This window comes from Corynebacterium sp. LK10, from assembly GCF_008042455.1.
In the GTDB taxonomy this organism is placed as follows: Bacteria; Actinomycetota; Actinomycetes; order Mycobacteriales; family Mycobacteriaceae; genus Corynebacterium; species Corynebacterium jeikeium_D.
Genome location: NZ_NOVT01000002.1, coordinates 346,029 through 403,699 on the forward strand (window position 1 = coordinate 346,029; position 57,671 = coordinate 403,699).

52 protein-coding genes (2 of these 52 cut by a window edge) are annotated in these 57,671 nt (G+C 59.4%); 35 read left to right on the forward strand and 17 right to left on the reverse strand.

Annotation, left to right across the window (positions count from 1 at the left end; translation table 11 throughout):
* A protein-coding gene (treZ, locus tag CHU70_RS01500) for a malto-oligosyltrehalose trehalohydrolase (RefSeq protein WP_070862936.1) crosses the window boundary here: on the reverse strand, positions 1-1,844 show its 5' portion. The gene continues 73 nt to the left of window position 1, outside the view; only the first 1,844 of its 1,917 coding nucleotides appear in the window; it begins with the start codon at positions 1,842-1,844; its stop codon lies off the left edge, out of view.
* A 129-nt stretch (positions 1,845-1,973) separates the two neighbouring features.
* Here treZ and CHU70_RS01505 point away from each other — a divergent pair, with 129 nt between their 5' ends.
* Positions 1,974-2,675 (forward strand): YigZ family protein, encoded by a 702-nt coding sequence (locus tag CHU70_RS01505; protein WP_370449640.1) that lies wholly within the window; start codon positions 1,974-1,976, stop codon positions 2,673-2,675.
* Positions 2,676-2,681: 6 nt separating this feature from the next.
* Here CHU70_RS01505 and CHU70_RS01510 read toward each other — a convergent pair whose 3' ends face one another.
* The gene (locus CHU70_RS01510) at positions 2,682-3,428 is read right to left on the reverse strand and encodes a helix-turn-helix domain-containing protein (RefSeq protein WP_016422973.1); all 747 of its coding nucleotides are present in this window, start codon (positions 3,426-3,428) and stop codon (positions 2,682-2,684) included.
* A gap of 152 nt (positions 3,429-3,580) precedes the next feature.
* On the opposite strand from CHU70_RS01510, the gene CHU70_RS01515 reads away from it, so the two are divergent.
* Both CHU70_RS01515 and CHU70_RS01520 read left to right on the forward strand, forming a co-directional pair.
* Positions 3,581-3,826, forward strand: a complete 246-nt coding sequence (locus CHU70_RS01515) for a hypothetical protein (RefSeq protein ID WP_005510313.1) — start codon at positions 3,581-3,583, stop codon at positions 3,824-3,826.
* A complete protein-coding gene (locus CHU70_RS01520) occupies positions 3,827-4,219 on the forward strand; it encodes an RNA-binding S4 domain-containing protein (protein WP_083304802.1) in 393 nt (130 codons plus the stop codon).
* Here CHU70_RS01520 and CHU70_RS01525 read toward each other — a convergent pair.
* The 3 genes from CHU70_RS01525 to CHU70_RS01535 all read right to left on the reverse strand — a co-directional run bounded on the left by CHU70_RS01525 (position 4,167) and on the right by CHU70_RS01535 (position 9,542).
* Positions 4,167-5,333, reverse strand: a complete 1,167-nt coding sequence (locus tag CHU70_RS01525; protein WP_070566032.1) for a GTP pyrophosphokinase family protein — start codon at positions 5,331-5,333, stop codon at positions 4,167-4,169. The two genes, CHU70_RS01520 and CHU70_RS01525, sit on opposite strands and share 53 nt — an antisense overlap.
* Positions 5,323-7,785, reverse strand: coding sequence for a malto-oligosyltrehalose synthase (gene treY, locus CHU70_RS01530; RefSeq protein ID WP_016422970.1), 2,463 nt, complete (start codon positions 7,783-7,785; stop codon positions 5,323-5,325). Before treY ends, CHU70_RS01525 begins: the two co-directional genes overlap by 11 nt.
* 113 nt (positions 7,786-7,898) lie before the next feature.
* Entirely contained in the window at positions 7,899-9,542 is a 1,644-nt protein-coding gene (locus tag CHU70_RS01535; RefSeq protein WP_070595599.1) for an exonuclease domain-containing protein, read from the reverse strand.
* A gap of 323 nt (positions 9,543-9,865) precedes the next feature.
* On the opposite strand from CHU70_RS01535, the gene CHU70_RS01540 reads away from it, so the two are divergent.
* On the forward strand, positions 9,866-10,108 hold the full coding sequence (locus CHU70_RS01540; RefSeq protein ID WP_005510305.1) for a HigA family addiction module antitoxin: 243 nt from the start codon (positions 9,866-9,868) through the stop codon (positions 10,106-10,108).
* A 171-nt stretch (positions 10,109-10,279) separates the two neighbouring features.
* Here the strand turns inward: CHU70_RS01540 and glgX are convergent, their stop codons facing one another.
* Complete coding sequence (glgX, locus tag CHU70_RS01545; protein ID WP_049193987.1) at positions 10,280-12,421, reverse strand: glycogen debranching protein GlgX; 2,142 nt, start codon at positions 12,419-12,421, stop codon at positions 10,280-10,282.
* A 274-nt stretch (positions 12,422-12,695) separates the two neighbouring features.
* On the opposite strand from glgX, the gene CHU70_RS01550 reads away from it, so the two are divergent.
* From CHU70_RS01550 to CHU70_RS01570, 5 genes are all read left to right on the forward strand, one after another.
* Positions 12,696-14,192 (forward strand): methylmalonyl-CoA carboxytransferase subunit 5S, encoded by a 1,497-nt coding sequence (locus CHU70_RS01550; protein WP_049170291.1) that lies wholly within the window; start codon positions 12,696-12,698, stop codon positions 14,190-14,192.
* A 23-nt stretch (positions 14,193-14,215) separates the two neighbouring features.
* Complete coding sequence (locus CHU70_RS01555) at positions 14,216-15,829, forward strand: acyl-CoA carboxylase subunit beta (protein ID WP_049193986.1); 1,614 nt, start codon at positions 14,216-14,218, stop codon at positions 15,827-15,829.
* Positions 15,829-16,134 carry a hypothetical protein gene (locus CHU70_RS01560; RefSeq protein WP_016422965.1) on the forward strand — a complete coding sequence of 102 codons (306 nt, stop codon included), beginning with the start codon at positions 15,829-15,831 and terminating at the stop codon, positions 16,132-16,134. The genes CHU70_RS01555 and CHU70_RS01560 overlap by 1 nt, the downstream gene beginning before the upstream one ends.
* A 71-nt stretch (positions 16,135-16,205) precedes the next feature.
* Positions 16,206-16,565 carry a biotin/lipoyl-containing protein gene (locus CHU70_RS01565; protein WP_070862938.1) on the forward strand — a complete coding sequence of 120 codons (360 nt, stop codon included), beginning with the start codon at positions 16,206-16,208 and terminating at the stop codon, positions 16,563-16,565.
* An 89-nt stretch (positions 16,566-16,654) separates the two neighbouring features.
* On the forward strand, positions 16,655-18,019 hold the full coding sequence (locus tag CHU70_RS01570; protein ID WP_070862939.1) for a Na+/H+ antiporter family protein: 1,365 nt from the start codon (positions 16,655-16,657) through the stop codon (positions 18,017-18,019).
* Between the two features lie 40 nt (positions 18,020-18,059).
* On the opposite strand, the gene CHU70_RS01575 is transcribed toward CHU70_RS01570, so the two are convergent.
* A complete protein-coding gene (locus CHU70_RS01575; protein ID WP_239271831.1) occupies positions 18,060-18,758 on the reverse strand; it encodes a TetR family transcriptional regulator in 699 nt (232 codons plus the stop codon).
* Positions 18,759-18,919: 161 nt separating this feature from the next.
* Here CHU70_RS01575 and bioB point away from each other — a divergent pair, with 161 nt between their 5' ends.
* From bioB to nadC, 6 genes are all read left to right on the forward strand, one after another.
* Positions 18,920-19,927, forward strand: a complete 1,008-nt coding sequence (bioB, locus tag CHU70_RS01580; RefSeq protein ID WP_016422961.1) for a biotin synthase BioB — start codon at positions 18,920-18,922, stop codon at positions 19,925-19,927.
* The gene (locus tag CHU70_RS01585; protein ID WP_048734678.1) at positions 19,914-20,216 is read left to right on the forward strand and encodes a hypothetical protein; all 303 of its coding nucleotides are present in this window, start codon (positions 19,914-19,916) and stop codon (positions 20,214-20,216) included. The genes bioB and CHU70_RS01585 overlap by 14 nt, the downstream gene beginning before the upstream one ends.
* A 75-nt stretch (positions 20,217-20,291) precedes the next feature.
* The gene (locus tag CHU70_RS01590; RefSeq protein ID WP_048734676.1) at positions 20,292-20,870 is read left to right on the forward strand and encodes a hypothetical protein; all 579 of its coding nucleotides are present in this window, start codon (positions 20,292-20,294) and stop codon (positions 20,868-20,870) included.
* Between the two features lie 291 nt (positions 20,871-21,161).
* Positions 21,162-22,238: a quinolinate synthase NadA gene (gene nadA, locus CHU70_RS01595; RefSeq protein WP_070862940.1), complete on the forward strand. Its 1,077-nt coding sequence runs from the start codon at positions 21,162-21,164 to the stop codon at positions 22,236-22,238.
* Between the two features lie 58 nt (positions 22,239-22,296).
* A complete protein-coding gene (locus tag CHU70_RS01600) occupies positions 22,297-23,808 on the forward strand; it encodes an L-aspartate oxidase (protein WP_242451346.1) in 1,512 nt (503 codons plus the stop codon).
* Positions 23,809-23,814: 6 nt separating this feature from the next.
* Positions 23,815-24,696: a carboxylating nicotinate-nucleotide diphosphorylase gene (gene nadC, locus CHU70_RS01605; RefSeq protein WP_048734667.1), complete on the forward strand. Its 882-nt coding sequence runs from the start codon at positions 23,815-23,817 to the stop codon at positions 24,694-24,696.
* A 34-nt stretch (positions 24,697-24,730) separates the two neighbouring features.
* Here the strand turns inward: nadC and CHU70_RS01610 are convergent, their stop codons facing one another.
* Genes CHU70_RS01610 through CHU70_RS01620 form a run of 3 tightly spaced genes read right to left on the reverse strand, consistent with a single transcriptional unit; the run spans position 24,731 to position 28,930 of the window.
* On the reverse strand, positions 24,731-25,306 hold the full coding sequence (locus CHU70_RS01610; RefSeq protein ID WP_048734664.1) for a hypothetical protein: 576 nt from the start codon (positions 25,304-25,306) through the stop codon (positions 24,731-24,733).
* 50 nt (positions 25,307-25,356) lie between these two features.
* Complete coding sequence (locus CHU70_RS01615) at positions 25,357-27,183, reverse strand: hypothetical protein (RefSeq protein WP_242451343.1); 1,827 nt, start codon at positions 27,181-27,183, stop codon at positions 25,357-25,359.
* 40 nt (positions 27,184-27,223) lie between these two features.
* Positions 27,224-28,930 (reverse strand): hypothetical protein, encoded by a 1,707-nt coding sequence (locus CHU70_RS01620; protein WP_147719389.1) that lies wholly within the window; start codon positions 28,928-28,930, stop codon positions 27,224-27,226.
* Between the two features lie 295 nt (positions 28,931-29,225).
* On the opposite strand from CHU70_RS01620, the gene hisD reads away from it, so the two are divergent.
* From hisD to CHU70_RS01645, 4 genes are all read left to right on the forward strand, one after another.
* Positions 29,226-30,578 carry a histidinol dehydrogenase gene (gene hisD, locus CHU70_RS01625; RefSeq protein WP_070438960.1) on the forward strand — a complete coding sequence of 451 codons (1,353 nt, stop codon included), beginning with the start codon at positions 29,226-29,228 and terminating at the stop codon, positions 30,576-30,578.
* Positions 30,578-31,720: a histidinol-phosphate transaminase gene (locus CHU70_RS01630; protein ID WP_070545583.1), complete on the forward strand. Its 1,143-nt coding sequence runs from the start codon at positions 30,578-30,580 to the stop codon at positions 31,718-31,720. Before hisD ends, CHU70_RS01630 begins: the two co-directional genes overlap by 1 nt.
* 45 nt (positions 31,721-31,765) lie before the next feature.
* Positions 31,766-32,404: an imidazoleglycerol-phosphate dehydratase HisB gene (gene hisB, locus CHU70_RS01635; protein ID WP_147719390.1), complete on the forward strand. Its 639-nt coding sequence runs from the start codon at positions 31,766-31,768 to the stop codon at positions 32,402-32,404.
* Between the two features lie 284 nt (positions 32,405-32,688).
* The gene (locus CHU70_RS01645; RefSeq protein ID WP_016422949.1) at positions 32,689-34,110 is read left to right on the forward strand and encodes an MFS transporter; all 1,422 of its coding nucleotides are present in this window, start codon (positions 32,689-32,691) and stop codon (positions 34,108-34,110) included.
* A 105-nt stretch (positions 34,111-34,215) separates the two neighbouring features.
* Here the strand turns inward: CHU70_RS01645 and CHU70_RS01650 are convergent, their stop codons facing one another.
* Positions 34,216-34,839 carry a low molecular weight phosphatase family protein gene (locus CHU70_RS01650; RefSeq protein ID WP_016422948.1) on the reverse strand — a complete coding sequence of 208 codons (624 nt, stop codon included), beginning with the start codon at positions 34,837-34,839 and terminating at the stop codon, positions 34,216-34,218.
* A gap of 189 nt (positions 34,840-35,028) precedes the next feature.
* On the opposite strand from CHU70_RS01650, the gene hisH reads away from it, so the two are divergent.
* From hisH to pyk, 12 genes are all read left to right on the forward strand, one after another.
* Positions 35,029-35,727 carry an imidazole glycerol phosphate synthase subunit HisH gene (hisH, locus tag CHU70_RS01655; protein ID WP_147719391.1) on the forward strand — a complete coding sequence of 233 codons (699 nt, stop codon included), beginning with the start codon at positions 35,029-35,031 and terminating at the stop codon, positions 35,725-35,727.
* Positions 35,728-35,875: 148 nt separating this feature from the next.
* Positions 35,876-36,610: a bifunctional 1-(5-phosphoribosyl)-5-((5-phosphoribosylamino)methylideneamino)imidazole-4-carboxamide isomerase/phosphoribosylanthranilate isomerase PriA gene (priA, locus tag CHU70_RS01660; protein ID WP_016422946.1), complete on the forward strand. Its 735-nt coding sequence runs from the start codon at positions 35,876-35,878 to the stop codon at positions 36,608-36,610.
* 102 nt (positions 36,611-36,712) lie between these two features.
* Positions 36,713-37,525 carry an inositol monophosphatase gene (locus tag CHU70_RS01665; RefSeq protein ID WP_048734639.1) on the forward strand — a complete coding sequence of 271 codons (813 nt, stop codon included), beginning with the start codon at positions 36,713-36,715 and terminating at the stop codon, positions 37,523-37,525.
* Positions 37,526-37,609: 84 nt separating this feature from the next.
* Positions 37,610-38,386 (forward strand): imidazole glycerol phosphate synthase subunit HisF, encoded by a 777-nt coding sequence (hisF, locus tag CHU70_RS01670; protein ID WP_070429588.1) that lies wholly within the window; start codon positions 37,610-37,612, stop codon positions 38,384-38,386.
* Positions 38,383-38,781, forward strand: coding sequence for a phosphoribosyl-AMP cyclohydrolase (gene hisI, locus CHU70_RS01675; RefSeq protein WP_048734633.1), 399 nt, complete (start codon positions 38,383-38,385; stop codon positions 38,779-38,781). The genes hisF and hisI overlap by 4 nt, the downstream gene beginning before the upstream one ends.
* Before the next feature lie 111 nt (positions 38,782-38,892).
* The gene (locus CHU70_RS01680) at positions 38,893-40,437 is read left to right on the forward strand and encodes an anthranilate synthase component I (protein ID WP_048734630.1); all 1,545 of its coding nucleotides are present in this window, start codon (positions 38,893-38,895) and stop codon (positions 40,435-40,437) included.
* Positions 40,438-40,444: 7 nt separating this feature from the next.
* Entirely contained in the window at positions 40,445-41,095 is a 651-nt protein-coding gene (locus CHU70_RS01685; protein ID WP_049182100.1) for a TIGR02234 family membrane protein, read from the forward strand.
* A 4-nt stretch (positions 41,096-41,099) separates the two neighbouring features.
* Positions 41,100-41,906 carry an indole-3-glycerol phosphate synthase TrpC gene (gene trpC, locus CHU70_RS01690; RefSeq protein WP_016422942.1) on the forward strand — a complete coding sequence of 269 codons (807 nt, stop codon included), beginning with the start codon at positions 41,100-41,102 and terminating at the stop codon, positions 41,904-41,906.
* Positions 41,907-42,053: 147 nt separating this feature from the next.
* The gene (trpB, locus tag CHU70_RS01695; RefSeq protein ID WP_005510336.1) at positions 42,054-43,343 is read left to right on the forward strand and encodes a tryptophan synthase subunit beta; all 1,290 of its coding nucleotides are present in this window, start codon (positions 42,054-42,056) and stop codon (positions 43,341-43,343) included.
* Positions 43,344-44,123 (forward strand): tryptophan synthase subunit alpha, encoded by a 780-nt coding sequence (gene trpA, locus CHU70_RS01700; RefSeq protein ID WP_016422940.1) that lies wholly within the window; start codon positions 43,344-43,346, stop codon positions 44,121-44,123.
* A gap of 7 nt (positions 44,124-44,130) precedes the next feature.
* The gene (gene lgt, locus CHU70_RS01705; RefSeq protein ID WP_049170326.1) at positions 44,131-45,054 is read left to right on the forward strand and encodes a prolipoprotein diacylglyceryl transferase; all 924 of its coding nucleotides are present in this window, start codon (positions 44,131-44,133) and stop codon (positions 45,052-45,054) included.
* A 33-nt stretch (positions 45,055-45,087) separates the two neighbouring features.
* Positions 45,088-46,503 (forward strand): pyruvate kinase, encoded by a 1,416-nt coding sequence (gene pyk / locus CHU70_RS01710; RefSeq protein ID WP_016422938.1) that lies wholly within the window; start codon positions 45,088-45,090, stop codon positions 46,501-46,503.
* Between the two features lie 139 nt (positions 46,504-46,642).
* Here the strand turns inward: pyk and CHU70_RS01715 are convergent, their stop codons facing one another.
* Positions 46,643-47,920 carry an amidohydrolase gene (locus CHU70_RS01715; RefSeq protein WP_049193967.1) on the reverse strand — a complete coding sequence of 426 codons (1,278 nt, stop codon included), beginning with the start codon at positions 47,918-47,920 and terminating at the stop codon, positions 46,643-46,645.
* Positions 47,921-47,963: 43 nt separating this feature from the next.
* Entirely contained in the window at positions 47,964-49,313 is a 1,350-nt protein-coding gene (locus CHU70_RS01720; protein ID WP_070429591.1) for a DUF4921 family protein, read from the reverse strand.
* A 110-nt stretch (positions 49,314-49,423) separates the two neighbouring features.
* Between CHU70_RS01720 and CHU70_RS01725 the strand changes: the two genes are divergently transcribed.
* The 3 genes from CHU70_RS01725 (at position 49,424) to CHU70_RS01735 (ending at position 52,253) form a co-directional block, all read left to right on the forward strand.
* Positions 49,424-49,807, forward strand: a complete 384-nt coding sequence (locus tag CHU70_RS01725; RefSeq protein WP_042388759.1) for a hypothetical protein — start codon at positions 49,424-49,426, stop codon at positions 49,805-49,807.
* 255 nt (positions 49,808-50,062) lie between these two features.
* A complete protein-coding gene (gdhA, locus tag CHU70_RS01730; protein ID WP_016422934.1) occupies positions 50,063-51,406 on the forward strand; it encodes an NADP-specific glutamate dehydrogenase in 1,344 nt (447 codons plus the stop codon).
* 85 nt (positions 51,407-51,491) lie between these two features.
* On the forward strand, positions 51,492-52,253 hold the full coding sequence (locus CHU70_RS01735; RefSeq protein ID WP_042388756.1) for a sulfite exporter TauE/SafE family protein: 762 nt from the start codon (positions 51,492-51,494) through the stop codon (positions 52,251-52,253).
* Between the two features lie 8 nt (positions 52,254-52,261).
* Here the strand turns inward: CHU70_RS01735 and ehuA are convergent, their stop codons facing one another.
* The 4 genes from ehuA to CHU70_RS01755 all read right to left on the reverse strand — a co-directional run bounded on the left by ehuA (position 52,262) and on the right by CHU70_RS01755 (position 56,356).
* Entirely contained in the window at positions 52,262-53,035 is a 774-nt protein-coding gene (gene ehuA, locus CHU70_RS01740) for an ectoine/hydroxyectoine ABC transporter ATP-binding protein EhuA (protein WP_016422932.1), read from the reverse strand.
* Positions 53,036-53,953, reverse strand: a complete 918-nt coding sequence (locus tag CHU70_RS01745) for an amino acid ABC transporter permease (RefSeq protein WP_369707174.1) — start codon at positions 53,951-53,953, stop codon at positions 53,036-53,038.
* 63 nt (positions 53,954-54,016) lie between these two features.
* Positions 54,017-54,910, reverse strand: a complete 894-nt coding sequence (locus tag CHU70_RS01750; RefSeq protein WP_016422930.1) for an ABC transporter substrate-binding protein — start codon at positions 54,908-54,910, stop codon at positions 54,017-54,019.
* Positions 54,911-55,036: 126 nt separating this feature from the next.
* Complete coding sequence (locus tag CHU70_RS01755; RefSeq protein ID WP_016422929.1) at positions 55,037-56,356, reverse strand: NADP-dependent malic enzyme; 1,320 nt, start codon at positions 56,354-56,356, stop codon at positions 55,037-55,039.
* Positions 56,357-57,113: 757 nt separating this feature from the next.
* Between CHU70_RS01755 and CHU70_RS01760 the strand changes: the two genes are divergently transcribed.
* Positions 57,114-57,671 carry the 5' portion of an Ltp family lipoprotein gene (locus CHU70_RS01760; protein WP_147719392.1) on the forward strand. 201 nt of this gene lie beyond the right edge of the window, so 558 of the gene's 759 nt are visible here — the first part of the coding sequence; its start codon is at positions 57,114-57,116; the stop codon falls past the right edge of the window.

Genomic DNA, 57,671 nt, shown 5'->3' on the forward strand with positions numbered 1-57,671 from the left:
ATGCTGGCTGCTGCGTCTTCAAAAGTGTGCAGCAGGTGGGCGGAACCGAACTCGGAATCCAGGCTGACGCTGGTTTCGGCGTCGGAGAAATTCGCCACCAAAGCGACAGTTTCAAAGGCATCCGAGTTTCGGGCACCCATTTCGCGCTCATCCTGGCTGCGCACAACGACGAGGCAACGATTGTCCTCGTCATACTCAGTCACCACAGATGCCGACCAGGGAGTGCGAAGCGACGGGTGGGACTTCCGCAGCGCGAAGAGATCGCGGTAGGCCGCCAGAATAGTGGCGTGCGAGCCCTCCGAGACCTCCTGCCAATTGAGCTTCGAGTGGTGGAAGGTCTCTGGATCCGATGGGTCGGATACCTCCTTCGGATCCCACCCGGCACGGGCAAACTCACGTAGGCGTCCCTCGCGCGTGAGCCGTTGCAGCTCCGGATCTTCATGGGAACAGAAGAAAGCAAACGGGGTAGAGGCGCCCCATTCCTCACCTTGGAAGAGCATCGGGGTGAAAGGACTGCAGGCGATAACTGCTGCCTTTAAAACCTGCTGCGCCGGAGTGAGGTTCATCGACGGACGGTCACCGACAGCGCGGTTTCCCGTTTGATCATGTGTGGTCGTGTACGTTACGAAAGCATGCATGGGCTGTACAGACAGGTCGAAGAGACGACCATGAGTGCGACCACGGAACGTCGACATTGTGCCCGTATGCCAGAAGCCAGTTTCCAAAGCACTAGCTAGCGCTTCCACCGACCCAAAGTCTGAGTAGTAGGCGTGGTCCTCGCCAGAGACCAGCGTGTGCAGTGCATGGTGGACGTCATCATCCCACTGAGCGTTGAGGCCAAAGCCACCTGCAGCGCGCGGGCGGACCAAACGCGGATCATTCTGGTCGGACTCTGCAATCAAAGAACGCGGAATACCAGTCTCGGCTGCGACAGTGTCTGCGACAACCTGCATCTGCTCCAGAATGTGGAATGCCCCCTCGTCATGCAGGGCATGGACCGCGTCCAGACGAAGACCGTCGACGTGGTAATCCACCAGCCATTGGCGCACTGCATCCAAAATATACGCACGCACCTCATCAGAGTTGTCGCCAGTGAGATTGACAACCTCACCCCAACCCGTCGAACCACCAGCGGTGTAGGGGCCGAAAAATCCCACATAGTTGCCGTCTGGACCAAAGTGGTTAAAGACCACATCCAAGATGACAGCCAAACCCTTTCGGTGACACGTATCAATCAGCTTCTGTAGACCCCGCGGGCCACCGTAGCCCTCGTGCACGCTGTGCCAGGACACACCGTCATAGCCCCAATTACGGTCACCACCGAAAGGCTGCACTGGCATCAGCTCAATATGTGTTACCTCCAGCTCAATCAGATGGTCTAGATGTTCCACCAAACCTTCGAAATCACCAGAATCGCTGAAGGTGCCCACATGCAGCTCATAAATCAGACCTCCTGGCAGAATCCGGCCCGACCAGGCCGAGTCCTTCCACTTATAGGCACCCAGGTCAACGACCTCGGAGAAACCATGCGGACCATCCGGCTGCGACTGGGAACGCGGATCTGGCAGCGGTATTGTCCAGTCACCGACAGCAGGGGAGGAGCCGTCCCCCGATTCGTCGTCAGGCGCGCCGAATCCCGCATGTGCCCGCAGCGAAAATGCGTAGCGATCCCCCGGTGTACGAGCCACATCAGCTTCAAACCAACCAGAGTTGGCGCCGTAGCCATCGGTGGCGTCAGCGATTGGATGCATATCAAAAATCGCTGGCGCGTCAGGATTGCCCAACAGCAGACGGACTTCGGAAGCGTACGGGGCCCAGACTCGGTAGTTGCTCATGGGCACCATGGTAGGTCAGTCAGCGGATTGGCACAGGGGAACCGTTTTCGAACACCGCGTATTTGAGGTGAGTCCAAGGTGAAGTCGAGATAGTAGCGAGCGACGGTGATTGGGTGTGCACGAAGCCCATACGCAACAATGGACACTATGACCACCGAGCCATCCACTTCGACCGAAGCGACGCAGAAGCAGCGCGACATCGAGCTGATTGTCCCCGCCGGCGGTGACATCGTCACGAATGAAATCGAGATTAAGAAATCTCGCTTCATCACGTGGATCGCGCGTGCTGACGACGAAGACAGCGCCCGAGAGGTCATCAATTTGGCCAAGGCGGAGTACCCGGATGCTCGCCACCACTGCAGCGCATACATTCATGAGGTCGTCGGAGGGAATCGGGTGGAGCGATCCTCAGATGACGGTGAACCTGGCGGCACGGCAGGGCGCCCAATGCTCGATGTGCTCCAGGGCTCTGGAATGACGAATGTCACCGCCGTAGTGATCCGCTATTTTGGCGGCATCAAATTAGGCACGGGTGGGCTTGTGAGGGCCTATTCGGATTCGGTCTCAGAGTGTCTAGAAAAAGTCACGCGCATGCGGCGCGTGCAAAGAGCCTTGAGAGTAGTGAGTGTCTCCGCCGCAGATGCCGGTCGCATCGAAGCGGAATTGCGTGCTCGTGGTTATGAGATCGTGGAAACGCGGTGGGGCCAGAACGTGGAGTTTTCCATCGCGGTGACTGCCGATGGGATTGCCCAGCTTGACGGCGAAATGCAGGCGCTGACTAAGGGAGCTAGCGAGCCGTCTACGGACGGTGGCGAAATCTGGTGGGAGCTGCGCGCTTAACAGCCGCTAACCCTGGTTCGGGGATTCCTCGCCGTTGTGTGCGCCGCGATGGCGCTTGAGAATTTCCACCAGTTCGTCCTTATTTTCCGCAATCTTTTCTGGCCGACCGAAAACGCAGACTGCCGCGACAGTAGCACCGTCTTCCTCCACTGCGATAGAGACACCGTCAACGCCACCGCCTTCGGCAATACCCGGGGCAGCACAGACGCCGGTCTCTGCGATTTCCCCGGCCTGGCGGAGGAAATCATCCACATAGACCTGGTCTTCCGGCCGCGCGGAGTTCAGGTAGGACCACAGTTCGCGCTTTTCAAACCGACTCATCAAAACCCAACCTGCAGAGGTGCGCAACAGCGAGCGCGGCAGGAAGTTCTCCGTCAGGTACTGGTAGCGCATGGATTCACCGACGGTTTTGAGGTAGAAAAGCTTGCCACCAACCGGCAGTGCCAGCACGGTAATCAAGCCAGTTTCGTTGTGAATCGCCTCGAGCTCAGCCGTCGGAACGTTGACCATGCGACGACCGGCCATGACATTGAGCAGAAACGGCGCCATGCCGAGCGTGTAACGCTTGTTGGACTCGTCAAGGTAACCTGTCACAGTCAGACCGTTGACAAGGCCCTGCGTGGTACTGAGCGGATAGTTCAGCGTGTGGGCGATGTCAGTGAGGGTTAGACCTTCGTTAGAGCGCGCAACGAGTTCGAGGATCGCCGCAACGCGGTCGACCATGCGGTGGCGGGGGCGGACAGTTTCTGTCATAGGACTAACACTAGCAATCAACCTACGCCATTGTGTTAATTACCTACCCAAATAGGAATATCTAGCAGGTTTGCTATAGCTGTAGAAATTTTTCCCGAATTGTACGCCCTATCGACCTATGCGATGCGTCAGGGCGACCAGAACGCTCTAATATGTACTCCATGAGCTATCTTCAGCCCCAACCTCAGAACCCCATTGAGCTCCGTAAGAACGCGGTGCGAAAGTACTCCCGCAATGCCGTTGTGTGGGCAGGCAGCGGTGTCGTCGGCGGTGCAGTGCTCGGACTTCTAGCCGGAAGCATGTCCCTATTCCTCATCCTGGCAGTAGTCGGCCTGGTCGGTGGTTTTCTCAATTGGCAAAAGGTTCAGCGGATTGTGAACTACAAGGATCCGCAGTAAATGCCTGCTCAGCAGCAATTGTCTACCGAACCAGTGCGTATCGATGCCTGGATTTGGGCGGTCAGGTTGCTGAAAACTCGCTCATTGGCCGCAGATGCGTGCCGTGGCGGCCACGTCAAAGTCAACGGCGAAGCCGTGAAACCCTCAGTTCTGGTCGTCCCCGGGGACAGAGTGCGACTGTGGGCAAACCACCGCGAACACATTGTTGAGGTCACCAAGACGGTGAAGAAGCGGGTCGGAGCTCCGGTGGCCAGGCAGTGCTATATCGACCACTCTCCGCCACCGCCTCCGAAGGAGATTCTCGCATCGATGCCGACGCGCGACCGCGGTGCCGGGCGGCCTACGAAGCGCGATCGCCGTCAGCTCGATCGTCTTCGGGGACGTCGCTCATAGGCATCCCGGCCTCCGCTAGTTGCTGCAACCGTGCGCGCAAACGGGCTGGTCGACGCTTCGGGTTATGGCTGGTATCCGCAGTGGCCTTGATGTGCTTTTCACCGCGAGCCGCTAGTAATAGGTCATCGATAACACGCACATGACCTGGGTTAAAGCGGTACTTCATGGCCTTGCTTACCGCGCTGAGGCGCTGCGGATTAAGTAGCTCTCGCAGCTGCCCGACAGTGCGGATGCCATTGCGCTCCAGCAGTTCTTCTGCCCAGCCGTAATGCTCTGATTTCGATCGGGGCGCATCTGGAAGCAGCATCGTCAGCACGCCGGGTAGGGTTTCCTCAGTCACCACAATGTCATCGGCTGTGGTCTTTGCCGGAGCTGAGGGCTGTTTGCCCTCTCCCTGCGCGGAATCGTCCGGCGTGGATTCCTCCAGCACGGCAACGACTTGGTCGAACTGCTGATCCGCGAGCTCAATAAGGCCAGCGGCCAGCGCAAAAGCTCGATCAATCCGCGGGTCTGTCGCTCCCTCAGGGGCCTTATAGCGAATATCGTGCTCAAATTCCGCCCACGCATGCTGCAGCACAGTGCGCAGTTGCACCTCAAACTGCATATCCGCATATGGAGCTAGCTCTGACGGCGCCGCCGTCGACACCTTGCAGATCAAGTGCTGGGAGCCGTATCCCAACCGGCCGCTGATTCGTGTCTCCGCGGTTTTGTCAATCCTACGCAGCACAGTCAGCGAATCTCCCAGCGCATCCATGATCGCGGGAATCTCCGTCGAATGGTACGTGGTTACACGCACACCGATGATGTCGTGGATACCGTGCCACGGGTCAGGGTAGACGTAGTTGCCGTCCGCTTCACGACGCAGGGCCTTCTGCCGCAATGAGCGGAAAGACTTCACCCGCGCCGTGACATTGTCAAAGGCCAAACCGGCATCGGAGAGAATCTCTTTAATCGCATCGACAAAGTCCTGCGCGGCGGTGGGGTGCCGAGTTGCCCACGAGTCGTACTTCGACTGCAGTGCACGTGTAACCTCTCGATCCTCCGCCAACTGAGTCTTGCGGGTCTGGTCGCGGGAATCGTCGGGAAGCGAATCCTTCATTCGATTAGTCGTCATCGTCCTCGCGTACCAGCAGTGCTACTGGGAAGGAGCTGAACAGAGAAGCCACGGCGATGGTGCCGGACCAAGTATGGCCAGTGAAACGGTCGGTCCAGAATCCCTTGGGAAGTGTCACTGTAGTGTCGCCCCAACCGCCTTCGCGTTGCAGCCCCAGCGGACGGCGCGTCACCAGCGCGATAACATCTTCCGGCTCGCCCTTCGGTCCACGTGCTGCACCGACCAAATGACGCTCGCCGACACCCACGGCGAATACTGGCTGGTAGGCGCCGCCGACGAAGGACTCCGGGCGTTCCGCACGCAGCTTCACTCCGTGGTGAGTCACCATCAGCTTTGCGACGTCCGCATCGGCATCCGTAAAGTCCTCCGGCAGCTCAGCTGGGTGCTCTGGACTCTTAGTTACCGACGTGACCTCATCGCGAGCAACCTTATCCAGCGCCGCGACGCGCGCATCGTAGTCGACGAACCGGCGGTTGTCAGGATCAACCAGGGAGTCCTCTGTGAACTCCGTCCCCTGGTAGGTATCGGGGATGCCGGGGCCGACAAGCTGGAGGAGCTTGCGCGACAGTGACGTGGTCAGGGCAGCTGGCGCAATGGAGCGGACGAACTCTGTGATGGAGTCGGTCAGGGGGCCGTCGAGAAGCGCGTCAATCCAGCTGCGGATGCCGAGTTCGAACTCCTCGACCGGCTCCGTCCAGGAGGTGTGCACATCTGCCTCGCGGATGGCCTTAATGGCGTAGTCGTGGAGGCGTTCGCGCAGTTCATCGGTAATCACGCCGTCGGTCGGCCAGACTCCGATGATGTTCTGCAGCAGGAAGTAGCCGGTGGCATCGTCCGGGGCGGGGGTGATGGCCATCCAGTTGCGGACATTTTCAGCCCAGTCGCCGGAGACATCGGAGAGCTGGAGAATGCGGGCGCGGACATCTTCGCCGCGCTTGGTGTCGTGCGTGGACAGCGTGGTCATGGTTCGTGGCCAGAGGCGAGCACGTTCCGACTGCAACAGGTGGAACTCCGCCGCAGACATGCCGTAGCGACCGAGATCACCGCCGACTTCGTTTAGGCTGATCAGGCGGCAGGCACGGTAGAAGGTGGTGTCTTCGACACCCTTTGCCATGACCGCACCACAAACCTGAGCGAACCGCGTGGCGGCCTCACCACCGGCTACCAAACCTGCCGAAATGAGGTCGAGGGCAAAGACACGCGAGGGGAAACGCGCTGCCATTTCACCAATGACCGTGGAAGCCACTCGCGACAGGGAGACATAGTCCGAACGGTAGACAGGCATGGCAGCGACCAGCTTGCAGATGGTGTCGATAAGTACCTCATCGCTGACGCTGGTACCGCTGATAGACCAGTTATCGCGGCGCAGGGCACGTGCTAGACGACGGACTTCTGCAGCCAACTCGTGCGCTGCGACATCGTGTTTGAGAGCCTGCGCAGTTGCCTGCACGGCAGTTTTGTCCCAGGTTGAGCCGGACTGCTGCAGAGCCAACATACTCATGGCGTCTCGGGAGTCGCGGTTGACGAAGACATTGTCGAACTCACGCAGGGCGTCGTAACCCGTGGTGCCGTCAACCTGGAGCCTCGGATCCAGTGGCTCTTCGGCACCCAGAATCTTCTCGATAACCAGCCACTTGTCATCGCCGAGTAGACGGCGCAGCTCACTGAGGTATCCGAATGGGTTGCTGAGGCCATCCGGGTGGTCAATGCGGACACCGTCAATGATGTCCGCAGCTAGCAGCTCGCGGATGATGCGGTGTGTGTGCTCGAATACCACCGGGTTTTCCTGGCGGATGCCGGCCAGGCCGTTGACGCTGAAGAATCGACGGTAGCCAATGACCCCGTCCTTCCAGTACATCAGGCGATAGGCCTGGCGATCATGTACTTCCTGCGGGGTGCCGTCCTCGGTGCCGGGGCGCACCGGGAATGTGTTGTCGTAGTAACGCAGAAGTGGCTCGTCGCCAGAGGTGTCGAGCTCCAGCTTGTCGATATCCTCCGGGGATCCCAGAATCGGCAACCCCATCTTGCCGTTGGCACCGTTGTCCTCGTGCCAGTCGATATCGAAGTATGGCTCGAACTGAGAATCCTTGCCATAGGTCAGAACGTCCCACCACCAGGCATTGAGCTTGGGCTCCTCAACACCGAGGTGGTTCGGTACCAGGTCGATAATGATGCCCAGACCGGCCTTGTGCGCCACCTGCGCGAGCTTCTGCAGCTCTTCCATGCCGCCGAGCTCCGGGTTCACTGTCGTCGGATCGATGACATCGTAGCCATGGTTAGACTCCGGTACGGCGGTGAGGATAGGCGACAGATACAGGTGTGAAATTCCGAGGTCTGCCAAGTAGCCGACCTGTTCAGCCGCGTCAGCGAACGTGAAAGCGCGCCCGTTTGGGTCGGCCTTGGGGCCACGGAGTTGGAGACGGTAGGTGGACGTAATTGGTCGGCGACTCATGTTCCCCTTTATACCGCCCACCAGGAAAAGCTGCTGCCTGACCGCTGTGGCAGCAGCTAGCCCCAGAGTCTGCACCCGCCGTCCGAATGCGAATTTTTTCTCGTGAACGTGGCCTAGAAGGGTGGCATTCCGTCATCGCCCGGCAGGGAAGTGGAACCAAACATTGGAACCGACTCACTGGAGTTGTCCCCGGTGCTGGCGCTAGGTGTTCCTTCCGCAGTGTCTCCCGCTTCGGACGCGCCATCCTCTTCCGGATTCAGCCCGAGTGCGGTGAAGAGCTCCTTCTCAGTCCAGATCTGGATTTCCTGGCCTTCGGCCTGCAGCTGTCGAGCCCTCTTCTCCTTCGACGTCACCGAATCCCACGGACCGGCGACCAAAATGGTCGTTTTCTTCGTGACACCCTTATTGATATTCGCACCTGCAAAGGCAATCTTGTCCCACAGAAAGCCCTTGTCATACGGTGCAAAATCACCGGTCAGTGTCACCCGCTGCTGGTACAACAGGCCGCTTGGATCCGCGTCCGGATTCGGGTCTGGAATGGTGTCCGGTGTCTTGGCCGCATCCCATTTCGCATTGCGACGCGGCCGTCGTGACGGCGCGGAACTGCCGGACTGCGCACCAGCACCAGCACCAGTTCCCGCGTTGGTCCCGGCACCAGTGCTGGCGACACCAGCCGGGTCATAGCGCACCATCCGCACTCGTCCACTGCCAATCTGGCCCAAGCTCAGCGAGACCTTCTGGCTCAAATCAGCCACCGATGTTGCGCGCTGCTGCTCCATCAACCACAGCGCTACCTCAGCACATGCGACCGCATCGGCCGTCGCATCATGATGATTCTCCAGCGACGTCCCCGCGGCCTCCGCCAATGTCGGCAGCTTCAAGTTGGGCAGCCCCAACTGCATCTGCCGAGCCCACATATAAGTACACGCAAAATTCAACTTCGGTGCTGGAATGCCTTCCGCCCGGCACGCCCGCGACAGGGCTGTGAAATCAAACCGCGCATTGTGAGCAACTACGTCCAAATCCCCAACGACGTCAACAAACTTCGCCAGCTGCTCCGGAAATGACGGCTCACCGGCCACATCCGCCGCTGTGATGCCATGAATCGCGACATTGGCTTCATCAAAATACTCCAGCCCCTTTGGCGGACGGCACATCCAGGAATAACGATCCGTCACCTTCCCGCCACGCACGACCGCAACACCAAGCTGAATAATCGAGCCGGTGTCTTCGTTCGCTGTCTCTACATCGAACGCCGCAAACGGTGCGATGTCTGACACCGCAACCTCATCCCCAGTAGGAAGCGGTGCAAAAGGCACAGAGTGCTTTACGACGTCGCCCGCGCCCTCAACCACACTCACGCCTTCGGTGACCGCCGCGCGCTGTGCCACCCACGGCATCAACGTGGAAGTAAAAGCATCTGCTGAGTTGTAGAACTCAGGATTCTTGGCTATCTCCGCCACGAGGTCTGCCAGCAACTGCGCTGCTGCCTGACGATGAGGCATCACACGGGCCTTTGGTAAAGCTACCCCGAGGTCTACCGTGCCGGGGAAAAAGCGGTTGGCCGGAGTGTAGACACCGTTTTTACTTGCCGATGCGACCTCGGCAACGTCGGTAAGCGGGAGGGGCTTCGCGGGGGCGGTGCTGGCCGTGTTGATGGTGTGGGTAAGGCGGAGCCCATCTGCGGTAATAGTCACCGTGTCGCCGGTGAGCTCGAAGACGACGGCGGGCTCGGAGGATGGCGTGGTCGTAGTCATGCACTAGATGGTAGCGCCGATGGCGGATTGAGCCCCATAGAGGCTGTGGTACCTGCGGTTCTCGCCGAGTACACGTGGCTTCCGACAATGTGGAAATGCCCACAAAAATAGGAATATTTATGGAGCGTTCGGACAGTGGGGGTGTCTGTACCCCTGAAAACCACATGTTTTGGGGGGTTAAATGTCCGGATGCATTTTGAGCGGGCGCTCCTTATACTTTTCGACGAACGGCGGTAACTGGTCGTTCGAGCTTTCGAGCTCAAGCGAAGGGCAAAGCGGAAACAACGTATGCCAGTGAAGCGATGAAATAAGGAGTAAACATTTTGAGCACGCATCCTGTGCACCCTGGTTCTATCTTGAACGATAATTTCCTCGAGCCGCGACACCTCTCTATCTACCGACTGGCTCTTGCCATCGGCGTGCCAAGCTCAACTCTGGAGCGCTTTCGCACCGGCCGCACTGCGGTCACCACTGACCTCGCAAATCGACTGTCCGACTACTTTGACACCGAGCCGGAGTACTGGTTGAACTCTCAGGCGGAGTTCAATATGCGCGCATCTGCGTAAGAAGACTTCACGCCAGCTCGGCTCCCGCGGTGCTGTGTTGACCCAAACCCTGTTTTGAGTTGAACTCAGAGCCGAAAATCCCCTGTCAGTGGAAGAAAAGTCTTCCGCCGACAGGGGATTTTGTGTAGGAACCAACCCAGGCCCGGGCCCCTACACCCAACGCGGATGCGGCTAGTGCCGCTCGATCAGCACGATGGTAGAACGGGCTGGCACGCGGAGCTCGCCTTCTGGCTCAACGATGCGCTCGCGGGTCGGGCGACCCGTGATCTCTGTGGTGTCGATGATGACTTCCCAGCTGTGTGCGTATTCGGTGCCCGGAATTTGGAACATGATGTCCTCGTGGTGGGCGTTGAAGCACAGCAGGAAGGAGTCATCTTCAATCCTGTGACCTCGGCGATCAGGCTCAGTGATGGCATCGCCGTTGAGCCAGACCATCAACGACTTGCCGAAGTCGAAGTTCCAGTCATCGGTCGTCATGACACGACCCTCATAGGTCAGCCAGGCAATGTCACGATCGTCGGTTTCCGCACCGAGCGGGCCACCGCGCAGGAACCGGCGGCGTCGGAAGACTGGGTGCTCCGCACGCAGCTCAGTCAGGAACTGGGTGTATTCGACCAGTTCAGAGTTGGTACGCGTCTGATTCCAGTCGACCCAGGCCAAACGGTTGTCCTGGCAGTAGACGTTGTTGTTGCCCTTCTGGCCACGTCCCATTTCGTCACCGTGGCTAATCATCGGAGTGCCCTGGGACAGCAGGAGAGTGGTCAGGAAGTTACGACGCTGGCGGGCGCGCAGCGAAATGATGCGCTCGTCGTCGGTCGGGCCTTCCACACCGCAGTTCCACGAACGGTTGTGGGACTCGCCATCGCGGTTGTCCTCGCCGTTGGCCATATTGTGCTTCTCGTTGTAGCTGACCAAGTCGTTGAGGGTGAAACCGTCATGCGCGGTCACGAAGTTAATCGACGCAGTTGGGCGGCGGTCATTGTTTGCATACAGGTCCGAGGAGCCGGTGATACGTGAAGCGAACTCGCCGAGCGTGGATGGCTCACCGCGCCAGAAGTCGCGGATGGTGTCGCGGTACTTACCGTTCCATTCAGTCCACTGCGGTGGGAAGTTACCGACCTGGTAGCCACCTTCGCCGACATCCCACGGTTCTGCGATGAGCTTGACCTGGCTGACAATCGGATCCTGCTGCACCAAGTCAAAGAAGGCGGAGAGGCGATCCACATCGTGGAATTCTCGAGCCAGGGTGGATGCCAAATCGAAGCGGAAGCCGTCGACATGCATCTCGGAGACCCAGTAGCGCAGCGAATCCATAATCAGCTGCAGCGAGTGTGGGTGGCGCACATTCAGGGAGTTACCGGTGCCGGTGTAGTCCATGTAGTGCTGGCGATCGCCTTCGACCAGGCGGTAGTAGGCCTCGTTGTCGATGCCTCGGAAGCAGATGGTTGGGCCCATGTGGTTGCCCTCGGCGGTGTGGTTGTAGACCACGTCGAGGATGACCTCAATGCCGGCATCGTGAAATGCGCGCACCATGCCCTTGAACTCGCTGACTGCTCCGCCTGGCTTTTGGGAAGCCGAGTAGTCCTGGTGTGGTGCTAGGAAACCGAAGGTGTTGTAGCCCCAGTAGTTGCGCAGCCCCTTTTCGCGCAGGTGGTCGTCCTGGAGGAACTGGTGGACCGGCATCAGTTCGATAGCCGTGACACCAAGGTCCTTGAGGTAGTCAATAATTGCCGGATGCGCGAGACCGGCATAGGTACCACGTAGCTCCTCCGGGATATCCGGGTGAGTCATGGTCATACCCTTGACGTGGGCTTCGTAAATCACGGTCTCGTTGTACGGCGTGCGAGGTGCGCGGTCAGCGCCCCAGTCGAAGAATGGGTTGATGACCACGGAGGTCATGGTGTGTCCCAGGCTGTCCTCGGTGTTGCGCTTCGAGTGGTCATGAATGTCATAGTTGAACAGTGATGGGTGACCGTCGAATTCGCCGTCGAAAGCCTTGGCGTATGGGTCGACCAGCAGCTTGTTGGGGTCGCAACGCTTACCGTTGGCCGGATCGAATGGGCCGTGTACGCGGTAGGCGTAGCGCTGGCCCGGCATGATAGACGGGATGTAGCAGTGCCAGATATGCGCATCGACTTCTTCCAACTCAATGCGTGTTTCTTCGCCTTCGGCGCTAATCAGACAAAGCTCAACCTTTTCCGCAACGTCGGAAAAGAGTGCAAAGTTGGTGCCAGCGCCGTCGTAGGTAGATCCGAGCGGGTAAGGCTCACCCGGCCATACTTGATAATCGCCGACTGTATTTGCTTGGTTCATGTGACTACCTTAACTGTTTTGTAAAAAACATGAGCCGTTTTCGGTCCCGTGTGGGCGCGCCATCCGTCCCATCTGTCGAGCGCACTTCGCAAAAACGACCCCCAAGGAAAAATTCGAGTCGAACGGTTAAGAGCATAAACTTCGCGCGAAAATAAGTATTTAACCCTGCAAGTGGGCAATTTGACACTCTAAACGCACCTTGGTGGGGGCCGAATCCCCAATATTCGCGGTCACCAACGCGCGAAGATCCCCAAAGGCCTTTACTTTTGGAATTATGAGTCCACGAACCATTGGTGTAACGGAAGTAGCGTTCCGAGACGCTCATCAGAGCCTCATGGCAACGCGAATGGCTATGGAAGACATGGTCGATGTCTGTGAAGAAATGGACAAGGCCGGTTTTTGGAGTGTGGAGTGCTGGGGCGGCGCAACCTTTGACGCCTGCATCCGCTTCCTTAATGAAGATCCCTGGGAGCGCCTGCGGACATTCCGCAAGCTGATGCCGAACAGTCGCCTGCAGATGCTGTTGCGCGGTCAAAATCTCCTCGGTTACCGCCACTACGAGGACATGGTGGTTGACAAGTTCGTCGAAAAGTCTGCTGAAAACGGTATGGACGTATTCCGTGTTTTCGACGCGCTTAACGACCCACGCAATCTCGAGCACGCCATGCGCGCAGTTAAGAACGTCGACAAGCATGCGCAGGGCACGATCTGCTACACGACGTCTCCGCTTCACGACGTCGACGGGTACGTGAAGCTCGCTGGTCGTCTACTGGATATGGGGGCGGACTCCATTGCGTTGAAGGACATGGCAGCGCTGCTGAAACCTCAGCCGGCTTACGACATCATCCGCGGCATCAAGGAAACTTACGGCGAGGACACCCAGATTAACGTCCACTGTCACTCGACCACCGGTGTCACGATGGTGACTTTGATGAAGGCCATCGAAGCTGGGGCGGATGTCGTGGACACGGCAATTTCGTCGATGTCGCTGGGCCCGGGGCACAACCCGACCGAGTCGCTGGTGGAAATGTTGGAGGGAACCGACTACACCACCGACCTGAACATGGATAACCTGATCACCATTCGTGACCACTTCCGCAAGGTGCGTCCGAAGTACGCAGAGTTCGAGTCGAAAACCCTGGTCAATACCGATATTTTCATGTCGCAGATTCCTGGCGGCATGTTGTCGAACATGGAAAACCAGCTCAAGGCCCAGGGCGCGGGCGACCGCGTCGAAGAGGTCATGCGTGAAGTACCGATTGTCCGCAAGGACGCCGGTTACCCGCCGCTGGTGACTCCGAGCTCGCAGATCGTCGGCACGCAAGCTGTGTTTAACGTGCTGATGGGACGCTACAAGGTTATGACGGCTGAGTTCGCTGACCTCATGCTCGGCTACTACGGGCAGTGCCCGGGTGAGCGCAACCCAGAGCTGATTAAGCAGGCAGCGGAACAGACCAAGAAGGAAGAAATCACTGTTCGTCCGGCTGATCTCCTCGAGCCCGAGTGGGACGACCTGGTCAAGCAGGCCAAGGAGCTCGACGGTTACAACGGCACCGCCGAGGACGTCCTGACCAACGCACTGTTCCCATCCGTCGCACCGGGATTCTTCACCACGCGCGGCGAAGGGCCGAAGAACGTCGGTAAGACTGCCGAACAGCTCAAGCGCGAGGCGGAGCAGGCCTCTGGTGCTGCCAATGCCATTCGCGAGCCAATTCGCTACAAGGTCACCGTTGGCGGTCGCTCGCAGACCGTCCAGGTGGAACCCGCCTAGGAACATCGGGAGAAGAGATAGCAATGTCGCAAAGTTCAGCAAACCAGCCGAATTCGGCGGATGCCGTCGCGCCGGGCGTCGACGCCTCGATGGCGGAGCGCCTGGATTATTTGGATGCTCAGCGTCGCCGTGTTGAGGCCGGTGGCGGTGAAGCCCGCCAGGCCAAGCAGCACGAACGTGGGAAGATGACTGCCCGCGAGCGTATCGACAACTTCGTCGACGAGGGCACTTTCCGTGAAACCGGCATGTTCATGACTCACCGCACCACCGACTTCGGCATGGATACTGCCGACGCGCCTGCCGACGGTGTGGTCACCGGCACTGCTGCGGTTCTCGGCCGGGCAGTGCATGTGGCCTCCCAGGATTTCACGGTCATGGGTGGCTCCGCTGGTGAAACGCAGTCCCGCAAGGTTGCGGCCACCATGCGCGCTGCTGCCGACAACGGCACTCCGTTCGTTTTCATCAACGACTCCGGTGGCGCTCGCATTCAAGAGGGAATTGACTCTCTGTCGGGCTATGGCCAGGTCTTCTACAACAACGTGTGGCTATCCGGTCTGGTGCCGCAGATTTCCATCATTGCAGGCCCATGTGCTGGTGGCGCTGCCTACTCGCCAGCGCTGACCGACTTCATCATTCAGACTCGCAAGGCACAGATGTTCATCACCGGCCCGGGCGTTATTAAGTCTGTGACCGGCGAGGAAGTCACCTCCGAGCAGCTCGGTGGCGCTGATGCGCACATGGCCAAGGCCGGCAATATTGACTTCGTTGCCGACGATGACGAGCAGGCCATCCTGATTGCGCAGAAGCTCTTAAGCTTCCTGCCACAGAACAACACGGAAGAGCCGCCAATCGTGGATCCGGTATTCGACGCCGAGCCGGATCCAGAGCTCCGCGACATCGTCCCCGTCGATGGCAAGAAGGGCTACGACGTCCGCGAGGTCATCATCCGTATCGCCGACAATGGCGATTTCCTCGAGTGCCAGGCGGGTTTTGCCACCAACCTGGTTGTCGGCTTTGGTCGAGTTTTGGGCCGTACCGTGGGCTTTGTCGCCAACCAACCGAACGTGATGTCCGGTGTGCTGGACATCAATTCCTCGGACAAGGGCGCAAAGTTCATCCGCTTCTGCAATGCCTTTAACATCCCGCTGGTCACCCTGGTTGACGTTCCTGGCTTCATGCCGGGCGTCACCCAGGAGCATGGCGGCATCATCCGCCACGGCGCAAAGATGCTCTACGCATACTCCGCAGCGTCTGTGCCTAAGGTGACCGTCGTCATGCGTAAGGCCTACGGCGGTGCGTACCTGGCGATGTGCTCGAAGGACCTCGGCGCGGACTACGTATTCGCATGGCCGACCGCGGAAATTGCGGTGATGGGCGCAGAGGGTGCGGTCAACGTGGTCTTCCGAAAGGAAATTGCCGCCGCGGGCGACGAGGAAGAGCAGGCGCGCGTGCGCGACGAGCGTATCGCCGAATACAAGACACGCTTCTCGACGCCGTATGTCGCCGCCTCGCGCGGACTGGTCGACGACGTGATTGACCCGGCGGAAACCCGCCTGCGTGTGGCTGACGCACTGTCGGTTCTGCGTAACAAGCGGGAGGTTCGCCCGGCCAAGAAGCACGGATTGGGGCCACAGTAATGTCTGACGGCATCGGTGAGATTAAGGAGCTGCGAGCGCTCGTCGCTGAACTGACCGACCGGTTGGATGCGACCTCGACAAGCTTGCAGAAGGCCACGGCACGACTGAATCAGGCAGAGAGCGAGTTGGCTGAACTGCGCAAACGCGTGGACGCAGATATCCCCGAGGATACTGTCATCGCCATTTCGGCAGCAGTGTCTGCGTACCTGGGCAATCGCGGCAAGGTGAAGGCAATTCGATACAACCGCCATAAGACGTGGGCTGCGCAGGGACGCCAGATCCAGCAGCAGCGCAACCTGCGTTAGTTGGAAATTTTCGATACCCGACTTAATTGAGTCTGACTCATTGACTTTTGCTACGTGAGGATTGTTGAGCCATGAAATTGAAAGTGACTGTCGGCGGCATTGCCTACGATGTCGACGTTGAAGTAGTTGAGGAGCCCAAGCGTCTTTCGCCCATCGTGTTGGGTGGATCGTCGAGCGCTTCCGTTGAGCCGGCCACCGCTAGTGTCTCGGGTGTCTCCGCCAATTCGGTGGTGGCGCCACTGGCAGGTTCGGTCAGCAAGATTTTGGTCGAGGAAGGCCAGAAGATTGAGGCTGGGGAGGTGCTGCTCATTCTCGAGGCAATGAAGATGGAAACCGAGATTACGGCCCCGGCTGCAGGCACCGTCGGCTCTATTCAAGTTGAAGTCGGCGACGCAGTGCAGGGTGGCCAGGGACTCGTCTCGATTGATTAGCCGCATTAGCCGGGGTGTAGAGATTTTGGGGTGAAATCTTTCTAACCCCGGTTGCTGGAAATACTTAAGGTTGCCTTAATATTTTCCTTATGAATGCCGTTCTTCTCGCCGTTTTGGTGATGCTAATCCTGGCGGTCTGCCGGGTACACGTTGTGCTAGCGCTGTTTATTGGCGCCTTGGTCGGTGGTCTTTCCGCCGGTATGGGGCTCGATGCCACAATGGTTGCCTTCCAGGAAGGCCTCTCTGGTGGTGCGAAGATTGCCCTGAGCTATGCCATGCTGGGTGCCTTTGCCATGGCAGTGGCATCCTCCGGGCTGCCCAAACTGCTGGCCGATTGGCTGATTGCCAAGATCGGCACGGAGGATGAAGGCGCTAAATCTAAGGCAGAGGCATGGACCAAGTGGGGTATGGTCGCCGGCATTTTGGCCATGGCGATCATGTCGCAGAACCTCATCCCAGTTCACATTGCGTTTATCCCGCTGATTATTCCGCCGCTGTTGCCGGTATTTAACCGCCTCAACATCGACCGCCGAATGATTACCAGTGTGATGACCTTCGGTTTGGTCACCACCTACATGTGGGTTCCGGTCGGATTCGGTTCTATCTTCCTGAACGACATTCTGCTGGGCAACATCGAAAACGCTGGTCTTGATGTTTCCAATATCAACATCATGATGACCATGGGCATTCCGGCTCTCGGTATGTTGGCCGGTCTGGCCATTGCCGTATTTTTCTCCTACCGGAAGCCACGGCATTACGAAGATCGGCCGATTGCCCAGTCCTCACACGCAGAAACCCAGTCTGACGAACCGGTGTCGAAGTACCGAGTTATCGTTGCTCTCGTTGCAATTGTGGTGACCTTCGTCGTCCAGATTGTGATGAATTCTATGGAGACCGATGCCGATCCATTGCTGATTGGTGCACTCACTGGTCTGGCAATCTTCATGCTCACCGGTGCCGTGCGCTGGCGTGAGGCGGACGACGTGTTCACCGCCGGTATGAAGATGATGGCCCTGATTGGTTTCATCATGATTTCCGCACAGGGCTTCGCCTCGGTGATGTCGGAGTCCGGCCAGGTCGAGCCACTGGTGACCGCTACTGCAGAGCTGTTTGCGGGCAACAAGCCTGCCGCTGCATTCGCCATGCTGGTCGTTGGTCTGGTGGTCACGATGGGTATTGGTTCGTCCTTCTCGACGCTGCCGATTATCGCCATCATCTATGTGCCGTTGTGTGTATCGCTGGGCTTCTCGCCGATGGCTACCGTCGCCATCATTGGTACTGCAGGTGCTCTGGGCGATGCTGGTTCGCCGGCATCGGACTCGACGCTCGGCCCGACGATGGGTCTCAATGCCGACGGGCAGCACGACCACATTCGCGATTCGGTTATTCCGACCTTCCTGCACTTCAACCTGCCGCTGCTGGCAGCTGGTTGGGTAGCAGCTCTGGTGCTCTAGCGCCGCGGCTTGACCGTGAGTGTGATTGCTCCAGCGGGGCTTAATGACCTGCGATTCCCTTAGTCCCCGCAACCCCCGCAATTCCGGCGATAAAGAGCTCGGTTCCCAGTGCAATGCGCTGGCGGCCGAGCTCTTTTGCCTGTGCAGCAGTATCTTCAGAGGAAGTCTCGACCTCAAGATCCTTATCATCGGCGTTCTCGCCACTGGTGTCGCCCTTGTTGGAAACGCCCTTGGCGCCGTTCAGGTCAAGCGCGATGGCTGTCTGCTGGTCGACTGTCGCACCGAGAATGAAGTACACGAGGACAGACGCGGTATCAGCCGCTGAGGGGGTGTTAATGGAGGTTTCGGGTGCATTCTCCAGGGCGTCGGCAAGCAGTTGTTCGGGGCGAATCGTGGCGGTGCCCGTAGCGAGTGCGGCCGAGACGACCTCGGCGCCATCCCGATGAGCGGTGAGGCAGGAGTAGAGCAGCTCGGCGACGGCTTCGATGTCGGCACGCCAATCGCCGGTGGCGGAAAACTCTGTGCAGGGAGCCAAGATGCGGTCAGCGACGGCACCCAGCAGTGCCTGCTTGGAAGGGTAGTGCCAGTACATTGCGCCAGCGGCGGTACCCAAGTGGCGAGTCAGGCGGCGGATCGTGAGATCGCCGAGTCCGTACTCGTTGAGAATGGTAAGAGCTGCGTCGACAATGATGTCCTTGGTCAATTGCACACTGCCTACCGTAGACGAAAGAAGAATCATCTGGAAGATGCCTTAAGGCTGAGATGCGGAGCGTAAATCCGCGACACGACGGGAATTGAACCCTGTTCGACATTCTGTAGCTGCGGTATTAAGTTTGATAACTGAACAACTTCTGAAACGGTGTTCAAGTTTTATCCCCAGCCTCAAGGAGCGTCACCCCCATGACTCAACAGCAGCAGGACATTTTGGAACTCGCCCGAGAAAAGGTGCTCGGCCGCGGTGAGGGGCTGAACTATGAGGAGACCCTGGCAGTTCTCAATCTCGATGACGACAGCATCGAGGATCTGCTGGCGCTGGCTCACGAGGTGCGCTTGAAGTGGTGCGGCGAAGAGGTCGAGGTTGAAGGCATTATCTCGCTGAAGACTGGCGGCTGCCCAGAGGACTGCCACTTCTGTTCGCAGTCGGGTCTGTTCGAGTCCCCGGTGCGTTCGGCATGGCTGGATATCCCGGCGCTGGTGGACGCCGCTAAGCAGACCGCAAAGTCGGGTGCGACTGAGTTCTGCATCGTTGCTGCAGTAAAGGGGCCGGACGAGCGACTGCTCAGCCAGATGGAACAGGCCGTCGCCGCCATTCAGGCAGAGGTGGACATTAATGTGGCCGCCTCTATGGGCATTCTGACGCAGGAGCAGGTGGATCGCCTGGCCAAGGCTGGTATTCACCGCTACAACCACAACCTCGAGACCGCCAAGAGCTACTTCCCGCAGGTCGTGACCACCCACACTTGGGAAGAACGTCATGACACCCTGCGTATGGTCGGCGAAGCCGGTATGGAGGTCTGCTGTGGCGGCATCCTGGGTATGGGAGAGACCCTTGAGCAGCGTGCCGAGTTCGCTCAGGACCTGGCGGAGCTCAACCCGACCGAGGTGCCGATGAACTTCCTCGACCCGCGTCCGGGCACTCCGTTCGCCGGTCGCGAGCCGATGCCAGCCAAGGACGCACTGCGTGCCATCGGTGCCTTCCGCTTGGCTCTGCCGAAGACCATCCTGCGTTTTGCTGGTGGTCGTGAGCTCACCCTGGGCGACCTGGGCGCAGAAAAGGGGCTGCTCGGCGGTATCAACGCTGTCATTGTCGGTAATTACCTGACCACGCTGGGCCGTCCGGCGGAGCAGGATCTGGACATGCTTGGCAAGGTACGACTTCCAATTAAGGCCCTCAATGCAACTGTCTAAGCCTCGGACATCTAGCCCGCGTGCGACGCGGGGTAAGAAAGTCGACTCCACGGAGCTGCTCCAGGCCATGGTGCTGGGAGACGATCCCAAGTTCGATCCTTTTACCGGCGCCGACCTCGAAGCTGGTGAAGTGCGCGAACGCTCCTATGGTGCAAAAGCTGGACTGGAGGCGCCTCGATTCTGCCAGCTCTGTGGGCGCCGGATGGTGGTGCAGGTGCGTCCGGACGGCTGGACTGCAAAGTGCTCGCGCCACGGCGAAGTGGACTCCGTTATGTTGGAGCAGCGATAAAAGGCGCTGGTTGTGCTAGTGCGCCATTCGGGCACGCTAGTACTGGATGTGCGCCGTGAGGTAAGTTAGTCAACTATGACCATGAAAAATACCCGAGTCCCGCACGTTGAAAAGCAGAGCGTGGCAATGGCCTCGGGTATTGTTCTCTTCTCCGTTGTAACGGGAACGATAGCCGGAGTGGCCTGGGCATTCCTGCGCCCCAAGCAGCAGGTGCAAATGCTCCCAGATAACCAACTGGCGATTATTCAGGAAACCGTTGACGCTGGTTTTATCGGGCTGCTCTGGTTTGTTGCTGTCACTGCCATCAGCGGCCTGGTGCTGGGAATTACTACCTTCCGAAACCGTGCCATCACGACTCCTGTGCAGATGCTCACGGCAATTGGATGGGCAGGTTTCTCCGCGTTGATGAGCGCAGCAGTGACGTACCTCGTCGGTCAGTCGGTTGCGGCATTGCTCCAGCCGGATCTGGCGGGAATGCAGCCGGGCGATAAGTTCTCGGTGATTCCAGACTTCAAAACCTATGTAGCACTGCTGGTCGCGCCACTGGTTGCCATGCTCGCACTGTGGTCCCGGGTGCTGTTCCAAACGGACTTCACGGAAGGCAACGAGAGCGCTGCAGACAATGCTGCGGACGCAGATTCGGTCACTAAGTGAGACGGTGAGGTTCTGCGCGGGAGCCGTCGTAAAGCACTAATTCCTACTGAACAGGGGTAGTTATTGGGAAATAGGCTTATACAAGCCTTACAATTTTGGGAAATAGGTTCGTCCTCGATGTCAGTATTCGCCCCGATTAGGGGCTTTTTCGATATTGTGTGGCGAGCTTAGGTCTCTTGCACTTGCCCGTTTGAGTCCGCTGCGAATGCCTCCGGAGACCGTTGCCGGTAACGGTGACGGCGTTTTCTCCGGTCGTAGCCACAGCCCATTGAAGTAAGGACGTAGTTTTCCGTGAATACCAGCCTTGCGGCCAATGCTTCCAGCCTGCCGCGCCTTGAATCGGATCTGTACGAATCGGTAGTCGATAAAGATGGCCGCTACGGTGGCGTAATTGCAGATGAGCGCTGGGCCCAGGAGATTAAGCGCCTCGCCCGCGAACGCAATGCCGTAATTCTTGCGCACAACTACCAGCTGCCGGAGATTCAGGATATTGCCGATTACACAGGCGACTCCCTCGGACTTTCCCGCATCGCTGCGGAAACCGATGCCGACGTCATCGTCTTCTGTGGTGTCCACTTCATGGCGGAAACCGCCAAAATTCTGAGCCCAGAGAAGACCGTCCTTATTCCGGACGAGCGCGCCGGCTGCTCCCTGGCGGACTCCATCACCGCAGATGAACTGGCCGAGTGGAAGGCAGAGAATCCCGGCGCACTGGTAGTCAGCTACGTCAACACCACGGCAGACGTAAAGGCTCTGACCGACATCTGCTGTACTTCCTCCAACGCCGTCGACGTGGTCAAGTCCATCCCGGAAGACCAGGAGATCCTGTTCAACCCGGATCAGTTCCTCGGCGCACACGTCCGCCGTGAGACCGGCCGCGACAAGATCAAGGTATGGGCTGGTGAGTGCCACGTCCACGCCAACATCAACGGTGAGGAACTCGCGCACCGCGCGGAAGAGAACGCCGATTCGCAGCTGTTCATTCACCCGGAGTGCGGTTGCGCGAACTCTGCGATTTACCTCGCAGGTGAAGGCACCATCGAGCCCGAGCGCGTGCAGATGCTCTCCACCGGCGAGATGCTGACCGAGGCGCAGAAGCTGAAGGAGAACAAGCCCAACGGCAAGGTGCTCGTGGCCACTGAGGTGGGCATGCTCCACCAGCTGCGCAAGGCCGCGCCGGATGTCGACTTTGAGCCGGTCAACGACCGCGCTTCCTGCTCGTACATGAAGCTCATCACTCCGGCGGCTCTGCTGCGCTGCCTCGTTGAGGGCACTGATAAAGTCGATGTCGAGCCGGATGTCGCCGACAAGGCACGCGCTTCTGTCGAGCGCATGATCGCCATCGGTAACCCAGGCGGAGGCGAGTAACACGTTTGGTCTGCGCCCATCATTCGACAGTTGGACACTGACGTGTGACTTCCTCGTCATCGGCGGGGGAGTCGCAGGGCTCAGTGCTGCGCGTAGGGCCCTTGAGCTCGGCCTCGACGTGCTGGTTATCGACAGCGTCGAGTGGCGGGTCGGTGCCCGCAAACAGCTGCGTTTCGCCGATGCCGCCACGAATCTCGCACAGGGCGGGCTCGCGGTCGTCGGGCTTGACGACGACCCCAGCGGCCATGTGGCCAATGGGTTCGATGACACCACTGATTCCCACATCGCGGATACTCTCGATGCCGGTGCCGGCCACTGCGATGAAGGGGCCGTGGCTTCTATCATCCGTGCCGGCGCTGCGGCGACCGAGTGGCTGATTGGGCTAGGCGGCACATTTGACCCGGCGCCGGATAACCCGGCCGTATATTCCCGCACCAAAGAGGGCGGACACCACGCGCGGCGCATCATTCATGCCGGTGGTGACGCCACTGGTGCTGAAATTGAGCGCGCCCTAGAAGCCTCAGTTACCGGCGTGCGAGTACTGCAGAACGCTACAGCGCGCCAGCTCATCGTTGGCAAAGACGGCCGCGTGCTGGGGGCGCTGGTAGCGGATCCCCGCGGTGGCGGCGCTATTCGCGCAGGTGCAACTCTGCTGGCTACCGGTGGCGTGGGGCATATTTATCGCGCGACCACGGCGCCCTCGGGCGCCCGCGGTGAGGCTATCGGCATGGCCTCCGACGCTGGCGCGGAGATTCGTGACATGGAGTTTATCCAGTTCCACCCGACAGTGCTCTATGACGAGCGCTCGGCATCAGACGGCACCGGCCGACGCCATCTCATCAGCGAGGCTGTCCGTGGTGAAGGAGCCATCCTCGTCGATTCCCGGGGAAACAGTGTGACCGCCGGCGTTGACCCTCGCGGGGACCTGGCTCCGCGCGATATCGTCTCGCGCGCCATCGCGACTCGCATGCGCCAGCTCGGCGAGGACCATGTCTTCCTCGACGCACGTCACATCGACAACTTCGCCGTCCGCTTTCCGACGATTACAGCGGGCCTGACCGCAGCGGAGATTGATCCGACCAAGGACCTCATTCCCGTGGCCCCGGCGGTCCACTACACCTGTGGTGGCATTGCCGTCGACCCATTCGGTGCAACTTGCGTGCCGGGTCTCTTTGCAGCCGGTGAATGCTCCGCGACGGGGCTGCACGGTGCCAACAGGTTGGCTTCCAATTCGTTGCTGGAAGGACTGGTCGTCGGCAAGCGGGTGGCCGAAAAAGTCGCTGAAACACACGCTGTGCCGGTCGGGGACGAGGAATTCGCAGCGGCGGTTGAAGGCCTGCCGCAGCCACGGCCGGAACTGGAACCGCGCCAGCTTTTCCGGTTGCAGACGGCGATGCAGGAAGGTGCTGGTGTAACGCGCAATGAGCAGAGTTTGCGGCAGGCTTTGGCGGTTATCGATCGGCTCCCGCAATCGGTTCAGGTCGTAGCCGCAAGGAAAGTTGTCGAAGCGGCATTGGCACGACCATATACTTTGGGGTGCCACACTTGGTTTGAAAAGGACAGGGATTAGCTAGCCATGACTCTTGAGAAGGACACTCTGCGCGGGGTGCTGAACGAAAACATCACCCGCGGACTCATTCGGACGGCACTGCAGGAAGATATGAGCTTCGGGCCGGATGTGACCTCGCTGTCGACAGTCTCGGCAGCTGCGCAGGCACGCGCCCGGCTGGTGGCCCGGCAAGAGGGCGTTATCGCGGCTATCGATGCGGTGGAGTGGACGCTGCAGGAGGTCATCTCGGGTGAGTTCACCGTCGAAAAGCACGTTGAAGATGGCACCCTGGTGCGTCCTGGCACAGTGCTGGCAACGATTTCTGCGCCGACTCGGGGGTTGCTGACTGCTGAGCGGACAATGCTGAATATCCTCACGCACGCCAGTGGTGTAGCTACTGCGACGCGCCAGTGGGCTGACGCAATCGTTGGCACCGGTGCGCGGGTGCGCGATTCCCGAAAGACACTGCCGGGTCTGCGCAACCTGGAAAAGTATGCGGTGACCTGCGGTGGTGGAATTAACCACCGCTATGCATTGGGCGATGAGGCACTGATTAAGGACAACCACGTGGTGGCCGTCGGTTCCGTGTCCGGTGCGTTGAAGAGGGTGCGGGCTCAGTATCCGGAGCTGCCGTGCGAGGTGGAAGTCGATACCCTCGCACAGCTCGATGAAATCCTGCCGATGAAGCCGGACATCGTCATGCTGGACAACTTCGAGGTCTGGGAGACCCAGATCGCGGTGCAGCGCCGCTCGCAGATTTCTCCGGCCACCCAGCTGGAGTCCTCTGGTGGACTGACCATCGATGTGGCTCGTGAGTACGCGTCCTGTGGTGTCGATTACCTGGCTGTGGGCGCGCTGACCCACTCGGCCAAGGTGTTCGATGTCGGACTCGACTTCGACGAGCAGTAGCTGAATCAGCCCCGGTTTCGCCTCGTAGCTTCGCCTACAGGCGACGGGCGATCTCTGCCCCAATCTCGCTTAGTGCCGACCCCCAGCGCTCCCGTGATTGCTCATCACAGGTTTCCTGTGCGCGGTAAAGCGCCTTCTCTGCAGCACCGACATCGCCCAAATGCAGGTGGCACTGTGCAATTTGTGCAAGCAGAGGCACGGCCTGGATATTGAGCTTGTCGGACTGGAAAAGTCCCGCCGCTAACTCCAGGTGATCAATGGCGCGCCCCTGATGTCCTCGACGAATCTCTGCCTGGCCGTTCAAGGTGTGCCACATCGCCCAGCGCAAGTGGCGCGGTGGGGTGTCCGCGGTCGGCTCGAAGCCGTCTTTTTCCAGGTTATCCAGCAGATCCAACCAATCCGCGGCCTTGTCCATCAGCTTTGGTGCAGAGCCACGGATGGGGCGCCCCAGACTGTCGGTCTGCGGGGCATCAGCCTTGTCGCCGAGTTCCTCGAACCCCTGCATCAGAGTTAGGGCTGCTTCCCAGAGGTTGTTTTCCTCAGCCAATGCCGTGGCGGCGTCGAAAAGCTGCTGCGGGCTAGAAGTCGCGGAATCACCAGAAGTAGTCATGACCTAACACTCTACTTTGTGTCACCGCCAGTACCGAAGTGGGCGGGGCGCTAGTATTCGTCGTCAAGCGACTGAATGATGATGACGTCAAGGGCATCGAGAACAGGATGGCCTTCCCACACGTCGCGGGGCAGAAGCTCTTCGACGCGCCGAGCATAGGCGGCGGCTCCGTCGGAATCACCCGCGTCGAGACGGTAGCGAACCCCCGCCAGCAGCGCGCGGGCGGCTTCCTCGCCATCGCCGGACTGCAGGTAGCCCTTCGCGGCGGCTTCCACATGGTTGATAGCCAACGTGTCGCGGCCAGCGGAGTAGAAGACGTAGGCGGCATCGTCGTGCCAGTCGGCGAGTGACCAGTCGTCGGAGATGAGCTTCTGAGAACGCAGCAGAAGGTCCTCAGCCTCGTTGAGCGTGTGGTCAATGGCGGCGGAAGCGTCCTCAGAGACAATCTCGCCGGTGAATTCGGAGCCCTCTTCGGAAATGACCAGGTCAATGACATGAATGATGGAACGCGCAGCCTGACGGTAGGCCTTGGCAGCGCCCTTGGTATCGCCGTTGCGTTCAAGGTGCTCGCCGTGTTCGATGAGCAGCTTTGCCGCCTGGCGGGGATTATTGCCGAGCCCCGCGGCTGTGGAGACAATAGAAAACGCCGCGTCGGTGCGTTCTTCATCGGCAGTAAATGCTGACCAGTGCGCAACTGGTTCGGCAAAGCGCAGTGCCTCGTCAACCTCGTCGGCATCGAGGAGACTGCGGGCCAAAACGAGCTGGATATCCATGGTGATGGGGTTGACTGGCATGCCCTCGGCGCTGGCGAGCGCGCGGCGGGCAAATTCGGCGGATTCCGCGAAATCGCCGTGGGCGTTGAGAAGCGCACAGAGCAGACGCACGCTGCGAAGCACCGCGACCGTGAGTCCTGCATCGAGACCAGCCTGCACGATTGGGCGTAGCTGGCGGATTGCCTCCGCTTCCTCACCAGCTTCCAGAGAGAGAAAAGCCAGAAATTGGCGCGCTTCAATCGTCGTGGTGACGGGTTCCGACTGAGGAGCCGCTGCGACGCTGGCAGCGATGCGGGCGGCCCTGCGCAGCTCACCACGGCTGTGCGCGAGCTGCGCCTCCAACAGCTTCCGGTCGTCGAAACTGCTTCGCTTTGGTGCCCAGCGTGCGGACCATTCAGAGAGCTGACCGGCGATTTCCGCCCGGCGCGCCAGCGATGCTGCGGCGCCGGCAACAGCCGCGCTGACCAGGTAGTAATAGGCCTCGCCGGGCTGTGGAGTGGTGGCGACGATGTCCTTAGCAAGGCTGATCAGCTCAGGGATTTCGGAGTCCTCGGGGCGCCGGCCGGTGATGGCATCACCTGGGTTGGCGTCGATGAAGGCCTCAGCCTCGGCGAATGCTCCGTAGGAGCGTGCGTGCAAGATCGCGGGGCGGATGTTGGCCTCAGTTGCCCAGCGCAGCCACTCGGCGCGTGCAGCAGCGGCTTCTTCTACCAATTCCAGTTGGTCGGCAACTGCATGCCTAAGTGCGTGGAATTCGCCAATGACATCGGGGGAGTTGGTAGGCGCGTCGGCCAACCAGTGCGTGTGGGCGAACTTGGTGACAGCGCGCCAACTGGTGACGTGGTCGAGCGTGGCACCGGCCTTGCGGGAAATAACCAGCAGCTCCGGGAGGGAGTCCGGCAATGCCTTTAGCGGATTGGGCAGGGGAGGAAAGTCCAAGGGATCGGACGAGTTCTCCGTTGCTGATGCGTTTTCCGAATTCACTGACACGTGGTCGGCAGCGATGCCGGCATCCCAATCGCCAACTTGAATTTCAGACTCAGAGTTTTCTTCTTCCCACCAGACCATTGGACTATCTTCGCCCGTGGCATCGGGAAGATGCAAAACTGCTTTGCTTTTCAGACCTGTACAGCCGGATGCGCTGTTAATCCGGGTTTGAAAAGCTACGCATTAGTTCACGAACTTCATCGCGCACCGGGTGATCCGGGCCGACTAGGTCGCCGATGCGAATCGCGAACCGGCGGGCGCGTTCCTCATTGTTATCACTAGCAGCAGCACGCACCGCGATAGTCAGTGTGCGGGCCGCGTCGGCAGGGGCGTGGGCTTCTAAGAAAAGCTCGGCAGCTTCGTCGGAGTACTTGTACACGCCGTCGTTGTCCCACACAGACCAGCACAGCAGCGCCTGCGCTTCGTGCCACTTGGCCGATTCCCAGGACCCAACCACGTAGCCACGTGAGCGTTCCATCAGGTGGTCGGTCAACTCACTTGTGGCGCCCACGTTACTGAGTGATAGTGCGGCATTCATCAGAGTTTCCGCAGGTGAAATCGGTGACGAGTATCCGGCACGAATATCGGCCAGCGCGTCGAAGAGCACTGCCGCATGTTCAGTATTTCCCTCTTGGACTGCCGATTCCGCCGCAATAGCACAGGAAAAATCAGTACGCGCGGAATCCTGGGTAGGCTCAGACCACTTTGCAACCGACTCCGCTTCCTGGCCGGCATGGTGGAAATCTCCGAGCTCGTACAGTGCCGTTGCCTTCAGCAGCGCGATTTCCATGGTGACTTCACAGTTGGGGTAGTCTGCCGACACATCCTGGGCGCGCTGAGTTAGCTTCAGCATCTCCCCGGCATCGGGCTTGTTGTGTGCCACCTCGAAGTTGATGTCTGCCATCTCACGAACCGCGAGAATATAGTCAGTGTCCAGTCTGTGCTGGTCCGCGACTGCCACGTTGTTTGACAGCATTCGGAACGCGGTATCGCTATTACCTGTCTCTATCGAGTACCGTGCCAAATTCTGCCTCAGCTCAAGGCCCGCGATTACGGAGCGGTTACCGATTGCATTGAGCTGTGAGGCGCAAAGTCGCGCTGCGTCGACGACTTTCCCGGCTCGGTGCAGCAGTGATGCCTCCGTCAGAGTCTTCGCCAGCGCAATCGACTCAAACTTATCCTCATTTGGCAGTGCACGAATCATCTCGTGCAGCTCCCGTGCCAAGTCCTCGCGGTTGACCTTTCGCAGGGCGCTTGCAATCCGAATCAGCGCGTCAGTCAGTGCCGCCCGCTTCTTCCACTGGCGTGGGCTAAACGGCTCCTCCGCTTCTTCGCTTGCCGACGATTCCTGCGGCCGCGGCCCATCCGCATCCGTGGTCACCGCGCTGTGACTGCTGGTTGGGGCATCCAGATCGTCGGCAAGCACGAGTGCCCGGTACGAGGTGATCTCCCTGCTCATGCGTGCGATGAGTGGGATTTCGGTCTCTGCGGCAGCAGAGGTGGGGCCATCGGCGATAAAGGTGGTGTAGCGGCGGGCTTCATCCGCCGCTAGCCGTGCCCGGGCGCGCCAGTACTCCGGGACGTTGTCGTTATCGGATGCCCATACCATCCAGTTCAGGGCGGCATCGTGCGCAGCCGTCATCATGCCGAGCGATTCGGTGACCTCGCGGACTATGCGGTAAAACGCGCCGACGTGTTCGGTAACGCCGTGGGCTTCCGGGTCAGAAAAGAGCTGTGGGTTGTAGAAATGATGCGCGAAAACTGATTCCAGTTGGCGCGTGGCCAGGGAATTGTCGGCTGCGGTCGCGTCTGCATAGGCTGCGACGAGCTCCGGCAAATCCGGGCTGTTTCCTTCCTGGTTCAACAGCTGACCTTTCTACGACTGGTTACTACTTTCCTTAACACTGTAATGGGTCACTGTGGCGGAGCTAACTTGCGCCACAGTATGAGGGGTTAAATGGGGCAATCGGTATGAACCGGGCGTGAGAAAGATATGCTTAGTTCATACTCAAGGGTGCCTTTAAGGGCGAATAGTAGCGAAAACCGTGGATAAAGTCTTTGGCTTGACCCAGATTTTCAATACTTTGTTGTCATTTCTTTGTCACTCTGAAGTGCTCACGTATGAATCCATCGTGCGAATAGGCGGTTACTAATTAATTATGTTGTCCACTATTGATCTTCGCGGTCAGACTCCCACCACCGCCACTCTGCGTCGAGTGTTGCCGCGCGGTGCGGCAGACGTTGATTCCATGATTCCCACGGTCAAACCCGTTGTCGATGACGTGGCAGCCCGTGGTGTGGAAGCGGCGATGGAGTACTCCGAGAAGTTCGACCGTATTCGTCCGGCATCCATGCGCGTTCCAGCGGAGGTTATCGATGCCGCGGAAGCCGCGCTGGAAGACGACGTCCGCTCTGCTCTGCAGGAGTCCATTGGGCGCGTGCGCGCGTTCCACGCTGCTCAGAAGCCGAATGACAAGACTGTTGAAATTCTTCCCGGCGGCATTGTCCGTGAGAAGTGGATTCCGATTTCGCGCGTCGGTCTTTACGTCCCCGGGGGCAACGCCGTCTACCCGTCGTCTGTATTGATGAACGTCATCCCAGCTCAGGAAGCTGGTGTGGAGTCCCTCGTCGTCGCCTCTCCGCCGCAGGCCGACAACGACGGCTGGCCGCACCCGACCATCCTGGCTGCCTGCAAGCTGCTTGGCGTGACCGAGGTGTGGGCCGTCGGCGGTGCACAGGCCGTCGCACTGCTCGCATACGGCGATGAAAATGAGAGCCTCGAGCCGGTCGACATGGTCACCGGTCCGGGCAACATCTTCGTTACCGCCGCTAAACGCCTGTGCCGCTCGGTCGTCGGTATCGACGCCGAAGCTGGTCCGACCGAAATTGCCATTCTTGCAGATAACGCCGCTGATCCTGTCTCCGTCGCCTACGACCTGATTTCCCAGGCAGAGCACGACATCATGGCCGCCAGCGTACTTATTACCGACGACGCCGATTTCGCCGCCGCTGTCGACCGCGAGGTCGAAAACCGCTACGAGGTCACCATGAACGCCGACCGCGTTCGTGAGGCGCTCACCGGCAAGCAGTCTGGCATCGTGCTTGTCGACGACATGAATATCGGCATCCAGGTTGCAGATGCCTACGCCGCTGAGCACCTGGAGATCCACACCGAAAACGCACAGGCCGTTGCCGAACGCATTACCAACGCTGGCGCAATCTTCATCGGTCGCTTTTCGCCGGTGCCGCTGGGCGATTACTCGGCTGGCTCCAACCACGTGTTGCCGACCTCCGGTACCGCCCGCCACGCCTCGGGGCTGTCAACGCACACCTTCCTCAAGTCGGTCCACATGATTGACTACAACGAGGCCGCGTTGAAGGAAGTTGCCGACAGCGTAGTAGTCCTGGCCAACGAAGAACGACTGCCAGCGCACGGCGAGGCCATCCGCGCCCGCTTTGAGACGCTTCTCGGCTCTGAGAGCAATGGCGCAGAAAAGGGGAACGACAACTAATGAGCAACCAGCCTGAGAACCAGTCACAGCAGTCGGTAGCCAAGTTGGTGCTGGCAGATTTGCCACTGCGCGACGAACTGCGCGGCGAGGAAGCCTACGGTGCTCCGCAGCTCGACGTCGATGTTCGCCTGAACACCAACGAAAACCCGTACCCGCCATCCGATGACCTCATCGCCGACCTGGTGGCGCAAGTGGAGAAGGTCGCCTCTGACCTCAACCGCTACCCGGACCGTGACGCAGTAGTACTGCGCAGCGCACTCGCCGACTATGTCACCCGCCAGACCGGCGTGGACATCACCGTTGACCAGGTATGGGCTGCCAACGGCTCCAACGAGATTCTCCAGCAGCTGCTGCAGGCATTCGGCGGGCCAGGGCGCAGCGCAATGGGGTTTGTGCCCAGTTACTCAATGCACCCAATCCTCTCGTCCGGCACGCAGACGGAGTTTATCGGCATCGACCGCGACCCGGAGACCTTCGACATCGACATGGATAGTGCGCTCGCGGCAATTGCCGAGCACCGTCCTGACGTCATCTTCATCACGACGCCGAACAACCCGACTGGCAACCTGACTACGCTCGCTGACTTGCGCCGCATTATTGAAGCCGCGCCGGGCATCGTCATTGTCGATGAGGCCTACGCCGAGTTCACTGAGGAGCCGTCGGCGACAACGCTGCTGGTTGAGTTCCCGTCGAAGCTGGTTGTCTCCCGCACGATGAGCAAGGCTTTCGACTTCGCAGGAGGCCGCCTCGGCTACTTCGTTGCTAACCCGGCATTTATTGATGCTGTGATGCTCGTACGTCTGCCATACCACCTGTCGACGTTGACACAGGCCGCAGCCACAGTTGCACTTCGCCACTCGGATGCGACGCTGTCGACCGTCGCAAAGCTTGCCGACGAGCGTGACCGCGTCGTAGCCGCCCTGAACAGCTATGGCTACGACGTGATTGACTCGTACTCGAACTTTGTCTTCTTCGGTCGTTTCGCCGATGCCTCGACGGCATGGCAGAGCTTCTTGGACGAGGGAGTACTCATCCGCGATGTTGGCGTGCCCGGTCGTTTGCGTGCCACTATTGGTCTGCCCAGTGAAAATGATGCACTGCTGGCGGCGGCCAAGAAATTGGCAGCGACCGCGCTGGCTTAAGCGAAATGCTGCTGGTACATCCCACTATAAGGAGAAATCTGACTTATGCACGCCAGTGATAAGGACCATCTGAAGGCAGAGCGCACTGAGCGCGTTGGCCGTGTCGAGCGCGCCACCCGCGAATCGAGCATCGTCTGCTCGGTGAATCTCGATGGCACCGGCAAGACCGATATTTCGACCGGTCTGCCGTTCTTCGACCACATGTTGACCGCTTTCGGCTCCCACGGCAGCTTCGACCTGACTGTGCACGCCAACGGCGACACCGAGGTCGATGCGCACCACACGGTGGAGGATACCGGCATTGTGATGGGGCAGGCCTTCGCCCAGGCGTTGGGGGACAAGTCTGGTATTCGTCGCTTTGGTGACTGCTATATCCCGATGGATGAAACGCTGGCACACGCAGTGGTTGATGTGTCTGGTCGCCCGTACTTCGTTGGCACTGGCGAACCAGAGCAGATGTTGACTGCCGTCATTGGTGGTCACTACGCAACGGTTATCAACGAGCATTTCTTTGAGTCCTTCGCCCTAAATGCCCGTATTGCGCTGCATGTTCGCTGTCTCTACGGGCGCGATCCGCACCACATCACCGAGGCTGAGTACAAGGCTGTGGCCCGTGCCCTGCGTGCTGCCGTCGAGGACGACCCGCGCGTCCACGGTGTGCCGTCGACCAAGGGCACTCTGTAGGTCGCAGCTGAAGTAGACGGCCACTGTAGGAAACCGGAAAATCCGCCTTAGCTGGCATTTTAGGGGAATCGATGGTAACAACGTCTGTAGACGTGCTTTTAGCGCAGGTGTCTACCGCATCGACGCTGAGCACTTATTTTTTGTTCATTGTCGCTGGTCTGCTGGTGGGCGGAACATGGTCACTCTATAAATCCGGATCGAGGGTCGGAACAATTGTCCTTGGTCTCTTATCTGTGATCGCGCTCGCCGGCGCAATTTTGTGGTTGATAGGAGTGATGGAGTAAATGGCGTCCCGGGTGATGGACCGCAGGCAGTTGGACGAACTGGACAGCATGTGGAAAGCGCCCGGACTAGTACCTACGCTAGTCGCCGTGATGGCCGCCTTCGGTGGCTGGTCACTCCTCATGCCTGTCATTCCGCAGGCAATTCTTGACGATGGCGGTGGAACCTCGCTCGCCGGTGCCTACACCGGTGTTTTTATGGCCGCTACCGTTCTCACACAGACGCAGACTCCACGTATGTGTCGCCGTCTTGGCTACGGCATGACCATGCTGATTTCAGGTCTGTTTCTGGGCTTGCCGACGATTCTGCACATCTTTGGCACCGATGCTGCTTTGGTGCTCATCATTGCGGTTCTCCGCGGTATGGGCTTCGGTGCGTTGACTGTCGCCGAGTCCGCATTGATTGCCGAGCTAGTGCCAATGAAATTTCTGGGTAAGGCCTCTGGCGTTCTCGGTGTGGCAGTTGGTTTATCTGAGCTCATTTTCTTGCCACTAGGACTAATCATTGCGGACAAGACGGGTTCTTACACCCCTGTTTATGTCTTGGGCGCCGTCATCTCGCTTGTCGGTTCGTTGATGGCACTCTTTATCCCGAAGATTAAGCCAGCGCCGAAGGAGGGCAAGGGCGGCAAGGAAGACGTCGGCGATCCTGTGCCCGGATCTGCAGCAACTCAGCCGAGCCCCGTTGAGCACGTTGCCACATGGAAGCTGGTGGCCATTCCCGCGCTCGCAATTTGCACGATTGCGATGGGCTTTGGTGGTATTTCCGCATTCCTTGCCCCGGCAGCTCGCGAAATCGATCTGGTCTCCGGTGCGGTTGTGGCTGGCCTGTCGCTGTCTGTTCTCGGTGGCGCGCAGATGGTGTTCCGTTATTTCGCAGGAATCTACGCCGACCGGAAGTCGGAGGCTGGAATTCTGCTGATTCCGGCATTGATCAGTGGTTTTATTGGTCTGCTGATGATGTCCGGCGTGGTTCTCTTTGATTTGTCGGCCTGGCTGCTGCTGGTTGCGGCCGTTTTCTACGGCGCGGGCTTCGGCATAGTGCAAAATGAGGCTCTGCTGCTGATGTTTGCCCGCCTGCCGCGTGACCGTACTGCTGAGGCCAGTGCCTTCTGGAACATGTCCTTTGACTCGGGCACTGGTATCGGCTCGTTCGTTCTGGGAGCCGTAGCCGCGGCTGCACTCCGTCCGTACCCGGCTGTCTTTGCCTTTGCGGCAGCTCTGCTGGCAGTTGGCCTCATTGGTGCGGTGCTCGACCGAATCATCGGAAAGCACCGCGTGGCGGAGTACCAGAACACCCGCGCTACGCTGCGTCGTCTGGGGGATGCCGTGAAGCGTCGTACGCCGGAGGCCGCTGTGCGTGTTGCCCGCCCGGCAAAGAATGCAGTGACGCGTTTGACGGTTCGGGACCGCAAGAAGAAGTAACTACATACAAAGAGACGTTTGAAAAAGAGTGGCTGCGCAAGTTCTTGCGCAGCCACTCTTTTGGTTATTAGATGCAACCCCCGGTGTGGGGTCAGCCGTGCCTGTTTATGCGACGGCGACGTCCATCTCGGTGAAGAGAGCCCGCAGGCGGGTTTCGATATCGTCGATAAGCGACTGCAGCTCATCGTCTGTGAGACTGTCCGGATCTGCGACATCCCATTCCACGTAGCGGTCGCCGGGGACTGCTGGTGTCTCGTCGATGCCCATGAGCACGACAACATCGGCGCGGTGGGAAACGCGGGGAGTAATCGCCTTTTGGGTGAGGCGTGAGGTGTCCACGCCACGGTCGTGAAGAGCCGCGACGACGCGAGGGTTCAGGCCATCCTCTGGATTGAGGCCGATAGTGCGGATAAAGACTTCGTCACCAACCAGGTGGTAGGCCAGGGCAGTGGCAATCTGGCTACGGCCGGAACCGCGACTATCGGCAAAGAGAATCTCTTGGCGCGGGGCGAAGTCCTTGCATCCGCTCGCGGCCTTGATGCGTTCGGTGGCCTCGCGTTCGGCGAGGACGGGGAGGAAGTTAGTCACCTTCGCAGAGTTGGACAGCTCTGCAATGACATCGTCGAGGATGGAATCGATGGTCGCAGCATCGCAGGCTGCACCGTAGAGCCGGTGAAGGTCCTCGCGGACAATGGCAAATGATTTACTAAGAACGGATGCGGTAGTCATGGCGTCGGAGCCTCTCTGTGAAAAAGTAATCAGGGGTATTAGGGATAAATCAATAACTTAGTTAACCTGTTGTTAACCTTGAGTTTACCAAAGTATTCGGTGGGCGTATACCAGCGCTTTTGCCTGTCCAGGCAGTTTTCTTGGGGTAAATGGGAAACATCGATTCCCAGCGCCTTAAAATGTCCAACTATGGAACAAGTCTCACCTTCGACGAAGACCCCAACTGTTGCCATCCTTGATTACGGCTCCGGTAATTTGCGTTCAGCTGAGCGCGCTGTGGCCACCGCGGGTGCCGAGGTTATTGTGACCGCCGATCCGAAGACCGTGATGGAGGCCGATGGTCTCCTCGTTCCCGGCGTCGGTGCCTATGCCGCATGCATGGAGGGTTTGCATCGAGTGCAAGGGCCGCGCCTGATTGGTTCTCGACTCGCAGGTGGTCGGCCGGTGATGGGAATCTGCGTTGGTATGCAGGTGCTCTTTGATCGCGGCGTCGAGTACGCCGACGGCATCCACGCAGCGGAGACCGACGCATCCGCAGCTGTCACCGGCACCCCGGGTTGTGGTGAATGGCCCGGTACTGTCGAGCGTCTCGAGGCGTCGATTCTGCCGCACATGGGCTGGAACACGGTTGAAGTACCGGAAGGCTCAAAGATGTTTAAGGGACTGGAAGATCAGCGTTTTTACTTCGTCCACTCCTACGGTGTGCGCAAGTGGGACCTTAATACGGATTCTCGCATCGCTCCGCCGCTGGTGACGTGGTCTGCCCACGAATCCGATCGGTTTATCGCAGCCGTGGAAAACGGTCCGCTGTGGGCCACGCAGTTCCACCCTGAGAAGTCTGGTGAAGCAGGGTTGAAGCTGCTGCAGAACTGGGTGGACACGCTGTAGTTGCCCAATCGGTAGTATCTGCCCTAACCGCACTACCTGGTAGGTGACGGAGTTTCGCCACCTAGACCACCTATACTGAGATAACTAGCAACAAGCATCGTGGTGACAATCGCCACAACGCCCAAAAGTCGAAGAGAGTAGAGCCCCCATGAGTTTGACCCTGCTGCCCGCTGTAGACGTAGCCGATGGCCAGGCTGTGCGCCTTGTTCAGGGTGCTGCTGGAACCGAGACTTCCTATGGTGCACCGCTGGAAGCTGCCATGAATTGGCAGAACGCAGGCGCTGAGTGGATCCACCTGGTCGACCTCGATGCCGCGTTCGGTCGCGGTTCGAACTACGACCTGCTTGCCGACGTGGTGGGCAAGCTCGACGTGAAGGTGGAGCTCTCCGGCGGTATCCGTGACAACGCTTCGCTCGAGGCTGCGCTGGCCACCGGCTGTGCCCGCGTCAATATTGGCACCGCCGCACTGGAGAATCCGGAGTGGTGCCGCGAGGTTATCGCCAACTACGGCGACCGTGTAGCCATTGGTCTGGATGTTCTTAACGAAGAGGGGCAGTGGCGCCTGCGCGGCCGCGGCTGGGTCTCCGACGGCGGTGACCTCTGGGAGGTGCTGGAGCGCCTGGATGCTCAGGGTGCATCCCGTTTCGTGGTGACTGACGTCTCCAAGGACGGCACCCTGCAGGGGCCGAATGTGGAACTGCTGCGCGAGGTCGCCGCTGCTACCGATGCTCCAATCGTCGCTTCTGGCGGTGTCAGCAGCCTGGACGACATTGCAGCTATTGCCACACTGGTCGATGAGGGCGTTGACTCCGCAATTGTGGGTAAGGCGCTCTACGCAGGGCGTTTCACCCTGGAAGAGGCCCTGGCAGTAGCTCGCGGCTAAAGAGAACACTTTCGTGGCCGGGCCGGGGAGACGTCGTCAAGCGAAAGCGTTAACGAGCAAACGGCACCCCGGCTGAGACGGCGGATGAAGGATTTAGAAAGTATGGATGCCCTGGAACCGCGGGCGATGCTCGCTATTGCTGAAGCGGCGCTCGATGAGGTCGAAGGCCTGTTCACGCAGCAGGTGGGCGCGGACCCGGTTGTCATGAAGCCGCGCGGAGATTTCGCGACGGAGACCGACCTGGAAATTGAGCGTCGTCTGCGCCAGCTCCTCACGCAGTATTCTGGCCTGCCCGTCTACGGCGAAGAATTCGGTGGCAAAGTCCCCGAGGAACATACCGCCTGGGTCATCGATCCGATTGACGGCACCACGAACTATTCCAACGGCTTTCCGCTGTGTGCCATGCTGCTCACACTCATGCATGAGGGGGAGCCGGTGGTTGGTATTACCTCCATGCCTCTGCTACGCCGGCGTATTACCGCAGCTAAAGGTAGCGGCACGTTCGTCAACGGCCGTCGCGTCAACATCGACGCCGAGGCCGGCCGCCCGGTTTCGATTGCCTTCGGGTCCGTCATCGCGAGTACCGACGGCACACTCCCGCGCAAGTGGCGCCAACTGCTGCTGTCAAAGGTGGGCGAACGCTATCCGACGATCCGAATTACTGGCTCTGTCGGAGTGGACTTGGGTTCCACCGCGATGGGGGCATTCGGCGGCACCGTGACTTTCTCACCGCATGTGTGGGATAACGCAGCTGGTGTACTTCAGATTTCCGAAGCTGGTGGCGTGGTCACAGACTTGGCGGGCAATCCTTGGCGGCATGATTCCGTAGGCGTGCTGGCGGGAACTCGCGATGTTCATGCCACGCTGCGGTCGATTATTGACCAACTGGGTCGTCCGGAGACTTTCCGGAGCTAAACCGTGGGCGACGCCCCTGAGCTGGGTGGTTGCGCAAACCGTCGAGCCACAACTTTGAGCTAACACGAGGAGAACTTAAAAACTATGTCTCTGGCAGTACGCGTGATTCCTTGCCTGGATGTCAACAATGGGCGGGTCGTCAAGGGGGTCAACTTTGAGAATCTCCGTGATGCCGGCGATCCGGTGGAGCTGGCTCGCCGCTATGGCGAGGAGGGCGCTGATGAGCTGACCTTCCTGGATGTCACGGCTTCCAAGGATGGCCGTGGCACCATGCTCGACGTGGTGCGTCGCACCGCAAGTGAGGTCTTCATTCCGCTGACGGTCGGCGGTGGTGTGCGCAGCGTCGAGGATGTCGACCAACTGCTTCGCGCCGGAGCCGACAAGGTCAGTGTCAATACCGCTGCGATTGCACGTCCGGAACTGCTCAGCGAGCTGTCGCGCCGCTTCGGTGCGCAGTGTGTCGTCCTGTCGGTGGATGCCCGCCGCGTTCCCGAGGGAGGCACGCCGCAGCCGTCGGGCTTCGAGGTGACGACGCACGGTGGTTCACGCTCGGCCGGGATTGACGCCGTCGAGTGGGCACGCCGTGGCGAGGAGCTCGGGGTCGGCGAGATTCTGCTGAACTCCATGGATGGCGACGGCACCAAGGATGGCTTCGACCTGGAGCTGCTGGAGAGAGTCCGCGCTGCCGTCGACGTCCCGGTGATCGCCTCTGGCGGTGCGGGCAAGGCAGAGCACTTCCCCCCGGCAGTGCGCGCCGGTGCCAACGCGGTTTTGGCCGCATCCATTTTCCACTTCGGCGAGGTCAGCATTGCTGAGGTTAAGGAAGAGATGGCCCGCGAGGGGATCGAGGTGCGCCAGTGACTGGTCTAGCCCCGGGCGCTGCAGCTCACGGCGCCGGAGACGATCCGCGTGAGTACACGCTCCCAGCAGATATCGCGAACATCGCCAAGTTCAACGCTGACGGCTTGATTCCGGCCATTGTGCAGGAAGAATCCACTGGTCGCGTGCTCATGATGGCATGGATGGATTCCCACGCGCTGGCGTACACCATCGCTACCAAGCGCGGCACTTACTGGTCGCGCTCCCGGTCCGAGTACTGGATTAAGGGGCTTACTAGTGGCCATTTCCAGACCGTGACATCGCTGGCGTTGGACTGTGATGGCGATACCGTGCTGATGCAGGTAGTGCAGGACGGCGCGGCATGCCACACTGGCTCGCATAGCTGCTTTGACGTGCATCCCGTGTTCGAGGGCTAATCAGTCGATCCGGGTTGCCGAGGTGGGGATTTCGTCGTCAAGCGCGCCCACCTCCGGTGAAGTCCGGGGTTAAGTGATGTGCAATCCGGGGTGCGTGGCACAATAGCGGCTATGACTCGTATCACCATGACCACGCGTGAGCGCTTTCGTGAACTGGCTGCACACCATCGGGTCGTGCCCGTGGTTCGCAAGGTTTTGGCGGACGGCGAAACGGCGCTGTCGGCCTACCGTAAGCTCGCGGCCGATCGTCCCGGCACTTTCTTGCTGGAGTCCTCCGATGTGGGGCAGTCGTGGTCGCGCTGGTCATTTATCGGTTGCGGCAGTCGTGCTGCGCTGACGGTGGATGATGCGGGGGAGGCAACCTGGATTGGCAATGCGCCGTCGGGTGCGCCAGAGGGCGGAAATCCGTTGGATGCTCTGCGTCGCACGCTGGAGCTGCTGCACACGGAGCTTCCGCTTGCCGACGATGCCTCGGTACCCAAGCTCACCTCTGGTCTCGTTGGCTACTTCGGGCATGACATTGTCCGCTACATCGAGCCACAGCTGCCGGATACCACTGACAATGATTTGCAGATTCCTGAGCTCATGCAGTTGCTGGTGGAGGACCTGGCTGCTTTTGACCACCACGAGGGCGTGCTGTGGCTGATTTCTAATGCAGTGAACTGGGACGGCTCGGATGAGCGGATTGACCAGGCGTATGACACCGCCTGTGATCGGGTCAATGCGATGGTGGAGCGGCTGTCGGGGTCCTCTGATCTGCGTCCGGCGGAAATTAGCTTCCCAGAGCCGGTGATTCGTCGCCAGCGCGCCGCCGACGACCACATGGATCGTATTGAGCGTTGCAAGGACCACATCCGAGCTGGTGATGCGTTCCAGATTGTGCTCTCGCAGCGGTTCGAGATGGACACGCAGGCGTCAGCATTTGATATCTACCGCATCCTGCGGGTTTCCAATCCGTCGCCCTACATGTTCCTGGTCAACGTTCCAACCAAGGACTTCTCCGCTACCGCTTTTCAAATTGTCGGTTCCTCCCCGGAATCACTCGTGGCAGTTCAGGGCAGTGAGGTCATCACCAATCCCATCGCGGGCACACGTCCGCGCGGTGCCACGGTGGAGCAGGACAATGCGCTGGAAGCTGATTTGCTGGCAGACGAGAAGGAAAATAGTGAGCATCTGATGCTCGTTGATCTTGGCCGCAATGACCTCGGACGTGTCTGCCGCCCAGGCAGTGTTGTTGTGCACGACTTCCGTCATATTGAGCGCTACAGTCACGTTATGCATCTGGTCTCTACGGTCACCGGCGAGCTTTCCAGCGACGCCACTGCCGTCGACGCGTTCGCGGCCACCTTCCCAGCGGGAACGCTGTCGGGTGCGCCGAAGCCTTCCGCGCTGAGCATTATCGACAAGCTCGAAGACACGCGTCGGGGTGTTTACGGCGGCACTGTTGGATACTTTGACTTCCGGGGCAATACCGATCAGGCAATTGCCATCCGCACAGGTGTGAAGAAGGGCGATACGGTCTATGTTCAGGCTGGCGGCGGAATTGTCAGTGACTCTGACCCGGTGGCAGAGGATGAGGAGACCCGCAACAAGGCCGCGGCCGTGCTGCGAGCTGTCGCGGCAGCTGAGACACTAGTCCCAGCGGAAAGGAGCTAGGTTTTCGATGAAGTCGACAACGATGCTCTCCGGTGGCCTCATTGGTGTGGCCGCAGCGGGAATGTGGTTGTGCAGCCGTAGTGCATGGCTGACGGTCGATACTGTTGATGACAAGTCCGGTCCAGCGACCACAGATTTGGTGGGCGCAGTCTGGGCTCCAGAGTTGACGTCGATTGCGCTGGCAATGGTGGCTGCACTGTTTGCCACCACCATTTTGGGCTCACTGGGGCGCCGTATCGTCGGTGGCCTCGCGGCGCTGCTCGCAGTTGCGGCGTCGTGGACTCCGATGACTCTGCTTGCCAGCGGAGAAGACGGGGTGGATTCCCAGCGGGCACTGGATTTGTTGACGTCGGGAAGCGCCTCACAACGCGCCAGTGATGCGGTGACTGTGGCAGACTGGGCGCAGATCTCAGCGATTGAAGTGCATGCGATGGGGCCATCCCTGGCCTTGCTGTGCTGCGCATTGGCGCTGGTCGGGGCGGTATTGTTGGTGCGTCGACCGGGTACTGTGAAGAAGCAGAAGTCCAGCGCGTATGAGACCCCGGAGGTACGCCGTCAGCGTATCGCCGAGGACCTGGAGGAAGACCCACAGTCGGGTCGAGTTCTGTGGGATGCTTTGGATGCCGGTGTAGATCCTACGGATCTGGATAAGGAGTAAGGCCGTGGCTAACGTTCTGGACAAGATTATTGAGGGCGTGCGGGAAGATCTCGCTGCTCGGGAAGCCAAGATTTCCTACGGTGAAATCAAGGAGCTCTCGCTGAAGGCGCCGTCGCCGATTGATGCCGTGGCGGCACTGGCTAAGCCCGGGGTGCAGGTGATTGCAGAGGTCAAGCGTGCCTCTCCGTCGAAGGGAGAGCTGGCTGACATCCCTTCGCCGGAGGTCTTGGCGGCAGAGTACGAGCAGGGTGGCGCGGCTGTCATTTCCTGTCTGACTGAGGAGCGCCGCTTCCGCGGTTCGCTCGCCGACCTCGATGCCGTGCGCCGCGCGGTCAACATTCCAGTGCTGCGCAAGGATTTCATCGTCACTCCGTACCAGGTCCATGAGGCCCGCGCACACGGTGCCGACCTGGTGCTGCTGATGTGCTCCGCTTTGGATCAGCCGACGCTGGAATCCCTGCTGGATCGCACCGAGTCGCTTGGCATGAACGCTCTGGTTGAGGCGCACACCGAAGAAGAGGTCGAGCGCGCCGAGGCCGCTGGTGCCAAGATCCTCGGCATCAACGCCCGCAATCTAAAGACCCTCGACGTGGATCTCTCCGTGTACGAACGCCTTGCGCCGATGTTGCCGGATCATGTTGTGAAGGTGGCAGAGTCCGGTGTCAAGGGGCCGGAGGAACTGCGCTACTACGCCTCCCACGGCGCCGACGCGGTACTGGTGGGCGAGGGCCTGGTTACCGCGGGCAAGCCGGGTGAGGCTTGCCGACGTCTCGTTGCCGCCGGTGTCCACCCGACACTCCGCAGCGAGTAGTGATAGACCGCAGTTGCGATAAGCAGCTGTACCGCGCTGCGATCTGCGCCTAGTTTGGTTGCGTGTCGCACCTGTTGTGCTGGCACGCCACAGTTTCTTAGGCCTTATGTCCCCGCAACGGGTGGGGATAGTCCACAATAGATAACTGTGAGTGACCAAGATTTCAAGAATCATGATGCCCGCGGTGACCGCCTGCCCACGATGGGTGAGGTTATCGCGGAGACAACGAACCACGAGTCAGATGCCATTGGGCACTGGGGTAAGTGGGGCGGCCAGTTTGTGCCGGAGGCGCTGATGGCCGTTATCGGTGAGGTCACCGATGGCTACGCGAAGGCCCGCGTTGATCAGGATTTTCTCGATGAGCTCGACCGGCTGCAGCGTACTTATGTCGGACGTCCCTCGCCGCTGTACTACGCGGAGAAGTTTTCCGCTGATATCGGCGCTGACGTCTGGCTAAAGCGCGAGGATTTGAATCACACCGGTAGCCACAAGATTAATAACGTCTTGGGTCAGGTTCTGCTTGCTAAGCGCATGGGTAAGAAGAACATTATTGCCGAGACCGGTGCCGGCCAGCACGGTGTCGCAACCGCGACTGCCTGTGCGCTGCTCGGCCTTAACTGCCGTATCTACATGGGCAAGGTCGACGCAATCCGCCAGCGCCTTAATATCGCTCGCATGCGTTTGCTTGGTGCCGAGGTTATCGAGGTCGAGATTGGCTCGAAGACTCTCAAGGACGCGATCAATGAGGCCATGCGTTTTTGGGTTTCACACGCCGATGACACCTACTACTGCTTCGGCACTGCAGCCGGCCCGCACCCGTTCCCAACAATGGTGCGCGACTTCCAGCGCATCATCAGCGCCGAGGCACGCCAGCAGATCCTCGCGGAAACCGGCTCGCTTCCCGACGCTGTCGTGGCCTGTGTCGGCGGCGGTTCTAATGCGATCGGCGCGTTCCACCACTTCATCGATGATGAATCGGTTCGACTGATTGGCGCTGAAGCTGGCGGTGACGGTGTTGAGACCGGTCGCCATGCAGCACCGATTTCGGCCGCCGGTAATCCGGGTGTGTTCCAGGGCTCCTTCGCCGCCCTGATGCAGAACGAGGACGGTCAGATTACAGAGTCTCATTCGATTTCCGCCGGTCTGGATTACCCGGGCGTGGGCCCGGAGCACTCGTACCTGGCCGATATTGATCGCGCGTCCTACCTGCCGGTGACCGATACCCAGGCGATGCAGGCATTCCAGGACCTGACTCGGATGGAGGGCATCCTGCCCGCTATCGAGTCCGCACACGCGGTGGCTGCCGCCCGACTCATCAGCGGTGATCTGAATGAAGAGCTGGGCCGTAAGCCGCTGATTATTGTCAATGTTTCCGGTCGCGGTGACAAGGATGTCGACACCGCTGCTAAGTGGTTTGATCTGATGGAGGAGTCCTAAATGAGTCTGAGTGACGTCTTTGACAAGGTCCGTGAGGAAAACCGCGCAGCATTTATCGGCTACTACCCAGCGGGTTTCCCGACCACCGATAAGTCGATTGAGAACATCAAGGCGATTGTCGACGCTGGCGCCGACATCATCGAGGTTGGACTGCCTTTCTCCGACCCGATGATGGATGGCCCAACTATTCAGGATGCCGCCAACGTGGCTCTGGATGCGGGCTTCCGTACCCGTGAGATTATGCGGGTGGTTCGCGAAGTCACCGAGCACGGCGGTACCTGTGTGGTCATGAGCTACTGGAATCCGATTCTCCAGTATGGTCCGGAGCGTTTCGCCGAGGACTTGGCCGCCGCTGGTGGTCGGGGCACCATTATCCCGGATCTCATCCCCGAGGAGGCCGGCCAATGGCAGCGTGCAGCTGAGGCCAATGGTCTGTCCAACATCATGTTGGTGGCCCCGTCATCGACCAACGAGCGTCTGCAGCTAACTGCCACCGCGTCGACCGGCTTCGTCTACGCCACCAGCCACATGGGTGTCACAGGTGCCCAGGCCAGCGTCGACTCGGCCGCAGGCAAGTTGGTTGCCCGCACGCGCGAGGTCACCGATACACCGGTGTGCGTCGGTTTGGGTGTCTCCAATGGGGCACAGGCCGCGGAGATTGCCGAGTTTGCAGATGGCGTAATCGTTGGCTCGGCACTGATCAAGGCCGCGATGAAGAGCACCGATGACCTGGTAACGCTCGCCCGCGAACTCGCCGCGGGCGTACGAGGAGAGAGCTAGCGCATTTATGAGTTCCACCCTTGTTCTCGCTGAAACTGCAACGACGTATCTGGCCAACATTCCCTCTCCGCCGCAGGGGGTGTGGCAGTTAGGACCGCTACCACTGCGCGGTTACGCGATTTCCATCTTGGTTGGCGTACTCGTCGGCATTTACTGGATGCAGCGCCGCTACGCGGCCAGGGGTGGAGACCCGGAGTTAGTCCTCGACATTGCCATTGCGGTTATTCCTGCGGGCATTATCGGCGGCCGTCTCTACCACGTCGCCACCGACTGGGAGAAGTACTTCGGCCCCGGCGCCAATCCCGCCGATGCACTGAAAATCACCAATGGTGGTCTCGGCATCTGGGGCGCGGTGGCGCTGGGAGTGCTAGCCGCGTGGGCGGTTGCTAAGTGGCGGAAGGTGCCGTTTGCGCCAGTTCTTGACGCGGCCGCACCCGCAATCATCCTTGGACAGGCCATTGGGCGTCTGGGCAATTGGTTCAACCAGGAACTCTACGGTGGCCCAACGTCACTTCCGTGGGGTCTGGAAATTTACCAACGAGTTGATGAGTTTGGTCGGGTTACCCCTGTCACCGGAACGTCGACAGGCGAAGTGCTGGCCGTGGTGCATCCAACGTTTCTCTACGAGATGGTGTGGAACGTCCTCGCCTGTCTGGTCATTGTGTGGGCGGACCGAAAGTTCAAGATGGGCGGCGGGCGCGTCTTTGCGCTCTATGTCGCGGCCTACACTTTGGGGCGTTTCTTCATTGAACTCATGCGCGTCGATGACGCAACGCTGATATTCGGTGTGCGTATTAATAACATCACGTCGCTCGTGGTCTTTTTCTGCGCTGTCATTGCTTTGTGGATTCTGCGGGCCAAGAGCCGCGAAACCGCAGCTGAAGTCAGGGGAGAGCGCGAGGCTGCTGAAGCTCACAGTGCTTCCAACTGACGCATAGCCCGTTAAGGGACTAGGCTGGAGGCCGTGCTTAGACGAACGAAGATTGTATGTACCCTCGGTCCAGCAGTTGCTTCGCTGGAGGGGATTACCGGGCTGGTCAACGCCGGCATGGATGTTGCCCGCCTGAATTTCTCTCACGGTGAGCATGAGGACCACGCTCAGAACTACCACTGGGTGCGTGAAGCATCCGACGCTACGGGACATGCCGTCGGTATTCTCGCCGACTTGCAGGGACCAAAGATTCGCCTCGGTCGTTTTAAGGAAGGCTCGACGTATTGGGCTGACGGCGAGATTGTCCGCATCACCGTCGACGATGTCGAAGGCACGCACGACCGCGTCTCCACCACGTACAAGAATCTCGCTGACGATGCCCGTCCGGGCGATCGCCTGCTTGTCGACGATGGCAAGGTGGGCCTGGAGTGCATCGAGGTAGATGGCAACGATGTGGTGTGCCGTGTCATCGAGGGCGGTCCGGTCTCGAACAACAAGGGTGTTTCCCTGCCGGGGATGAACATCTCGGTGCCGGCTCTGTCAGAGAAGGATATCGCCGACCTGCGCTTCGCTCTGAAGCTGGGAGTCGACTTCATCGCGCTGTCCTTCGTCCGTTCGCCTTCCGACGTCGAACTGGTCCATGCGGTCATGGATGAGGTTGGCCGTCGTGTCCCGATTATCGCCAAGCTGGAGAAGCCAGAGGCAGTCGAGTCTCTCGAGGCCATCATCCTGGCTTTCGATGCCGTGATGGTCGCCCGTGGTGACCTTGGTGTTGAGGTGCCGTTGGAAGATGTTCCGCTGGTTCAGAAGCGCGCTATTCAGATTGCCCGCGAGAACGCCAAGCCGGTCATCGTCGCCACCCAGATGCTCGACTCCATGATTTCGAACTCGCGCCCGACTCGTGCGGAGGCCTCCGACGTGGCCAACGCTGTGCTCGATGGCGCAGATGCCGTGATGCTCTCGGGTGAGACCTCGGTTGGTAAGTACCCGCAGTCCACGGTTAAGACCATGGCTCGCATCGTCACCGCCGCTGAGCGCGAGGGGGAAGTTCCTGCGCTGACCCACATGCCTCGCACGAAGCGTGGTGTGATTTCCTACGCAGCTCGCGATATCGGTGAGCGCTTGAATGCCCGCGCTATGGTTGCTTTCACCACCTCGGGTGATACCGCTCGCCGTGTGGCACGCTTGCACTCTCGCCTGCCGCTGCTGGTATTCACTCCGAATCAGCAGGTTCGTTCGCAGCTTGCGCTGACGTGGGGTGCGGAGACCTTCTTGGTGCGCGAGGTTAACAGCACGGATGAGATCATGCAGGTCATCGATGAGCAGCTCTTGACCATGGAAAACTACAACGCTGGCGACACGCTGGTCGTTGTTGCTGGTACCCCTCCAGGAAATGAGGGCAATACCAACATGATTCACGTCCACGTTATTGGCGAGGACGCACGCTAGCTCTCTGGCGCGTTTGAAAAAGCCGGTAAGTCCTTTTGGGGCTTACCGGCTTTTTGTAAGAGCCTTTCGACCTGGGCTGTCGGGCTGTTTGGTGGGATCTTTGCGCTGTGCGCGGTGGCAAGCGGCCGGCACGCAGCTCTTACTTTGCCAAGTAGGACAGTACGGCGGCAGCGGCGGCAGAAGTCGCGGAGGTAGCCGTCGGCTCGAAGTCCGGCAGGAATGTCGGCATGTGATTCGACGGTACGTCTTCGACCACGCGGTCGGCAGCAACGGCGGCTTCCCACGTATCCCGAGGTGTGGCGCCAACGGTCCAGTAGACATATGGGCAGTTCAGTCCACGCGGCAGGTCTGAGAAGTCCTCCGATGCGGTCCACGGCACAGCATCGGTGGAATCGTCGCCGAGCACAGCGTCCATGACCGGGCGAATCGTGGCAAACGCCTCCGGATCATTGTCAGTGACTTCGCCGTGATCGGAGTACTCAATCACAGGCTCAACCTCAGTGCCGGAAGCCAGGCATTCGCCACGAACAACGCGCTCAATGCCCGCAATGAGCTTCGCGCGCACATCGTTGGAGTAGTAGCGAATATTCAGCACAATCTTGGCCTGACCGGGGATTGTGTTATTCGAATTGCCGGACTGCAGCGTGCCGACGGACAAAACACCAAACTCGTGGGGAGGAATCTCGCGCCCCACAATTCCTTGCAAGCGCAGAACGATTGCGGCAGCCAAGTACGTCGGGTCAATGGCGTTGTGCGGCATAGATCCATGTGCGGAGCGACCTGTCAGCGTGATGCTAATGGTGTCACAGCCAGCAAGTGCCGGGCCGGGCATGGTCATTACCTGACCTGCGGGGCCGGGAACAATGTGCTGGCCGAAGCACACATCTGGGGTGGGGATGAGGTCTGCCAGGCCGTCGTCAATCATAGCCTGTGCACCACAGGCCAGTTCCTCGGCGGGCTGGAACAGGGCAATGAAAGTACCCGACCACTCAGACTTAGTTGCTGCCATCAGGCTAGCCAGACCAAGACCGGCCGTCATGTGCATGTCATGGCCACAGGCGTGCATGACGGCGGTGGCAGAACCATCGCGGGCGGTACCGGTGGCAGAGGAAGCGAAGTCCACACCGGTTTCCTCGAACACCGGAAGCGCATCGATATCAGCGCGGAACAGCACGGTAGGGCCGGGGCCATTTTCCATGACACCAACGAGGCCGTGACCACCGATTCCCTCATACACCGTGTAAGTGCCCATGTCGCGAAGAGCACCGGCCAGATACGCGGCAGTTTTCTCCTCCGCCTGAGATAGCTCCGGGTGCTGGTGCAGGTAACGGTAGATTTCCCACTGCCTGTCCAATGGCACTCGATGAGTGGCGATGAGGTCGCGAATGCGGCTCAGTCGTGCTTCATTGTTGCTCACCTGGATTAAGACTCCTAACTCCTCTCTACTCTGTGCCAGAGAACTACAGTCGCGACCCGTCTTCGACGAGCGGGTTGTACTTCAGCGAGTTTGGCTGGCACTGGCACTCGGTCGCAATGTGAATGCTGTCCGAAATCTTTCCGGTCTCCCGTAAACGGTACATCTCCGGGACAACGCGGTCGCGCAGATCCCATGGGGAGATGGTGTTCAGATAAATCTTGGTGCCACCTTCAAAACCGGCCAAATTTGAGGTGCGCCACTTAATCATTACGCGCCACGGCATGCGGGCATCCAAATCGACAGGGCGGTGGTGCCATTCCTCGTTACACGGAATGGTGGGCCCGGCAGCGGCATGACATGCGTGAATCAGGTCCGACATTGCGTCTATCTCAGCCCGGGTTTGCAGCCACGGTTCGCAGACATCCGACTTCGAGAAGATCTCCAGCGTCGGGTAGCGGTGTCCGAATCCTGCGAAAGCCACCGCGTGCTCGTTTTCCGCAATAACCAGGTTGTGGCGGGCCGCATAGTCCACTGCGTATTCGTTGTAGATATTCGGGTTCTTGCGCACCGCCTGCACTTCGCGCTTGAGCTGCTCGCCGTGCTCATCGATGGCCACAAGCTGCTTGTGCAAGTGATCGAAGCTTGCGCCTGCCGGTTTCAGCCAGTTTTGGAAAGCGGCCACATAACGCACGTAGCGGTTCCGTCGGTACAGGTCAGCAATCGACTCGACGGTAAACGCAATGAGTGCGCGGTGCTCGGCAACGCTCAATGTGCCAGAAGAAGCCAGCTGGTTATCGTGGGTAGCGGCGTCGACAAAGTGGCGACGGGCAACAATCACATCGTGGCCGCCGGCGAAATAGCTTGGGGCGCGGCGCAGCAATTCCTCGTCGGAAAGCGCGTTGATTTCCTCTTCACTGCGTCCAGCGGCGCGGTATCGCGTGCGAATGATGTTGAGCACGTGCTCGCGGCCCTTCGGGTCATCGAGGTAGGCCTCCATACGTTGCTGAGTTTCGCGGTCGGGCTCGAAGCCATAGTTTTCCGACCAATAGTCATAGGAGACGATCTCGAACAGGTTGGGCACTCGGCGGAACTCCGCAGTGGTGTCGAAAAGCTGGTCGGGCAGCACTCCCGTCACCGTGCTGTAGCCGCCGAATACCGATTCGTCGAGGACAACGCGGGCCTTCTCCGGCGGGGTTTGCAGCAGGTTGTTCCAGCCAAAGGAGTCGCGGGATCCAAAATCCTCCTCGCTCAATGGCTGCGGATCCGTGTGCTTAATTCCCAACGGCCGATTGCCACGACCTGGGACTGTCCATACCTGGGTACCGGAAAAAGGATTGACTTGCTTCACCGTGCCGTCGGCAAGCGTGATGAGGGGATTGCTGAAAGCCTGCATAAGTCCAACACTACGTCTTTGCTGCCGGTCGGCGCGCCAACGTAGGGGGACAGGGCTTGACGACGGTTAGCTATTGTCTGGCCGTCTCGCGTGGCTTAGCCTGTGAAGTTATGTCGAAGATTGTTTTTCACTGCCTGGTGAAGCCGACCGAATCGGAGGCGCTGGCCGAGGCATTTCGTACCAAGTTGAGTGAGTTTGACCGCGCCGGGCGAATTAGTGACGTGGATGTTTCGGTGGCGTCGGCGGACACGGACGCGCAGTTGGTGGAGCAGTGGGAGCGTGAGAACCCGAAGGAGCCGTTGGGGGATAGGAAGGTATTCCGTTATCTCTTGAGCTTCGATCAGCACGGCGGTTCTCTCAATGAACTCGCTATGGACCTCTCTGAGCTACTGACTCCGCGTGCAGAATTGCCCCCGGACCCAGTGCTGCGTGAGTTCGACGAAATGCTCGAATCTGTTGCGACGTATCCCTGGAATGTTGCCGTATTTAGGTAATATCCTACCTAATTCGTGAAAAGTGTAAGCCTCCACAGAGTCAGTGATTGGCTTGGCCAACGGGTGTAGCGCGAATCGCTACGAGTTTTCCCAGCAATATGCCGTTGTATAATTATGTCCGCTTCAATATCTACAGTTGCCCAGTCCTTGTGCACACAACCTGTGCCACCGAGTTACGGCAACCGGAAAGTGGTTTACAACCGCTGACGGTTTGTTCTTCGTGGGCGCCATAATGGTTTCGCAGAGAGGTTTATTTTGAATATCGAGCAGAAGGTTTCGGGACTCTATGACCAGATTCTCACCCGAAACGCCGGTGAGCCGGAGTTCCACCAGGCAGTGGCAGAAGTTCTGGAGTCGCTGAAGGTCGTCCTGGAAAAGGACCCACACTACGGTGACTACGGCTTGGTTCAGCGTCTGTGTGAGCCGGAGCGTCAGATCATTTTCCGCGTGCCGTGGGTCGATGACCAGGGGAAGGTCCAGGTCAACCGTGGCTTCCGTGTTCAATTCAACTCTGTGCTGGGCCCGTACAAGGGTGGTCTGCGCTTCCACCCGAGCGTGAACCTCGGCATCATTAAGTTCCTGGGCTTCGAGCAGATCTTCAAGAACTCCCTGACCGGCCTGCCGATCGGTGGCGGCAAGGGTGGCTCCGACTTTGATCCGAAGGGCAAGTCCGAGCTAGAAATCATGCGCTTCTGCCAGTCGTTCATGACTGAGCTGCACCGCCACATCGGTGAGTACCGTGACGTCCCGGCCGGTGACATCGGCGTCGGCGGCCGCGAGATTGGCTACCTGTTCGGTCAGTACCGCCGTATGGCCAACCAGCACGAGTCCGGCGTTCTCACCGGTAAGGGCCTGACCTGGGGCGGTTCCCTGGTTCGTACCGAGGCCACCGGTTACGGCTGTGTCTACTTCACTGAAGAGATGATGAAGGCCAACGGTGCTGACATCAACGGTGCCAAGGTCATCGTTTCCGGTTCCGGTAACGTCGCCATCTACGCCATTAAGAAGGCTCAGGAGCTCGGCGCTACCGTCGTCGGTTTCTCTGACTCTTCCGGTTACGTCTCCACCCCGAACGGTGTCGACGTCGAGCTGCTGAAGGAAATCAAGGAAGTTCGTCGTGCTCGCGTCTCCGAGTACGTCGCTGAGGCTGAGGGCGCTGAGTTCCACGAGGGTGGCAACATCTGGGAGCTCAAGGCTGATGTCGCACTGCCGTGTGCAACTCAGAATGAGCTCAATGGCGAGTCCGCCAAGCTGCTGGTCGACAACGGCTGCCGCTTCGTTGCTGAGGGCGCAAACATGCCGTCCACCCCGGAGGCTATCGAGGTCTTCAAGGCCAACGGTGTCCACTTTGCGCCGGGCAAGGCTGCCAATGCCGGTGGTGTTGCTACCTCCGCTCTGGAGATGCAGCAGAACGCTACCCGCGATTCCTGGTCCTTCTCCTACACCGATGAGCGCCTGAAGCGCATCATGACCAACATCTTCAAGAACTGCGAAACCACCGCCGCTGAGTACGATCACGAGGGTAACTACGTGCTCGGTGCCAACATCGCAGGCTTCAAGAAGGTCGCTAACGCAATGCTGGCTCAGGGCGTCATCTAGTCTGCTAACGTTTCCGCTTTACGACGGATCCTCGGCGACCCCGCCCGTCGAAAAGCCAAAAAGCCCACGCTGTAAACTCCCTCCTATGGAGTTATCAGTGTGGGCTTTTGTCTTTATCGTGGCAACGATTTTCATCGGGGCTCTGATGCAGCGAATAGCCGGTATGGGACTCGGACTGTTGGGAGGTCCGGTCCTCTCACTGGTTGCAGGTCCCGTAGCAGGAATTTTGATTATTAACGTGCTCGCATCGGTCAATGCGATCATGCAGACCATCTCGGTGCGAGAGAACGTCGATTGGAAGAAGTTCTGGCTGATTGGCCCGGTGATGGCCTTAGGTGCGCTGCCAGGCGCCTGGGTGGTTCACAACACGCCCAGCGGGCCACTCCAGGTTCTGGTCGGCGGGCTCGTGCTACTCGCGCTGCTAGTGACATCCTTTATGCCTCAGCGCATGCGTGTCGACGGCCCACAATACGCCGTTGCCTCAGGCGTGGCCGGCGGTTTTATGAATACCCTGGCCGGCATTGCGGGCCCAGCCATTACCGTTTACGCACAGGCTTCCCGTTGGCCAGCGCAGACATTTGCAGCCACCCTGCAACCGCTCTTCTTTGTTTCCGGCGCGTTGTCCTTGCTGTTCAAGGAAATCAGCGGTGACGTATCTGTCTTCGCCACCACACCGGTTATCCTCTGGCCGCTGTGTTTGGTTGCCATGATTGTGGGTATATTTTTGGGCACTCGCGTTTCCCGACGAGTGCCCATTGTGCAAGCCCGAAAGCTCGCGGTCATTCTGGCGACTACCGGCGCGGCAGTCACTATGTTTCGCGGAATCTCCGCAACTTTTGGCGCTTAGGCTTGCTGTTACTTCAACAGCGAAGACAGGAAGTTGCGGGTGCGCTCGTGCTGCGGATTACCCAGCACCTCATCCGGGGTGCCTTTCTCCACGACCACGCCGTCAGCCATAAACACGACCTGGTCGGCGACTTCGCGGGCAAAGCCCATCTCGTGCGTCACGACGACCATGGTCATGCCCTTATCGGCCAGACCACGCATGACGTTGAGAACCTCACCGACGAGCTCGGGGTCAAGAGCGGAAGTCGGCTCATCGAAGAGCATTAGCTTCGGCTCCATGGCCAGGGCTCGAGCAATGGCAACACGCTGCTGCTGACCGCCCGAGAGCTGAACAGGGTAGGCATCGGCCTTGTGAGCCAGACCAACAGTCTCCAGCAGCTCCATGGCACGCTTTTCAGCCTGCTCCTGAGAGACGCCCTTTACCAGCACTGGTGCCTCGGTGATATTTCCCAGCACCGTGCGGTGCGGGAACAGGTTGAAGTTCTGGAACACCATGCCGATATCGCGACGCTGACGGGCAGCTTCTGCGGCGGAAATTTCGTAGAGGCTGCCGTTTTTTTCGCGGTAGCCAATCAGGGAACCGTCGACGTAGAGACGGCCGGCATTGACCTTCTCCAGGTGGTTGATGCAGCGCAGCAGTGTGGACTTACCGGAGCCCGAAGGCCCAATGAGGCAGGTAACCGTACCGCGTGGAACTTCCAGGTCGATGCCCTTGAGGACCTCGAGACGGCCGAAGTTCTTCCGAACCTTTTGCGCCTCAACCATCAAATCTTTGGTAGTCATTTACTGCGGATCCTCTCGGTAGAAGTGCTCTTCGTCCTTATCGACAACGCGAGCATTTGCAAGCGGCACACCTTCGGCGTCGGCAAGCGCGGCCAGCTGGCGGGCGGTGAGCTGACGGGTAGCGCCGCGGGCGAAGTAGCGCTCAAGGTAGAACTGTCCGACCATCAGAATTGATGTGATGACCAAGTACCAGGTGGCGGCGACAAGCAGCATCGGCACCGGCAGGAACAGCGCATTGGCGATGTCCGTGGAGCGGCCGTAGAGTTCCAGCGAGAACGGCACTGCGATGACCAGCGAAGTGGTCTTCAGCAGGGAGATGAACTCGTTGCCCGTCGGCGGGATGATGATGCGCATAGCCTGTGGCAAGATGGTGCGGCGGACAGTCTGCCACCAGCTCATACCCAGTGCCTTCGATGCTTCGGTCTGGCCCTCCGGGACAGCCTGGATGCCGGCACGGACAATTTCAGCCATGTATGCGGACTCATTCAAGCCGAGACCGACGAACGCTAACACAAAGGTATTGGACAGGACAGTGCTGAGATCAACCTCGGCAACGCCCAGGTCAATCGTCGAGTAGATAGTGCCGAGGAGGCCCCAAAAGACCAGCTGCACGTAGACCGGAGTTCCTCGGAAAACCCACAGGTAGAACCAAGCAACAGTGGACAGCACGGGGTTGTCCGACATTCGGAGTACGGCGACGATGGCACCGCCGACGATACCGATGAGCATGGCCAGGACCGTTAGTGCAATGGTCCAGCCAGCGGCAGCGGCGATTCGTGTGTCGAACAGGTACTGGAAGTAAACATCCCAGTGGTAGGCCTCGTTGCGGGCGGCACCGATGATGAACCACAGGAAGAGCACAAGCAGCACTGCTGCGGTGATCCAGCGACCCGGGTGCGGCAGCGGTTTGGCCTTAATTTCTTCGTTGAGTTCCGCCTGTGTGGCCTCGTAGCGGGCGCCAGACGCAGATGAGTCGCTCACTTAAAGTTCCTCTCCGTTAATAGTGGCGCGTTCCAAAGCACCGTCTTCCAAACCCCATGTGGTCAGGATTTGCTTGTACTGGCCGTTGTCGATGAGGTACTGCAGCGCCTGCTGGAGTACTGGGCCGAGTTCTGAATCCTTCGGAATAGCGAAGCCGAACGGGGCACCATCGTAGATATCTCCGGCAAGTTCGAGTTTGCCCTCAGAACGATTGACCGCGTAGGCACTGACTGGTGAGTCAGCTGCCAGCGCGTCAGCACGCCCCAGCACCACGGTGGTAGCTGCGGTACCAGCATCCTGGTAGGCCAATTTGTTAATTGGTGGCAAACCGCGATCCAGACAATCCTGATTCTTTACCGGCAGGTCCTCCATGTCAGCGACGGTATTGCGCTGAACAGCGACAGTTTTGCCACAGTAGTTGTCGGAGCTGGCGTCGCTGCCCGGGCGACGTGCCCACTGCAGGCCCGTATCCAGGTAGTCGACGAAGTCGTAGGTCTTGCGGCGCTCCTCGTTTGAGGTGAAGCCGGAGGCACCAACATCAACTGCGCCGGCCGACAGGGCCGGCAGAATCAGTGCGAAATCCTGTTCTTGGATTTCCAGCCGCAGATCCAGGACGCTGGCCATGGCCCGCATGAGGTCAATGTCGAATCCGATGATGGAACCGGCGGAATCCTTAAACTCTGCCGGGGCGAATGTTGGGTTGGTGCCGATGCGCAATACTTCGCGCTTACGAAGATCTGCTGGGACCTGTTTCGCCAGTTCGGGGACCGCTGCCGGTTTGATCTCTGACCAGCCCTCGGGGTTACCGCTTTCGTCATTGGTGACGCAGCCTGTAAGCCCTAAGAACAAGGTCGCAGTCAGCGTGGCAGCCGCCAATGCGATGGGTCTTTTCATATCTGAATATGTTACCTAGGCACAGGAATACCTTAAATTCGGTACCCCTATTCAGCTGCGTCTTAGGCTGGTGCAGGAAAACCGCACACTTTTCAGACTTCCCGGGGAATAGTCAGCGCCGGTTTTCTAGTTCGCTTCAGCTGCAGCAAAGCCATTGCCAGTGACGTCGAGCGGGCCGACCGCGCCGGAGGCCGGGTCGCTCAGCGCAGCATCGCGGACAGCCTTCGCCACGGCCGGCATGACGCGCGAATCCAGCGCCGACGGGATAATGCGGTCGGCACTCAGGTCTTCTACGCCAACATTTGCAATGGCCTGAGTAGCAGCCAGCTTCATGGCCTCGGTGATCCGTTTGGCACCCGCCTCCAGTGCGCCACGGAACAGACCCGGGAAGGCCAGCACATTATTAATCTGGTTCGGATGATCCGAGCGGCCAGTGGCCACGACGGCTCCGTACTTGCGGGCGACTTCCATCGGAATCTCCGGAATCGGGTTGGCCAGCGAGAACAGAATCGGGTCAGCGGCCATTTGGCTAATCGCATCCTCGCCGATACGGCCGGCAGAGACGCCGATGAACACGTTAGCGTCGACAAGCGCATCGTTGATCGAGCCGGTGATACCGCGTGGGTTAGTCATGCCGGCGACCCACTGCTTGATGTCGCTCAGTGGCTCGCGGTCCGGGTGGATGATGCCGCGCGAATCGACGACGACGATGTCGGACACGCCAGCGGACAGCAGCATCTTCGTCGCAGCGACACCAGCGGCACCAGCGCCGGAGATGACCACGCGGAGATCCTGGAAGCTGCGACCTGTCAGCTTGCAGGCGTTGATCAGGCCGGCGGCGATGACGATGGCGGTGCCGTGCTGGTCGTCGTGGAAGATGGGGATGTCGAGCTCTTGGTCGAGACGCTGCTCGATCTCGAAGCAGCGAGGCGCGGAGATGTCTTCGAGGTTCACTCCGCCAAACGACGGCGCCAGCGCCTTGACCGTCTGGATGATTTCCTCTGTATTGAGGGTATCCAGGACGATTGGCACAGCGGAGATGCCGGCGAACTGCTCGAAGAGCTGGGCTTTTCCTTCCATCACCGGTAGCGCGGCCTTGGGCCCGATGTCGCCAAGGCCAAGCACGGCGGTGCCGTCGGAAACCACTGCGACGTTCTGGCCGGTCCAGGTGTAGGTGCGGGCCAGAGCCGGATCTTCGTGGATGGCCTCACAGACGCGAGCGACACCTGGGGTGTAGCCGATGGAGAGGTCGCGAATTGTCTCGAGCTTCATGGTGGAGTGGGAGCGGAGCTTGCCGCCTCGGTGTGCCTCAAAGATTTCCGCATCGGTGATGGTCGACGGATCTGTGGGGGCGGTGTCCTCCGGTACTGCGTGAAGTGGCGTCTTAGCGGAGTTCGCGTTCGCAGTGTGGGCGGAGGAGCTAGAGGGGGAATTCGCAGCAGGCATGATGACAGTCCAAAACGTGTTGAGTACTGAGTACTTTGTACTTTGAGAAAACTCGACCGCGGCGTGAGCTGCTGGTGGGCAGTGCGTAAAGCCGGGAGCAAAGCTTGGCAGGTGATACGTAGTGGTGTGCGTAAAAACTAAACCAGTCTTGCTATACGGGATTGGTATCTCATTATATGGACAGTGGGGTGGAAAATAAAATCTTTGCGGTTGGGGGAGCGGGGATTTGGGAAGTGTCGTGGGGCTGGCGGCCGCGGGCGTGATGCCGGAACCCCGGCTTTTGCCGAGTTCGACGAGTCCTGCCATGGCATCGTTTGTGTTAAGGGCTACTCAGCTGCGTCGTTTGTGATGAAGGTGTGCATCGAGCTTGCTCGGAAGCATCTTTGTTAGGAAGTGCCTTCGGTGGGGTGTCTATGTGCTGTCGGGTTCCATATGGGCGGCTGTCGTTGGAGGGGCTCCATGCCTTGGCCGCTTTTGGCCTTCTATTGGTTTGGAAAATGTTGGCGATATTATTTGCCGATATTGAGTAAGCGCTGGCCGGGGTTGAAGGTTAGTTTTTAAAGAGATTAACCAGTTCCAAGCCCTGTTCTATGGGGTAGAGGCCTGGTTTTTTCTTACCTTCAGTGGTGCCTTATGGTTCGCGAATCGAAAATATTTGTGTAGTGCGGAAAGTTGAATCCGGAGTTCCTGGGATAGTTCCAACTGACGACAGAGAGCTGTTCGTTTATTGCAACTTCTACGCAGGAGGCTTCTTACGATGTCCGATTCCACTTTCCCCCAGAACCCGCAGAGTCCACAGAACCCGTATGGCTCCCAGAATCCGTACGGCTCCCAGGATCCGCAGGATCCGCTGGGGCAGCAGTACTACCAGCACAACCCGCAGGATCCGCTCGGCCAGCAGCCCTACCCGCAGGGGCCGTCGGCAGCGGGGCAGATGCCTCCGGCTCCGAAAGAAAAGAAGAAGGGTGGATGCTTCAAATGGGGTGGTATTGCCGCGGGCGCTGTCGTGGTCCTCGCTGTGGCGGCCAGCTTGACTGGTGGCGGTGACACTGAGTCGGGTTCCGATTCTGAAGCTGCATCTCTCTTTGGTTCGGAGACTGCCGTTGCGGCTGATTCTGGGACTGTTGAGAATGCCGATTTCGCTGAGTCTTCCGAGGCAGGTGTAGATGAGCAGCAAGGTCAGACGGGGGAGCAGCAAAAGCAGGATGAGAAGGTCCCGACCGAATACAAGAATGCTCTCCGCAAGGCAGAGATTTACGCGAATCGCATGCACATGTCGAAGGCCGGTATTTATGATCAGCTGACCTCGGAGTAC

Coding starts and splice junctions, on each gene's coding strand:
- CHU70_RS01505 (WP_370449640.1), top strand. CDS start 1,974: ATGGACACTATGACCACCGAGCCATCCACTTCGACCGAAGCGACGCAG.
- CHU70_RS01510 (WP_016422973.1), bottom strand. CDS start 3,428: ATGACAGAAACTGTCCGCCCCCGCCACCGCATGGTCGACCGCGTTGCG.
- CHU70_RS01515 (WP_005510313.1), top strand. CDS start 3,581: ATGTACTCCATGAGCTATCTTCAGCCCCAACCTCAGAACCCCATTGAG.
- CHU70_RS01520 (WP_083304802.1), top strand. CDS start 3,827: ATGCCTGCTCAGCAGCAATTGTCTACCGAACCAGTGCGTATCGATGCC.
- CHU70_RS01525 (WP_070566032.1), bottom strand. CDS start 5,333: ATGACGACTAATCGAATGAAGGATTCGCTTCCCGACGATTCCCGCGAC.
- treY (WP_016422970.1), bottom strand. CDS start 7,785: ATGAGTCGCCGACCAATTACGTCCACCTACCGTCTCCAACTCCGTGGC.
- CHU70_RS01535 (WP_070595599.1), bottom strand. CDS start 9,542: ATGACTACGACCACGCCATCCTCCGAGCCCGCCGTCGTCTTCGAGCTC.
- glgX (WP_049193987.1), bottom strand. CDS start 12,421: ATGAACCAAGCAAATACAGTCGGCGATTATCAAGTATGGCCGGGTGAG.
- CHU70_RS01550 (WP_049170291.1), top strand. CDS start 12,696: ATGAGTCCACGAACCATTGGTGTAACGGAAGTAGCGTTCCGAGACGCT.
- CHU70_RS01555 (WP_049193986.1), top strand. CDS start 14,216: ATGTCGCAAAGTTCAGCAAACCAGCCGAATTCGGCGGATGCCGTCGCG.
- CHU70_RS01560 (WP_016422965.1), top strand. CDS start 15,829: ATGTCTGACGGCATCGGTGAGATTAAGGAGCTGCGAGCGCTCGTCGCT.
- CHU70_RS01565 (WP_070862938.1), top strand. CDS start 16,206: ATGAAATTGAAAGTGACTGTCGGCGGCATTGCCTACGATGTCGACGTT.
- CHU70_RS01570 (WP_070862939.1), top strand. CDS start 16,655: ATGAATGCCGTTCTTCTCGCCGTTTTGGTGATGCTAATCCTGGCGGTC.
- CHU70_RS01575 (WP_239271831.1), bottom strand. CDS start 18,758: ATGATTCTTCTTTCGTCTACGGTAGGCAGTGTGCAATTGACCAAGGAC.
- bioB (WP_016422961.1), top strand. CDS start 18,920: ATGACTCAACAGCAGCAGGACATTTTGGAACTCGCCCGAGAAAAGGTG.
- CHU70_RS01585 (WP_048734678.1), top strand. CDS start 19,914: ATGCAACTGTCTAAGCCTCGGACATCTAGCCCGCGTGCGACGCGGGGT.
- CHU70_RS01590 (WP_048734676.1), top strand. CDS start 20,292: ATGACCATGAAAAATACCCGAGTCCCGCACGTTGAAAAGCAGAGCGTG.
- nadC (WP_048734667.1), top strand. CDS start 23,815: ATGACTCTTGAGAAGGACACTCTGCGCGGGGTGCTGAACGAAAACATC.
- CHU70_RS01610 (WP_048734664.1), bottom strand. CDS start 25,306: ATGACTACTTCTGGTGATTCCGCGACTTCTAGCCCGCAGCAGCTTTTC.
- hisD (WP_070438960.1), top strand. CDS start 29,226: ATGTTGTCCACTATTGATCTTCGCGGTCAGACTCCCACCACCGCCACT.
- CHU70_RS01630 (WP_070545583.1), top strand. CDS start 30,578: ATGAGCAACCAGCCTGAGAACCAGTCACAGCAGTCGGTAGCCAAGTTG.
- hisB (WP_147719390.1), top strand. CDS start 31,766: ATGCACGCCAGTGATAAGGACCATCTGAAGGCAGAGCGCACTGAGCGC.
- CHU70_RS01645 (WP_016422949.1), top strand. CDS start 32,689: ATGGCGTCCCGGGTGATGGACCGCAGGCAGTTGGACGAACTGGACAGC.
- CHU70_RS01650 (WP_016422948.1), bottom strand. CDS start 34,839: ATGACTACCGCATCCGTTCTTAGTAAATCATTTGCCATTGTCCGCGAG.
- hisH (WP_147719391.1), top strand. CDS start 35,029: ATGGAACAAGTCTCACCTTCGACGAAGACCCCAACTGTTGCCATCCTT.
- priA (WP_016422946.1), top strand. CDS start 35,876: ATGAGTTTGACCCTGCTGCCCGCTGTAGACGTAGCCGATGGCCAGGCT.
- CHU70_RS01665 (WP_048734639.1), top strand. CDS start 36,713: ATGGATGCCCTGGAACCGCGGGCGATGCTCGCTATTGCTGAAGCGGCG.
- hisF (WP_070429588.1), top strand. CDS start 37,610: ATGTCTCTGGCAGTACGCGTGATTCCTTGCCTGGATGTCAACAATGGG.
- CHU70_RS01680 (WP_048734630.1), top strand. CDS start 38,893: ATGACTCGTATCACCATGACCACGCGTGAGCGCTTTCGTGAACTGGCT.
- CHU70_RS01685 (WP_049182100.1), top strand. CDS start 40,445: ATGAAGTCGACAACGATGCTCTCCGGTGGCCTCATTGGTGTGGCCGCA.
- trpA (WP_016422940.1), top strand. CDS start 43,344: ATGAGTCTGAGTGACGTCTTTGACAAGGTCCGTGAGGAAAACCGCGCA.
- lgt (WP_049170326.1), top strand. CDS start 44,131: ATGAGTTCCACCCTTGTTCTCGCTGAAACTGCAACGACGTATCTGGCC.
- CHU70_RS01720 (WP_070429591.1), bottom strand. CDS start 49,313: ATGCAGGCTTTCAGCAATCCCCTCATCACGCTTGCCGACGGCACGGTG.
- CHU70_RS01725 (WP_042388759.1), top strand. CDS start 49,424: ATGTCGAAGATTGTTTTTCACTGCCTGGTGAAGCCGACCGAATCGGAG.
- CHU70_RS01735 (WP_042388756.1), top strand. CDS start 51,492: ATGGAGTTATCAGTGTGGGCTTTTGTCTTTATCGTGGCAACGATTTTC.
- ehuA (WP_016422932.1), bottom strand. CDS start 53,035: ATGACTACCAAAGATTTGATGGTTGAGGCGCAAAAGGTTCGGAAGAAC.
- CHU70_RS01750 (WP_016422930.1), bottom strand. CDS start 54,910: ATGAAAAGACCCATCGCATTGGCGGCTGCCACGCTGACTGCGACCTTG.
- CHU70_RS01755 (WP_016422929.1), bottom strand. CDS start 56,356: ATGCCTGCTGCGAATTCCCCCTCTAGCTCCTCCGCCCACACTGCGAAC.